We start from the raw sequence: 47,744 nt of genomic DNA, 5'->3' as shown, positions 1-47,744 counted from the left end.
CTCACCCTCTCGGGCTTTCCTCCGGGCTTCCCTTCGGTGTTTCCGACTCTATCAGACCCTTTCGGTTCTGATTTCCTCGGCCGCTTTCCAGTCAAACGCTTTACACGCTTTTCTTTCCGGCGGGCCCGACTTTATCAGAAGTGTTCCGCCGGTTTGAACCAGCGTGTGAGTTCTGATTTATCGGGAGGGGCTCCTGCGGATTCGATTCGTAGGATCGATGTCCGTGGAGCAGACAGGTTCTCAAGGTCACCCCGGCAACCTGACCGGTTCCTAGGCAACTGTTCGAATCTACCTCCCCGCTCCACCTGTGTCAACAAGTTTTGCGAGGCGAGGAGGACACTAGCAGGTCAACGGCGGGGTACGCACATCAGGCGGCCAGGGGGACGGCGGCGCTCCGCTCGTCGGCGTCGAGGTCCCCGGTCTCGCCCTCGCGCGCGGCCCTGCCCCCGAGTACGTACACGTACGCGAGGAAGGCCAGTTCAGCGGCGATCCCGATGGCGATACGGGCCCATGTGGGCAGTCCGGACGGGGTGACGAAGCCTTCGATGGCGCCCGAGACGAACAGGACCAGGGCGAGTCCGATGGCCATGCCCAGGGCGGCGCGTCCCTCTTCGGCCATGGCGGCTCGGCGGGTGCGGGGGCCGGGGTCGATCACGGTCCAGCCGAGGCGTAGTCCGGTGCCGGCGGCGACAAAGACGGCGGTCAGTTCGAGGAGGCCGTGGGGGAGGACGAGGCCGAGGAACGTGTCGAGTCGGCCGGCGGAGGACATCAGGCCGATGCCTACGCCGAGGTTGAGCATGTTCTGGAAGAGGATCCAGACGACGGGGAAGCAGAGGAAGGCGCCCAGGACGAGGCACATAGCGGCGGCCTGGGCGTTGTTCGTCCACACCTGGGCGGCGAACGACGTCGCCGGGTGACTGGAGTAGTACGTCTCGTACTGGCCCCCGGGGCGCGTGAGGTCGCGCAGTTCCGAGGGGGCCGCGATGGTCGCCTGGACTTCCGGGTGGGTGGCGATCCACCAGCCGAGGAGTGCGGCGACGGCGGTGGAGAGCAGTGCGGTGGGCACCCACCAGCGACGGCTTCGGTAGACGGCCGCCGGGAACCCGTGGGTGAGGAAGCGGGTCACGTCGCGCCAGGACGCGCGCCTGGTGCCTGTCACGGCACTACGCGCGCGTGCCACTAGTTGCGTGAGGCGTCCTATGAGCTGCGGTTCGGGTGCGCTGGACTGGATCAGGGAGAGGTGCGTGGCCGTGCGCTGGTAGAGGGTGACGAGTTCGTCCGCCTCGGCTCCCGTGAGTCGCCGCTGACGGCGCAGCAGGGCGTCCAGACGGTCCCATTCGGCCCGGTGAGCGGACACGAAGACGTCGAGATCCATCGGATTGGCTGCTCCTCGGCTTCTCGTACTGCGGCACGATGCGTGTTCAGCTTGGCAGACTGGCCGTACGGACGGCAGGTCAGGGCGGAGAAGGGCGGCACGTGTGAGTGAGCTTGTGACGGGTGAGGCGGTGGCTCTGGAGCTGCGGCCCGCGAAACTGCCGAGCCGCGCACTGGCCGTACTCATCGACCTGGCCGTCGCGATCGGGCTCTACCTCGTCGTGACGATGGCGCTGATGACGGCGACTGCTTCGCTCGATGACGCGGCGACGGCGGCCCTTATGGTGGGCAGTTTTCTGTTGTTGCTGGTGGGTGGGCCGATCGCCGTGGAGACATTGAGTCATGGGCGTTCGCTGGGCAAGCTGGCGTGCGGTTTGCGGGTGGTGCGGGACGACGGCGGGCCGATCCGGTTCCGGCACGCGCTCGTGCGCGGTGCGGTGGGTGTCGTCGAGATCCTGATGACGTCGGGGATCATCGCGTGCATCGCGTCGCTGGCGTCGGAGCGGGGGCGGCGCGTGGGTGATCTGTTCGCGGGGACCCTTGTTGTACGGGAGCGGGTGCCCACGGGGCGGATGGCGTATGTGCCTCCGCCGCCGCCATGGCTCGTGGGGCATTTCTCCGGACTCGATCTCTCCGGTGTGCCGGACGGGCTCTGGCTCGCGATCCGGCAGTACCTGACGCGCATGGGGCAGTTGGATTCGCAGGTCGGCTGGGGAATGGCCCAGCGGCTCGCGACGGAGCTGATGGCGCGGACCGGGGCTCCGGCGCCGCCCGGGGTGCCGCCTGCCGTGTATCTGGCGGCCGTGGTCCATGAGCGGCAGGCCCGGGACGCGCGGCGCGCCTTCGGTGGCGGTGGAGCGGCTCAGGGCGCGCCGCCGTCGTATCCGTCCCCGCAGCCTTCGGCACCCTCGTATCCGGCACCGTCATATGCGGCACCGTCCTCTCCGGCGCCCTCCTATCCGGCGCCGGGGTACGCGGCGCCCTCCTCCCCCTCCGCGTCCCCCTCGTACACGTCTCCCTCCCCCGAACCCGCGCAAGCCGCTCCGGGCTGGGCCGCGCCCGGTGTTTCCGGGGCGGTGGCGTCCGGGGCGGGCGTGGTCCCCGGCCCCGTGACGGTGCCGGTCGTCGGGTCGCCGGAGCGCGAGGGCGGTGCGCCGCCGCCCTCGACGGGTTTCGCTCCCCCGGCCTGAGACCGCACCGGTCCCTGGGTCTCCGGTACCTGGTCCTCCGGTTCCTCAGTCTCCGGTCCGTCAGGTGAAGGTCGACGGCGGGGATTCGAGGCTTTCCAGCTCGATGCCGGGGGCCGAGAGCACGACGTCGCCGGCGAGGTGGACCGTGTGCTGCTCCCCCGTGTCCAGGGCTGTGACCTGGTATTCCTCCACGGTCAAGGGCCCGTTGTCAGTGGCGTGTGCTTCTCTTTTCAGCAAGGCCCAGGACTGGTCGAGAGTGCGCGGTGCCAGGACCGGGTCGGTGAAGGCGACGAGGCGGACCCGGGTGGCGGGGGAATCGGGGGTGAGGCGCAGGAGCCGTGAGACGGCGACGAGGAAGGCGGGGGATGTGCCGGTGAAGGCGTGGGCGGGGGCGTTGCCTTCGGTGGCGTGGGTTCCGGTGGGGTCGGTGCGGACCCAGGTGACGCCGTCGAGTGCGGCGCCGCGTACCTGCCAGCTCGCCGCGTGGAGTTCGAGGCGGAGGGGACGGCCGAGTTCGTCGAGTGCGAGGTCGACCGAGCCGGAGTGATCGCCGGAAGGGGTGGTCAGCTGGGAGACGTATCGCCAGCCGGAGGGGCCGGGGGCGCAGTGGAAGTGTTCGTCACCGAGGGGGGTGTGATCGTGAAGATCGTGGAGCGAATATCGGCCGCGGGGCATGGGGGTCCTGGATCGGTTCGGTCGTCCGGGTGCGGTACGGCACGGGGGCGGTACGGGGTTCGGATCAGGTTTCGGTAGGGAACGGGGCAGGCCCCCGACACGGGGGTGCGGGGGCCTGTCTGGGATCTGCCGCGGTCTGAGCGAGGTCCGCCGCCGCTGAACCTGGTGCCGAGGAGCGCGTCAGCGCACGGGCGCGTTCCTCGGCGGACAGGTTCGGTGACCGGTCGTGCTCAGTAGCGGTAGTGGTCGGACTTGTAGGGGCCCTCGACCTCGACACCGATGTACGCGGCCTGCTCTGGGCGGAGCGTCGTGAGCTTCACGCCGAGTGCGTCCAGGTGAAGTCGGGCGACCTTCTCGTCCAGGTGCTTGGGCAGCGTGTAGACGTCGGTCGGGTACGCGTCGGGCTTGGTGAACAGTTCGATCTGGGCCAGCGTCTGGTCCGCGAACGAGTTGGACATCACGAACGACGGGTGGCCGGTCGCGTTGCCCAGGTTCAGCAGGCGGCCCTCGGACAGCACGATGAGTACCTTGCCGTCCGGGAAGGTCCAGGTGTGGACCTGCGGCTTGACCTCGTCCTTGACGATGCCGGGGATCTTCGCGAGGCCGGCCATGTCGATCTCGTTGTCGAAGTGGCCGATGTTTCCGACGATCGCCTGGTGCTTCATCTTGGCCATGTCGGCGGCCATGATGATGTCCTTGTTGCCGGTCGTGGTGACGAAGATGTCGGCCTTGTCGATGATCTCGTCGAGGGTGGTGACCTGGAAGCCGTCCATGGCCGCCTGGAGCGCGCAGATCGGGTCGATCTCGGTGATGATCACGCGGGCGCCCTGGCCGCGCAGGGATTCCGCGCAGCCCTTGCCGACGTCGCCGTATCCGCAGACGACGGCGGTCTTGCCGCCGATGAGGACGTCGGTGGCGCGGTTGATGCCGTCGATCAGGGAGTGGCGGCAGCCGTACTTGTTGTCGAACTTCGACTTGGTGACGGCGTCGTTGACGTTGATCGCCGGGAACAGGAGGGTGCCGTCGCGGTGCATCTCGTAGAGCCGGTGCACACCGGTGGTGGTCTCCTCGGTCACGCCACGGATCTCCGAGGCGAGCTGGGTCCACTTCTGGGAGCCGTCGGTGATGGTGCGGTGCAGGAGTTCGAGGATGACGCGGTGCTCGTCGGACTCGGCGGTGTCGACGGAGGGGACCTTGCCGTCCTTCTCGTACTCGACGCCCTTGTGGACGAGGAGGGTGGCGTCGCCGCCGTCGTCGAGGATCATGTTCGGGCCGCCGGTGGGGGTGTTCGGCCAGGTCAGTGCCTGTTCCGTGCACCACCAGTACTCGTCCAGGGTCTCGCCCTTCCAGGCGAAGACCGGGATGCCCTGGGGGTTGTCCGGGGTGCCGTCGGGGCCGACTGCGATGGCCGCGGCGGCGTGGTCCTGGGTGGAGAAGATGTTGCAGGAGGCCCAGCGGACCTGGGCGCCCAGGGCGGTCAGGGTCTCGATGAGGACGGCGGTCTGCACGGTCATGTGCAGGGAGCCGGTGACGCGGGCGCCGGCGAGCGGCTGCCGGTCGGCGTACTCCTTGCGGATCGCCATGAGGCCGGGCATCTCGTGCTCGGCGAGGGTGATCTCCTTGCGGCCGAAGACGGCCAGGGAGAGATCGGCGACCTTGAAGTCCTGTCGGTTGTCGACAGTCGTCATGGTGAGCTGCTCCTCGTGGTTCGGTCGAGGTGGGTACGGCTGATCTGCGCGACGGTGGGCACAGGGGTGCCCGGACGCGCGCAGCGCAGTCCGTCGGAGGCCCTCTCTCCCTCGGCCGGCCCGGGGTGCGGGCCGCCCGACCGCCATCAGCAGCGACGTCTGGCTCAGGTCACGAATCTACACCGCCGGGTGGGCGGGCCCCAGGGCGCCCGGGGACTCCTTGGGGGCTCCTGGGGCGGTTCGCCGTCGGTTTCCGGTCGGTTTCCGGTCAGGGGGCCGGGGTGGCCGGGGTGTCCGGGGTGTGGCCCTCGGGGGTGCCGGGGCCGCCGGGGGTGGCGTCCGGGTCGGTGCCGTGGGCGGCCTCGGTCTCGCGGTAGATGTCGGGCTCCAGGTAGATGACGCGGGCGATCGGGACGCTCGCGCGGATGCGGGCCTCGGCGGCGTTGATGGCGGAGGCGACCTCGGTGGCCGTGTCGTCGTGCTGGACGGCGACCTTGGCGGCGACGAGGAGTTCCTCGGGGCCGAGGTGGAGGGTGCGCATGTGGATGACGCGGGTAACCGTTTCGCCGTCGACGAGTGCGGCCTCGATCTTCTTGACCTCGTCGAGGCCGGCGGACTCGCCGAGCAGCAGGGACTTGGTCTCGGCGGCCAGCACGATGGCGATGACGATGAGCAGGACGCCGATGCAGAGGGTGCCGATGCCGTCCCAGATGCCGTCGCCGGTGCCGAGGGCCAGGCCGACGCCGGCGAGGGCGAGGACCAGGCCGACGAGCGCGCCGAGGTCCTCCAGGAGGACGACGGGGAGTTCGGGGGCCTTGGCGCGGCGGATGAACTGCGACCAGGAGAGGTCGCCGCGCAGGGGGTTGGACTCCTTGATGGCGGTACGGAAGGAGAAGCTCTCAGCGATGATCGCGAAGACGAGGACGCCTACGGGCCAGTACCAGTGTTCGATCTCGTGGGGGTGCTTGATCTTCTCGTAGCCCTCGTAGATGGCGAACATGCCGCCGACGGAGAAGAGGACGATGGAGACGAGGAAGGCGTAGATGTAGCGCTCGCGGCCGTAGCCGAAGGGGTGTTGGGGGGTCGCCTCGCGCTGGGCCTTCTTGCCGCCGAGCAGGAGGAGGCCCTGGTTGCCGGAGTCGGCGACCGAGTGGACGCTCTCGGCGAGCATCGATGAAGAGCCGCTGAAGAGGAACGCCACGAACTTCGCTACCGCGATCGCGAGGTTCGCGGCGAGTGCCGCGACGATCGCCTTGGTTCCGCCAGACGCGCTCATGTGTACGCCATGTCCCTTCACCTACGCCATGTGTCCGCCGGGGCGGACTGCTTCACCCGCGTTTTTGCCCGCGTTTTGCGGTGGGTCATTGTTGCAGCACGGCGTGGCGGCGGTGTGTCAGGCCACCACAGTGGCCCGGAAGAGCGTTCCGGCGCCGGACACTTCGGTCTTTTCGCCGGCGGGGAGGAAGGCGGACTCGCCTGCGGCGAGGGCCAGTTCGCCGGTGGCGGCGGAGCGGGCGTGGACGGTGCCGGCGGTGCAGAGCAGGATCTGCGGGGTCGCGGTGGTGACGTCGTAGGGGGCGGCGCCTTCCGGCTGGATGTGGCGGGAGAGGCGGAATTCGTCGATCGGGGTCGCGTAGACCTCTTCGCCGTCGGGGGTGGCCTCGGGGCGCAGGACGCCCGGGTCGCCCGCCTCGAAGCGGACGACGCGCAGCAGTTCGGGTACGTCGATGTGCTTGGGGGTGAGGCCGGCGCGCAGCACGTTGTCGGAGTTGGCCATGATCTCGACGCCGAGTCCGTCGAGGTAGGCGTGCGGGACGCCCGCGCCGAGGAACAGGGCCTCGCCCGGCTGGAGTTGGACGTGGTTGAGGAGCATGGCGGCGATGACGCCCGGGTCGCCGGGGTAATGGTGGGCGAGTGCGGCGTACGCGGCGTAGTCGGAGCGGCGGTGCGGGTCGGTGTCGGTCTTGGCGAGGCGTTCGCAGGCCGTCGCCGTCTCGGTCACCGTGGTCGCGATCCGGGCCGGGTCGGCGGTGAGGACGGCGGTGAGGACCTCGCGCAGGGCGTCCTGTTCGGGGTGGGCGAGCAGCAGGTCGACGTACGGCTTGAGGGAGTCGACGTCGAGGCGCGCGAGGAGGTCGGCGGTCTCGGTGGGTCGGCGGAAGCCGCAGAGGCCGTCGAACGGCGTGAGCGCGCAGATCAGTTCGGGTTTGTGGTTGGCGTCCTTGTAGGTGCGGTGGGGGGCGTCGACGGGCACGCCTCGGCGCTCCTCGTCGGCGTATCCCTCGCGGGCCTGCGTGAGGTCGGGGTGCACCTGGAGGGAGAGCGGGGCTCCGGCGGCGAGGATTTTGAGGAGAAACGGCAGCCGGGGGCCGAACTTGGCGACGGCGGGTGCGCCGAGTTCACGCTCGGGGTCGGTGTCGATCACCTCGTTGAGCGCGCCGCGGTCCGTACGGGAGGGGGCTCCGGGGTGCGCGCCCATCCACATCTCGGCCTGTGGTTCGCCGGTCGGCTCGGCGCCGATGAGCCGCGGGATGGCGGTGGTCGAACCCCAGGCGTAGGGACGGACGGTGTTGGTGAGGCGATCCATGGGGGTCTTCTTCTCCGTACAGGGGACGACGAACGGCACACGCTACGAGTTCCCGCGCGTGCCCAAGGCCAAGATCAGGCCCCCGAGGCGAGCGCCAGGTAAACGGCGGCGAAATCTGTGACGGCGATCAGTTCGGCGAGTGTTTCCAATTCGCCGCCGTCCTCGGGTTCCAGCTCGCTGATGGGGGTGTCGTTGCCGAGGGCGAGTTCGCGGGCGGCGGGTGCGGCGGTGAGTCCGCCGGTGGGCCGGTCCCGCAGCAGGACGACCCGGGCGCGCAGGGCCGCGGCCTCCTCGACGCGGTCGCGGAAGAAGTCGTCGGGGTCGGCGCCTCCGGCGAGGTCGCCGGCGAGGAGGGCGCCGTGTGCGGGGAGGGCCTCCGGGAGTTCGGCGGCGAGCGCGGGGCGGCCCGCGAGTTCGGCGACGGCTCCGGCGAAACGGCGGCCCGCGGGCCCGGCCGATGTGCCCTCGGTCCAGATGAGGGGCAGGGCCTCGGCGAGTTCGGCCGCGAGGGTCTTGGCGGGGTTGCTGTAGGTGGCGATGGCGGGGCCGCAGCGTTCGGCGGTGCGGTCGAGGCGGTCGGCGACCCGTTCGAGGGCGTCGGCGGGCGCGCTGAGCAGGCCGGTGCGGTCGAGGAGGACGAGCAGCGGCGTGAGCAGCGCCCAGAGCGCTCCGGGGGCGGACGCGGCGGCGGGCTCGTCTTCCTCGTAGGGGGCGGTCGCCATGGGGACGGCGAGGCCGTGCGCGCCGTCCATGGCCTGGGCGAGCGGGGTGCCGGTGGGGGCGACCGCGACGACGCTGCTGCCCCTACGGTACGCCTGTTCGGCGAGGAGCGCGAGGCCCGGTTCCGTACCGTCGGGGGTCGCGATGAGGAGCAGGTCCACGGGGCCGGCCCAGCCGGGGAGCGACCAGCGCAGGGCGCCGGCGGCGGGGGCCACTCCGGTGGGGCTCAGCCGGATGACGGGGCAGGAGGCGCCGGCGAGGGTGCCGAGCAGGTCGGCCACGCAGGTGGCGGCGGCTCCGGGGCCCGCGATGAGGACGGCGCGAGGGCGGCCCTCGGGCCGTAGGCCGTTGACGCCTGCCTCGGCGGCGTGCCGGGCGGCGGTGCGGACGCGGGCGCCTGCCTCGGCGGCGCCCCGCAGGAGGCCGCGGCGGTCAACGCGGGCCAATGCCTCGGGTGCGTCCAGCAGCGATTCGTCCAGCATGACGACGGGCCTCCGATCGCTGTGCGTGTTCTGTTGTCTCTACGGTTACGCCGGGCGGCGGGCCTCGTCGACCAGGAGTACGGGGATGCCGTCGCGGATCGGGTAGGCGAGGGCGCAGTCCTTGCCCGTGCAGACCAGCTCCGTGTCCGTCTCCTTGAGGGGGGCGTGGCAGGCGGGGCAGGCCAGGATCTCCAGGAGGCCGGCTTCGAGCGGCATGGGGGGTCCTTTCGGGGTCTACGGTGGCGCGACGGCGCGGGAGCGCCAGGTCAGGGTACCGCCGGTGGTGCCCGCCGGGCCTGCCTGGCCCGGGTCGGTGGGCGCGAACGGACGGGCTGGGCGCGGGCGCCCCCACATGGCTGGGCGGCCGATGGCCGCCCAGCCATGCGTCAGCCTCTGATGATCGTCAAGACCTCGTCGCGGACCCCCGTCATCGTTTTTTCGTCGCGGGCTTCCGCGTTCAGTCGGAGGAGTGGTTCCGTGTTGGACGGGCGGACGTTGAACCACCAGTCGGTGGCCGTGACCGTGAGGCCGTCGAGTTCGTCGAGGGTGATGCCCTCGCGGCCCTCGTACGCCTTCCTGACGGCGGCGAGGCGGGCGGTCTGGTCGTCGACGGTGGAGTTGATCTCGCCGGAGCCCGCGTACCGGTCGTACTGGGCGACCAGCTCGGACAGGGTGCCGTCCTGGCCGCCGAGTGCCGCCAGGACGTGGAGGGCGGCCAGCATGCCCGTGTCGGCGTTCCAGAAGTCCCGGAAGTAGTAGTGCGCGGAGTGCTCGCCGCCGAAGATGGCGCCGGCCCTGGCCATCTCCTGCTTGATGAACGAGTGGCCTACGCGGGTGCGGACGGGGGTGCCGCCCTGTTCGCGGACGACTTCCGGGACCGACCAGGAGGTGATCAGGTTGTGGATGACGGTGCCTTTGCCGCCGTTGCGTGCCAGTTCGCGGGAGGCCACCAGGGCGGTGACGGCGGAGGGCGAGACCGGGTCGCCGTTCTCGTCGACGACGAAGCAGCGGTCGGCGTCGCCGTCGAAGGCGATGCCGATGTCGGCGCTCTCCGTGCGGACCCGCTCCTGGAGGTCCACGATGTTCTTCGGGTCGAGGGGGTTGGCCTCGTGGTTCGGGAAGGTGCCGTCCAGCTCGAAGTACATCGGCACCAGGTCGAGGGGCAGCCCCGCGAAGACGGTGGGGACGGTGTGTCCGCCCATGCCGTTGCCCGCGTCGACCACGACCTTCAGGGGGCGGATGGAGGTCAGGTCGACGAGGGAGCGGAGGTGCGCCGCGTAATCCTGCAACGTGTCACGCTGGGTGATGGTTCCCGGGGTTCCGGTGGGTTCCGGGGCACCCGAGTCGGTCCAGGTCTCGACCAGTTGGCGGATCTCGGTGAGTCCGGTGTCCTGGCCGACGGGTGAGGCGCCGGCCCGGCACATCTTGATGCCGTTGTACTTCGCCGGGTTGTGCGAGGCGGTGAACATGGCGCCCGGCAGGTTCAGTGCGCCGGACGCGTAGTACAGCTGGTCCGTCGAGCAGAGCCCGATCTCCGTGACGTCCACACCGCGGGCGGCGGCACCGCGCGCGAAGGCGTGCGAAAGACCCGGCGACGAGGGGCGCATGTCGTGCCCGGTGACGATCGCCTGAGCGCCTGTCACCTCGACGAAGGCAACGCCGAACAGTTCGGCCAGCGTCTCGTCCCACTGGTCCGGAACCACACCTCGGACGTCGTACGCCTTCACGATCTGCGACAGATCAGCAGCCACGGCCAACCCTCCTGGAGTCTCCTGGCGTCCTCTTGACGGCCCCAAACTACCCGTACGAGATGACCGTCAGCGGTGAGGCGGCGCGTCTGGACGCGTGCCGGGTCCGTACCGGTCAGGGCAGCATCCAGCCCAGTACCACCGTGCTCTGGAGGACCACGATCAGGCACATCACCAGGAGCAGGGCGAGGCTCCAGGGCAGCACCTTGCGCAGGAGGTCGCCCTCTTGGCCCTTCAGCCCGACCGCCGCGCACGCGATGGTGAGGTTCTGCGGCGAGATCATCTTGCCGAGGACACCGCCCGAACTGTTGGCCGCGGCGAGGAGTTCGGGCGACAGGCCGGACTGTTGGGCGGCGGTCACCTGGAGGGCGCCGAAGAGGGCGTTCGCGGAGGTGTCCGAGCCGGAGACGGCGACCCCGAACCAGCCGAGCACCGGGGACAGGAAGGCGAGTCCGGCGCCGGCCGCGGCGACGAAGTGGCCGATGGTGGCGGCCTGTCCGGACAGGTTCATCACATAGGCGAGGGCCAGGACGGACGTCACGGTCAGGATGGCGAACCGCAACTCGTGCACGGTGGCCGCCCATTCGCGTACCGCCACGCGCGCGTGCACGCCGAGTACGGCCGCCGTCAGGAGCCCGGCGAGCAGGACGAGGGTGCCTCCGGTGGCGACGAGGGGCAGCGAGAACGTGTTCCCCGACACGGGTTGGCCGCCCGGCGCCGCGACGTCGAGGAAGGGCCAGTCGAAGACGCGGGTGGCCTTCACCAACTGGTCCTTCACGGCCGGGATCTGACCGATCGAGAAGACGGCGACGATCAGCGCGTACGGGGCGTAGGCGCGCAGCACCTCGCGGCGCGGGTCGGTCTCGTCCAGGTCCTCGCTGCGGGCGCCGGTGAGGACGGCGACGCGTACGGATTCGGTGGCGGGCCTGCGCGCGTGGGGCAGCGCGACGAGGGCGGCGGCGCCGGCCAGGGCGGCGACGATGTCGGCGAGCTGTACGGAGAGGTAGTTCGAGGCGGCGAACTGGGCGACGGCGAAGGCGGCTCCGCAGGCGAGCGCGGGCACCCAGGTCTCGCGCAGCCCGCGCCGGCCGTCGACCAGGCCGACGAGGACGAGCGGTACGACGAGGGCGAGCAGGGGTGTCTGGCGGCCGACGACGGAGGCGACGCTGTCCAGGGGCAGCCCGGTGACCTGGGCGAGCGTGACGACGGGGGTGCCCATCGCGCCGAACGCCACGGGCGCGGTGTTGGCGACGAGGGCGACGACGGCGCCGCGTACCGGGTCGAAGCCGAGCGCGACCAGCATCACCGCGCAGATCGCGACGGGGGCGCCGAAGCCCGCGAGGGCCTCCAGCAGCGCGCCGAAGCAGAAGGCGATGACGAGGGCCTGGATGCGCGGGTCGTCGGAGAGCCGTCCGAAGGAGCGGCGGAGGATGTCGAAGTGCTGGGTGCGGACGGTCATCCGGTACACCCACAGGGCGTTGACGACGATCCACATGATGGGGAACAGGCCGAACAGGACGCCCTGTGCTGCGGCGGAGAGGGTCTGTCCTGCGGGCATGCCGTAGCCGAGCCAGGCGACGAGCGCGGCGACGGCGAGGCCGATGAGTCCGGCGTGGTGGGCCTTCATGCGGACGACGCCGAGCAGGATCAGGACGGTGAGGAGGGGCAGGGTCGCGACGAGTGCGGACAGGCCGAGCGAGTCGGCCATGGGCTCCAGTTGCTGGACGAACACGGGTCCTCCCTGGAATTCCGTGATGCGGAAACTTACTCTCACGAATGGAAGGAATGGTCATGCCCGTGACAACTTGACGTCAATGGGTGTGCGGTGAAGGTCGTACAGACGTCAACGAGAACCGGTACGGAAAGTCGCCCTGGTACGGAAAGTCGCCCCGCGGACCTCAGGAGCCCGGGGACGGGGACGTCAGGAGTCCGGGGACTTCAGGACCCGCAGATGCCCCCGGCGCGAACTGCTCCTCGGGTCACCGCCCCGGGAACCGCCCCCACCGGCCTCCGCGGCACGCTCCTGCGGGCGGGCCGCCTCACGGACGGCGTTGGCGAGCGCTTCGAGATCGTCACCGCTGGGCCGGGTCGGACCGGAGGCGGCGGCGAGCCGGACGACCTCCCAGCCGCGCGGAGCCGTCAGCCGCTCGGAGTGCTCGGCGCACAGGTCGTAACAGTGGGGTTCGGCGTAGGTCGCGAGCGGGCCGAGGACCGCGGTCGAGTCGGCGTAGACGTACGTCAGTGTCGCGACGGCGGGACGGCCGCAGGCGGTGCGCGAACAGCGACGTACAGGGCTCACGACGTTGGACGGTACCGCACTCTTGAGCGGGCCGCGACGACTCTCCCCCGGGTCACTCCACCGTGTCGTGGCGTGATCCGTACCTACGGGCGCCCCGGGCGCTCTCCGCTGACCTGCGGGGACGGCGGATACCCGGGGTAAGGGGGGTGTCGGGCGCGGTCATCATCAGGCGAAAATGCCGTCAATTGCCGCAAGATCCACGGTCCGGGAGAGAACCGTAATCGAGCGCAAGCTTGGCTGGAATGGTCAGGAAGCGACATGCCGTATGTGCGGCCCTACGTGCTCCGCGCGCGCCACCGCCCCGTGCGCCCGTACGGCCTACCGGGCGCCGCGCGGACGGGCGCCCGGTGGCTGCGCGGGGGATTACGCTTCGTCAGTGATGGACACCCCCGCACCGCCTCCTCCCGCCGCTCCCGGGCCCCGGCCGGGCCCTCGCCGCCGTGACCGGCACGGCAGGGGCATGCGCGGCCCTGTGGCGCCGCCTCAGGTGCCGCTCTCCGCGAGCAGGGCGGAGGTGTTCGCCGATCTCGTCCAGGACTCCGTGGAGCGCTTGGAGCGCCGCTGGACGCAGCTCGCGGAGATCGACTTCCTGGTGGTCGAGGTGCCGCGCCTCGATCCGTCGGGTGCCGACGGCGGCTGGAGCGACGACAGTGTGCCGCTCGGTGGCATCGTTCCCGCGCGCGAGGGGCGTCCCGCGCGCGTGGTCGTCTACCGGCGTCCCGTCGAGATCCGCACCAAGGGGCGCGACGAGCGCGCCGCCCTGGTGCACGAGGTGGTCGTGGAGCAGGTCGCCGAGTTGCTGGGGCTGACCCCCGAGACGGTGGATCCCCGGTACGGCGAGGACTGAGCCGACCCCCGCCATCCCGTCACGCGCGCGGGGGCCTACTTCACCAGCACCGACAGATCCGGCTCCGCCTTCGGTACCGACACCGTCCCCCGGTCGTCCGGCAGCGTCTGCACCGTGAACATCGGGACGCCGCCCTCGGGCAGCTCCAGCAGCCGTGACGCGTGGACGGGGCCGCCCGACACGGGCTCGACGGTGAGCGCGTACGTGCCCTTGAGCCCGCCCGGCACCGGTGGCTTCACCTCAAGCGTCGTACCGGCCTTGACCGTGTACTTCTCGGTGACCGGTGAGCCGCCGCCCGTGCCCGGGGACGCGGTGACCTTGACCACGGCCGTCGCGCCCGGGGCGACCAGCGCCAGCGTGGAGCCCTTGGCGCGGTTGTCGACCGCCGTCGCGCGCGTGCTCACCGGTGCTGTCGCCGGGATGAACGCGGTCTCCTGCTTGTCGCCCTTGCCACGCACCACCCGCAGCGCCGCGACCACGGGCACCGACCGGTCGGTGGGCGTCAGCATCAGCGAACCGGCCTCGCCTTTGGTGACGTCGCCGAGGTCCACGGCCGCCGTCATCCCGGACTTGACGTGCAGCGTCTCGTGTCCGGCGGGGCTGATCGAGCTGTTCGGTGAGGCGAGCTCGACCTTCAGGTCGGCGTCGTCCTGGCCGGGCGCGAAGACGACCAGGCGGACCGAGGTGGCGTCCTTGGGGATGCCGGGCAGGACCAGGCTGCCCGATGGGTCGGTGGAGGGCGCCAGCCAGTCCGCGCCGAGCTTGTCGTCGGCGGCCTGCACGGCGGCGCCGACCCGGCCGCTGCGCACGGTCACATGCGCCGTGAGGTTGGTCTGCGGCTTGTCCAGGAGCGTCGACAGGAGCACCGGCACGCTCGCGTGCGGCGGGACCTGGATGCCCTCGCCCACATCGGACTTGAGGGCGCCGTCCTTGCCGTACAGCTCGATGTCGACGACGGCCGCCGAGTCGTCCGGGTTCGTCAGATGGACGTAGTCCGTGCGCTCGTCGGCGGTGCTGACGCCCGGGAACCAGAAGTCCGTGTCGGGTGCCGAGCAGGTGGTGCCGAGGACGCCGCGTCCGCTGCCCGCCGTGACCGTCGTGGTCTCCTGCACCGTCCAGCCCGGTGCGAGGCCGCCCTGCGCGGTGCCGATCCGCGCGGGCACGTCCGCGCCCGACGCCGAGCCGCCGACCGGCTTGCCCGGCTCCTTGGGTGTCAGGACCGGCTTCGTGTCCGGCTTCTTGGTCTTGCCGGAACTCGCCGACTCCTTCTCCGCGGCGGCCAGTTCGGCCTTCCCCGCGGCCTCACCGTCCGGTGTCGCCGGCGTGAACGACGTGTACGACGTCTCGGCGAGGTCCGATGTGCTGGGCGCCGGGCACAGCAGGCTGCTGCGTTCGACGGGGAGCCGGGCGGCTGCCTGCGCGGTGTCGGCCGCCGGGGCGTCCGGCGCGTTCAGTGCCGCGAAACCGGTGACGGCGGCCAGCGCGGTCGTCACGGCGATCAGGGACACGGTGGTGCGGTTCACTGCTGGCTCCCGTCGGGGCGCTCACTGTCGGTGCCGTGCGGCGGGACCTGCGGGGCGGGCGGGCGACCGTAGGCGGCGTCCTGCTGCCCGTACGCGGGGTCGTAGGCGCCGCCGTCGTACGAGGGCGCGGCCTGCGCGTACGGGTCGTACTGGCCCTCCTGGTAGGCGCCTTGGGCGTACTGGCCCTGCTGGTACTGGCCCTCCTGGTACGCGTCCTGGCCGTAGGCGTCCTGCTGGTACGGCTCGTAGCCGCCCGTGGGGTACGCGGCGCCCTGGTACTGGTCCTGCGGGTAGCCGGTGCCCTGCTGGTACGGGTCGTCGCCGTAGGTGCCGTATCCCGCGTTCGGGTCCGTGGCGGCCTGGTTCGCGGTGTCCCACTCGCCGTACGCGGCCTGGCGCGGGACGGCCGGGGGCTCGCCCGGTGGCTGCGGGGCGGCCTCGGGGGGCGCGGGCACGGTCCGTGGGGCCTGCGAGGGGTCCGGGTCCTGCGACTGGCCCTGCGGCTGATCCTGGTCCTGGTCGGTGCCCTCGGCCGCCGCCTGGGCGCGCAGCCGGCGGGCGCGGCGACCCTCGCCGGTCACCGGTGCGGGCGCCGCCTCGGGCTCGTCGGGCAGGTCGTCGTCGACGTCGCGGCGCCGCCCCGGCAGGGCGAGGACCACCAGGACGACGGCCAGCGCGCCCTGTGCCCACAGCCAGCCGGTGTGGCCGAGGGGCGCGTCGAAGGTGACGTCGACGCGGCCACCGGACGCGGGCAGTTCGAAGCCCTGGGCCCAGCCGTCGACGGTGGTGCGGGGCAGCGGGGCGCCGTCGAGTGTGGCGGTCCAGCCCGGGTCCGCGGTGTCGGCGATGCGCAGGACGCGGCCGGCGTCGCCCGCGGGGATGTCGGTGTGCAGTTCGACGGGGCCCGACGCGACGGGCTGCGGGTCACCGGTCTTCGGCACGATCACCGCGCGCGCGACCTGCCGGTTGACGCGCCACAGGGCGCTGCCGTCCTGTTGGCTGAGGCGGCTGAGGCCGGGCGTCGCGTCCAGGACGCGGCCCATCTCGCGCGGGGCGCCGTCCCGGACGAGGACATAGCGCACGGCGAAGCCGCCGAGCTGGTCGGCCTGGTCGGCGCCGGACCCGGCGACGAGGCTGGCGACGACCCTGTCGAGCGTCTTGTTGTCGCCGGCGGCGTCGGCGAGTTCGGCGTCGCCCAGGCGGACGCCCGAGCCGCGCACCAGGGTGTACGCCACGCGCGCGGGTGAGTCGCCGTCCAGGACGAGCGTGCGGGCCTGGTCCCGGGTGCCGCTCTCCTCGGCGACGAACGCGGGCACCTGGATCGGGTCGCGCCGTTCCAGGGGGCCGTTCGCGCCGCCGATCATCCATCCGGCGGCGGTGAGCAGCGGGCCCGCGGCGGCGGCGAACGCGATGAGGGCCGCGACGGGCTGCCGCCAGCCGAAGCTCTGTTCGGCGACGCGTGAGCGCGCGCCGTCGGCGCCGATGGTCGCGGCGCCGAGCAGGGCGATGCCGTAGACGAGGGTGGCGGGGCCCGCCCAGGTCGAGGCGTTGGACAGCGCGGCGAAGACGAGGGCGACCAGGGCGACGGCCCACGCGGTGCGCACGCCCGCCTGCCGCTCGACCCGCAGCAGCGCGGCGAGCGCGGCGAGGACGATGCCGATGAGCAGGAGTCCGTCCACGGTGCCGGGGCCGCCCGGGGACGCGCCGAGGAGGTCGAGCGCGGACGCGGCGTCGCCGCCGAAGTCGAGCCCGGCCTCGCGGAAGAAGCCGAACGGGAGCAGCGACAGGGACCAGGGCGCGAGGATCAGCAGCGGGGTGCCGAGCGCGGCCAGGAAGCGCAGCCCGTACGCGGTGATGTCGGCGCGGCGGACGACGAGCAGGCCGATGCCGAGGATCAGCGCGATGGGCCACACGATCGGCGTGAAGGCCGTGGTGAGCGTGAGCAGCAGTGCGTACGCCCAGGTGGCGCGCCAACTGCCGCGCGCGGAGGACGTGGTGTGCAGGGCGAGGCCGCTGGCCGCGACGCCCGCGCGGGCCATCAGCGGCAGCACGATCGCGAGGACGGCGGTGCCGATGCGTCCGCCCGCGAGCGCGCCGGTGGCGGCGGGCAGAAAGGCGTACGCGACGGATGCCCACGCGCGCAGGAGGCGTGAGGTGACCAGGGGCCGGGACGCGAAGTAGGCGGCGAATCCGGCGAGCGGCACCGAGCAGACCAGGAGCACGGTGACGGCGAGTCCGGTGGAGCCGAACAGGAGGGTGGCCAGGACGGCGAGCACCGCGAGGTAGGGCGGTGCGGACTGGGTGCCGCCGGTGCCGATGGGATGCCAGCCGTCGGCGTAGCGCGCCCACAGGTCCGACGCGTCCGCCGGTGCCGGCAGGAGTGCGCCGCCCGCGAGGGCGCCGCCGCCGAGCAGGGCGCGGCAGGCGATGAGCGAGAAGACGAGCAGGACGACGAAGAGCACGGGTCCTGGCCGGCGCGCGATGCGCTTGAGCCGTGCGAACTGTTCGATCTCCAGGAAGTCGGCGTCGTCGCCGCCGGGTCCGGACTCGACGGCGCCGTGGCGTCCGCCGGTGGGGATCTCGGGGTCGGAGCCGCCGGTGAGGTTGCCGGCGGCCTGTTCGACGGTGAGGCGGAGCGTGGCGCCGGGCGGCGGGAACAGGGGCCGCAGTTCGTCCTTGTCGATCCGTGGACGGCCACGGCGGCGGCGCGCGGCGAGGATCCGGCCGGGCCGCAGGAGGGTCGCCGAGAGGCCGGCGATCTCGTCGAGTGCCTGTCCCGGCACCTTGCCGACGAGATACGCGAGGGTGCGCAGGACGGTGCCGACGACGAGCCGTACGAGGATCCAGGGCACGATGGCCCCGCGCGCGTTGGCGAGCAGGGTGTAGACGGCGCCCGCCTTGTCGACCTTGTGCGGCGAGGTCGCGGTGCGGCCGACGCAGTCGACGGCGCGGCGCTCGCGTGAGGCTGCCTCGGCGTGTCGGACGACCGCCTCGGGCGCGACCAGGACGCGGTGGCCGGCGCTGTGGGCGCGCCAGCACAGGTCGACGTCGTCGCGCATGAGGGGCAGTCGACGGTCGAACCCGCCGAGTTCCTCGAAGACCTCGCGCCGGATCAGCATGCCGGCGGTGGACACGGACAGGACCGGGTGGACGTGGTCGTGCTGTCCCTGGTCCTGTTCGCGGCGGTCCAGGCCGGTCCAGCGGCGCCCGCTGTGGGCGATGGTGACGCCGACTTCGAGGAGCTGCCTGCGGTCGTACCAGCCGCGGAGTTTGGGGCCGACCACGGCGACGTCCTGGCCCGCCTCGCGTTCGTTCTCGACGACGCGGAGGAGTTCCGCGAGGGCGTCGGGTTCGGGGGCGCAGTCGTCGTGCAGGAGCCAGAGCCACTGCTCGGGTTCGCCGTGCGGCAGCTCGGGCATGTCATAGGCGTCGTCGCGCCAGGTGCGGGTGACGGGGTCCCAGCCGCTGGGGCGCTTGAGGTACGGCAGGTCGTCGGGGGTGAGGACGCCGGCGGTGCGGGCGGCCTCGTCGACGGCCTGGCCGAAGCCGGTGCGCCGGGCGAGGTGCAGGACGCGGTCGGCGCCGAGTGCCTCGGTGACCAGGCGCGCGGAGTCGTCGGCGCTGCCGGTGTCGGCCGCCACGGCGTTCTGCACCGGCCGGTCCTGGCCGAGCAGCCCGGCGAGGGCGTCGGGCAGCCAGCGGGCGCCGTCGTGGGAGACGATGACGGCGGTGACCACGTGTCGCGGGTATTCGGGCGGCCGGGTCGGGTCGAAGACCGCTGGGCGGTGCGCGTCGAACGCGCCGCCTGCGGCGTCGTAGTGGCCGGCCTGCTGGCTGTGCACGGACATCGAGGTACGGGCCCCGGTTCGGTGGACTGCGGTGGACGCCTGCGGCCCTGCGGGGACGCGGGGGCATCTCGGACGAGGGCCCACACTAACGGCTGGGCAGCACAGCGGCCCGCCGCCTGTGGATAACCCACCTGCGACGGGCCGTTCGTCACGTAGTTCGTTACGTGGGGGTGTGTGCCGATTGGTCGGGCGGTCACGCACCCCCGGGTCGGTGCCCCTGGGCCGGTGTCGGCGGCCGGGACGCGCGCGGAAAGGGGTTCTAGACGGCGGCCTTCTTCAGGCGACGGCGTTCTCGTTCGGACAGACCGCCCCAGATACCGAAGCGTTCATCGTTGGCGAGGGCGTATTCCAGGCATTCCGAGCGGACTTCGCAGGCGAGGCAGACCTTCTTGGCCTCGCGAGTGGAGCCGCCCTTCTCGGGGAAGAAGGACTCGGGGTCGGTCTGCGCGCACAGTGCGCGCTCCTGCCAGCCGAGTTCCTCGTCCACGTCCTCGATGGCCTCGACCAGCAGTTGCTGGAACAGCTCGGTCATGTGCGCCCCTCGTCCGTCTTTACGTCCCCGTGGTGCTGCCGTTACCGGTATCGGCTGAACGACACGAGTGAAATTACAAGTGTGCCGATCCGGGCCAGTCAAGCCGAGATCTGCTATTGGGCCCCTTATTCACTCTGCGGAACCAAGGGGGCACAGAAAGTGTTCAAATCGGCATAAACCATGACACTCGCCAGTGACCCGTCCCGCGGCCCATCCAGATCCCGGACTCCTTACGGAGAAGGACGCCCCGGACAGTGATCGCGTTCCGACGGGAGAGGCGGTGCGAAAGGGATCACATGTGGATCACGGGATCGCACCGCACCTCGTGCGCCGGTTGTGCGCCATGTGTCCTGGTCGGCGCCTGCACAAACCTTTCGCCAGCCGGAGTAACCGGAAGAGGTGAATTTCGTCCCACCCATCGGGCGTGCAGTTGACACGGAAGGTGTGAACCGATTGCCTGGTGGGCATGCTCGCGAACTTGGCGCTTTCCGTGACCCGCCCCGGGTCCCTCGGTGCTGCCCCCGCGCGCTGTTGCTGTTGTCCCACCTGCTGTTGAGCCCACCGCGCTCCAGCCGCTTCTCCGCTCGTCTCTTCTCCGCTTCTCCCGCCCCTGACCCGGGCGGTCGACCGCGCTCTTCCGCACTCTTCCGCCGAGGACCCACCGCCCCGATGAACAGCGACAGCGACCTCCAGATCGCCGGCGACATCCTTGAAGTACCGCACCTCCTCCAGCCCGCGCGCGAGCACCCCGTCACCGTGGCCGAGTTCGCCGGACTCGCCAGAGCCGTCGCCGCCGACCGCGCCCAGTGGCGCTCCCTCGTCCGCTACGACGCGGCCAGCCGCTGGTACCACCGGCTGCGCACCGGACCCGGGTACGAGGTGTGGCTGCTGTCCTGGGTACCGGGTCAGGGCAGCGGACTCCACGACCACGGACGCTCCAGCGGCGTGCTCACCGTCCTCGACGGGCGGCTCACCGAGCACACGGAACGCGGCACGCGCGCGCTGTCGACGGGTGCGCAGCGCGTCTTCGCGCCCGGCTACGTCCACGAGGTCGTCAACGACTCCCTCGAACCCGCCGTCAGCCTGCACGTGTACTACCCCGGGCTCACCGAGATGCCGATGCGCGCCGCCCAGTGCGCCGGAGCCGACACACCGGTTCCCGCCGCCCCGCACGCCCCCGCCCGGGACGGGGTCATCGGCTGACCGCCCGGCGCGTTGTCGTACCCGCCTGACAGACTTGCCCGTATGCGCATTGTGGTTCTGGCAGGCGGTATTGGCGGTGCCCGGTTCCTCCGCGGTCTTCAGCGGGCCGCTCCGGACGCCGACATCACGGTCATCGGCAACACCGGGGACGACATCCACCTCTTCGGCCTGAAGGTCTGTCCGGACCTCGACACGGTGATGTACACCCTCGGCGGCGGCATCAACGAGGAGCAGGGCTGGGGGCGTCAGGACGAGACCTTCCACCTCAAGGAGGAGCTGGCCGCGTACGGCGTGGGACCCGGCTGGTTCGGGCTCGGCGACCGCGACTTCGCGACGCACATCGTGCGGACGCAGATGCTCGGCGCCGGCTTCCCGCTCAGCGCCGTCACGGAGGCCCTGTGCGACCGCTGGAAGCCCGGTGTGCGGCTCATCCCGATGTCCGACGACCGCATCGAGACCCATGTCGCCGTCACCGTGCCCGAGGGCGAGCCGGGCGCCGGTGAGCGCAAGGCCATCCACTTCCAGGAGTACTGGGTGCGGCTGCGGGCCTCCGTCGACGCGCACGCCGTGGTGCCGGTCGGGGCGGACCAGGCCAAGCCCGCGCCCGGCGTGCTGGAGGCCATCGCCGAGTCCGACGTCATCCTCTTCCCGCCGTCGAACCCGGTCGTCAGCATCGGCACCATCCTCGCCGTGCCGGGCATCCGCGAGGCCATCGCCGACGCGGGCGTGCCCGTCGTGGGCCTGTCGCCCATCGTCGGGGACGCGCCCGTGCGCGGGATGGCCGACAAGGTGCTCGCCGCCGTGGGTGTCGAGTCCACCGCCGCGGCCGTCGCCGAGCACTACGGATCGGGGCTGCTCGACGGCTGGCTCGTGGACACCGTCGACGCCGGCACCGTCGCGCGCGTGGAGTCCGCCGGAATCCGCTGCCGCTCGGTGCCGTTGATGATGACCGACGTGGACGCCGCCGCCCGCATGGCGCGCGAGGCACTCACGCTGGCCGAGGAGGTACGGGCATGACGGCGGACAGCACCCGCGTGCCGGACGGCACCCGCGACCAGGGCGGCGCGACCGCACCCGGCGGCGCGCCCGCGTTCCGCGTGTGGGCGGTGGCCGGAATGCCCGAGGTCGCCGCGGGCGACGACCTCGCGAAGCTGATCGCCGCCGCCGAACCGGGGCTCAGGGACGGCGATGTCGTCCTCGTCACCTCGAAGATCGTCTCCAAGGCCGAGGGGCGCCTGCGCGAGGCGGCGGACCGTGAGGACGCCATAGACGCCGAGACCGTACGGGTCGTGGCGCGGCGCGGGACGCTCCGTATCGTCGAGAACCGGCAGGGTCTGGTGATGGCCGCCGCCGGGGTCGACGCCTCCAACACCCCTGCCGGGACCGTGCTGTTGCTGCCCGAGGACCCCGACGCCTCCGCGCGCGGGATCCGCGAAGGGCTGCGGGCCGCGCTCGGCGTGAACGTCGGCGTCGTGCTCACGGACACCTTCGGCCGCCCCTGGCGCAACGGCCTGACGGATGTCGCCATCGGCGCCGCGGGAGTCCGCGTCCTCGACGATCTGCGCGGCGGCACCGACGCGCACGGCAACCCCCTCGGCGCGACCGTCGTCGCCACCGCCGACGAACTGGCGTCCGCCGGGGACCTCGTCAAAGGCAAGGCCGCCGGGCTGCCCGTCGCGGTGGTGCGCGGGCTGCCGGGCGCCCTCACCGACGAGCGTGACGGCCCGGACCGGGGCGCGCGGGAGCTGGTACGCGCCTCCCGGGACGACATGTTCCGGCTCGGTACGTCGGAGGCGGTGCGGGAGGCCGTGACCCAGCGGCGGACCGTGCGGGCGTTCACGGACGAACCGGTCGACCCGGGGGCCGTGCGGCGCGCGGTGGCCGCCGCGGTCACGGCGCCCGCGCCCCACCACACCACGCCGTGGCGGTTCGTCCTCCTGGAGAGCGCCGCGTCCCGGACCCGGCTCCTGGACGCCATGCGGGACGCGTGGATCGCGGACCTCCGCCGCGACGGCAAGTCCGAGGAGTCCATCGCACGGCGCGTCCGGCGCGGCGACGTGCTGCGCAAGGCGCCGTATCTGGTGGTCCCGTGCCTGGTCATGGACGGCTCCCATCACTACGGGGACGCGCGCAGGGACGGCGCCGAGCGGGAGATGTTCGTGGTCACCGCGGGCGCGGGCGTGCAGAACCTGCTGGTCGCCCTCGCCGGTGAGCGCCTCGGCTCCGCCTGGGTGTCCTCCACGATGTTCTGCCGCGAGGTGGTCCGGGAAGCGCTCGCGCTGCCCGCGGACTGGGACCCGATGGGCACGGTCGCGATCGGGCACCCCGCCGAGGCGCCCAGGGAGCGGCCCGCGCGCGACGCGGAGACGTTCATCACCGTACGGTGACGCGCGCGCGGTGCGGTACGCGGGCCGGGTGTGCCTACGCTCGTGAGGTCGCCGTCCGTGGCGGACGGCGGGAAGAGCGTGGAGGGAACTGATCGTGGCCGGGCGTTACGCACCGCGGCCCACCCGCACCGAGGTACGCGGTGGGCGGATCGGCGCCGACCGGGCGCCGGGGCGGGTCGCGGTGCCGCGGCCGGTGGCTCCGGCCCGTACGCGCCGCTGGGTACCCACCGGGGCGCTCGATCTCGGGCTGGTACTCGGACCGCTGCGGCGGGGGCCCGCCGACCCCACCTTCCGCGCGCTGCCCGACGGGTCCGTGTGGCGGGCCTGCCGTACGCCGGCGGGCCCCGGCACCCTCCGGGTCGCCCTGCGCGGCGGCGTCGCCGAGGGCTCGGCGTGGGGTCCTGGCGCCGCGTGGCTGCTCGACCAACTGCCCGCGCTCCTCGGCGCGTTCGACGAACCCGAGCTGTTCGAGCCCCGGCACCGGCTGGTCGCGGAGACCCGGCACCGACGGCCCGGACTGCGGCTCACCCGGACCGGGCTCGTCATGGAATCGCTGATTCCGTCGATCCTGGAGCAGAAGGTCACCACCGACGAGGCGTACCGGGCGTGGCGGCAGCTCGTACGGCGCTTCGGGGAGCCCGCGCCGGGCCCCGCCGACGGGGAGCGGGTGCCCGCGCTGTACGTCATGCCCGCGCCGCGTACCTGGGCGTTGATTCCCTCCTGGGAGTGGCATCGGGCGGGGGTCGACAACAAGCGGGCGTCCACGATTTTGCGGGCCGTACGGGTTGCTGCGCGGCTTGAGCAGGGGGTTGATCTGGAGCCTTTGCGGGCGCGGGATCGGCTTGAGCTGGTTCCGGGGGTCGGGCCGTGGACCTCGGCGGAGGTTGTTCAGCGGAGTCATGGGGCCGCCGATTGCGTCACCGTGGGGGATCTTCATTTGCCGGGGATTGTGGGGTACGCCTTGGTTGGTGACCGGTTCGCTGATGACTCCGTCATGTTGGAGCTTCTGGAGCCGTATGCCGGGCAGCGGCATCGGGCGGCTCGGTTGATTCTGTTGTCCGGGCGGAGCCCGGCTCGGCGGATGCCGAAGATGCCTCGGGGGGACATCGGTCGTTTGTAGGGTGCGGGCCGGTGGCCTGGTTGTGGGCAAGCCACCGGTGGTCTTTGGACCTACTGGTCCGATGAGAAGCGGACTGTTGCTGGGGGGACCTTCGTGTTGCACCAGATTCTCGCGCCCGCGATCAGTTCGTTGTCGGCGCCGACTTTCGCGTCGTCGCCGATGACCGTGTCCGTGAGGAGGGTGCGGGCGCCGATGTGGGCGCGTTCGCCGATGAGGGAGTCCGTGACGGTGGCGCCCGGTTCGATGACAGCGCCGGACAGGACCGTGCTGCCGATGACGCGGGCGCCGGAGCCGATGCGGGCGCCCGCGCCGATCACCGTGCCGCCGGTGAGTTTGGCGTCGGGGGCCACCTCGGCGGTCGGGAGAACGAGGGAGTCGCCGCAGCGGCCCGGGATCGCGGGGGACGGTGCGCGGCCGAGGACGAGGTCCGCCGAGCCGCGTACGAACGCCTGTGGAGTGCCCAGGTCCAGCCAGTACGTGGAGTCGACCATGCCCTGGAGATGGGCGCCGGCGGCCAGCAGTTCCGGGAACGTCTCGCGCTCGACGGAGACCGGGCGGCCGGTCGGGACGGAGTCGATGACGGAGCGCCGGAAGACATAGGCGCCCGCGTTGATCTGGTCGGTGACGATTTCCTCGGGGGTCTGCGGCTTCTCCAGGAAGGCGGTCACGCGGCCCGTATCGTCGGTCGGGACCAGTCCGTACGCGCGCGGGTCGGCGACCCGGGTCAGATGCAGGGAGACATCGGCGCCGGACGACGCGTGGGTGGCGACCAAGGCGCGGATGTCGAGCCCGGTGAGGATGTCACCGTTGAAGATGAGGACCGGTTCGTCGGGTCCGGAGCGCAGGCGTGAGGCGACGTTGCGGATGGCGCCGCCGGTGCCGAGCGGCTCCTCCTCGGTGACGTACTCCAGGTGGAGGCCGAGTGCGGAGCCGTCGCCGAAGTAGGGCTCGAAGACCTCCGCGAGATAGGAGGTCGCCAGGACGATGTGCTCGACGCCGGCCGCGCGTGCCCGCGCGAGTTGATGCGTGAGGAACGGGACACCCGCCGCCGGAACCATCGGCTTCGGGGTGTTGACCGTGAGGGGACGCAGCCGGGTGCCCTTGCCTCCGACCAGGAGGATCGCCTCTGTCACCTGTCGTCTCTGCTTCCTGCCGGGGCCGGCCGCGCTGCCGCGAGGGCCGGCCGATGGGTACGGCCCGGAACGGCTCACGCGGCGGCGCCCGGCAGGTGCGTACAGCAGATGCGTACGGCAGATGCGAACGGCAGGCGCTCGGTCAGCGGCCCTGGAGTCGGGCCGCGCTGCCGCGGACGGTGCCGAGCTTGCCGTACAGGCGGGCACCCGGGCAGTCCGTGACGAAGCCGTCACGGTGGCCCGAGATCACATTGAGCCGAACCTTCTTTCCTTTTCGGTACAGATTGCCACCGCCCGACGTCAGATATGTCTTGCCCCTCGGATTGGCTCCGAACAGCCCCAGCTTCCACGCGGTGACCTTGGCGACGGCGTTGACCGCGGCGGCGGGCGGATTCGAGCGGCTGAACGTGCCGAGGACCGCGACACCCATGGTGTTGGAGTTGAACCCGAGGGTGTGGGCGCCCAGGACCGCCTTGGTCACTCCCCCGGCCCGGCCCTCGTAGACGTTTCCGCACTTGTCGACGAGGTAGTTGTAGCCGATGTCGCGCCAGCCGCTGCTCTTGACGTGGTAGCGGTAGATACCGCGAATGACCGAAGGGGCTTGCGAGCAGCGGTAGTTGTTGCCCGTACCGCTGTGGTGCACGAAGGCCGCCCTCACCGACTTGGCGTACGCGAAACCGCCCTGCCGCAGTCTCTCGTCGGCGCCCCAGCCCCACCGGGTGACGACGCGGGGGCGCGGGGCGGTGTACGGCCTGGCGCGCTCGGCGGCGGCCGACTCCTCCGGCAGGACCTCGGCGCTCTCGGGCACGACGGCGCTCTCGGGTACGGACCTGGTGGCGGCCGGTTCATTGCCCGGGTCGACGAGTTCCAGTCGCAGACCGGCGGGGAGCATCCCCCGTACGGAGTCGTGCGGCGGGGCGCTCACGCGGACCTCGACGGCGTCCGAGTCGCCGACCCACAGGGGCGCGGTGGAGCCGCGCACCCGGCCGGACTCGCGCTCGTCGCTGCCGGGGTCGGCGGCGTGCTCGTGGTTGTGGGTCTCGACGTCCTGCCAGCCGGACCAGGAGGCAGTTGCGGTGGCGCGGGTACGGACCTGGACCTGGCCGTCGAGTTCGACGGCCGGGTCGTCCCAGACGACGCCGACGAGCGAGAAGGGGCGGACGTCCCGCCGGGACAGTCCCTGTTCCTGGGCGCCCGGCGGGAGGGAACGGTCGGTGGAGAGCGGGGAGAGGGGTAGCGACTGGGTGCTGCCGGGCACGGACGGTGCGGCTGCCGCCGGCGCGCCTGGTGCGGCTGGTGCGGCTGGTGCGGCCGGGGTCGTGGCTCGGGCTCCGGTGGGCTGGGCGAGCGGCAGGGCCAGAGCGGCCAGGCACGTGACGCCGATCGAAGAAGCTAGGAATCCACGCATACGGCTGATCGTGGACATAGACGTACATATCTGTCCATTCGGGAACTGACGGTCCGTCGGGTGACGCGGCGGCGCGAATCACCCGACCGGGGCGCCCGGTTCCGCCGCACGGGCGCATCGGTGGTCCCCCGCCGGGGCCCGCCGTGGGGTCGGGCGCGCGTACGCTTGCCCGCGTGAACGCCACCGATCGCACCCCTGCCGACCTGCTGCGTTCCGCGCTCGCCGCGGATCCGGCCCGCCCACTGGTGACCTTCTACGACGACGCGACCGGTGAACGGGTCGAATTGTCCGTGGCCACCTTCGCCAATTGGGTGGCCAAGACCGCGAATCTGCTCCAGGGCGACCTGGGTGCGGCGCCCGGTGACCGGGTCGCGCTGTTGCTGCCCGCGCACTGGCAGACCGCCGTGTGGTTGCTCGCGTGTTCGTCGGTGGGGGTTGTCGCCGATGTCGGCGGGGATGCCGGTGCCGCCGATCTCGTGGTCGCCGGGCCCGACGCGCTCGATGCGGGGCGGGCCTGTTCCGGGGAGCGGGTGGCGTTGGCACTGCGGCCTCTCGGGGGGCGGTTCCCTTCGACGCCGGCAGGGTTCGTGGATTACGCGGTGGAGGTGCCGGGGCAGGGGGATCGGTTCGTGCCGTACGAGGTGGTGGACCCGGAGGCCCCCGCGCTGGTGGTGGCGGGGGCCGGGATGTCCGGGGCGGAAGTGGTGGGGCGGGCGGTCGGGGACGCCGGCACGCTGGGGCTGACCGGGCCTGGGGGGCGGGTACTTTCCCTTTTGTCCTACGAGACGTGGGAGGGGTTGAGTGCCGGGTTGTACGGGCCGCTCGCCAGTGGGGGCTCCGTGGTGTTGTGCCGGAACGCTTCGCTGATTTCGGAGGACGCGTTGGCTCGACGGGTGGAGGACGAACGGGTTACCGCTACGGTCCGCTGACGGCGTCGTCCACCGTTTGGGTCAGTGCGCAGGACGCCCCGTACCCCGCACGGCATCTTCGTGTGTGTGGGTTTGTCAGCGAGTGGGGTGTTGGGGGCCGGGGCCACCGGCGTCAGGAAGCGGCGGCGGCGGTGGCTGCGGTACGGCGTGTTCGGGGTGTCCGGGTTTCTGCTGGTCTCGGCCGGGGCCGGGTGGGCCGTGTACGAGAAACTCAACGGGAACATCACCTCGGACACGGACGCGGCGGCGGAGCTGAAGCAGTACGAGAAGGAGCGGCCCTCCGCTCTGGTCGGCGCGGCGCAGAACATCCTGATGATCGGTTCCGACAGCCGGGCAGGGGAGGGCAACCGCCGGTACGGCCGTGACCTCGGCAGCGAGCGGTCCGACACGACGATGCTGCTGCATCTCGCCGCCGACCGGCGCAGCGCGACCGCCGTCTCGATCCCGCGCGATCTGATGGTCCACGTCCCGGACTGTCGGCGCCCCGACGGCACCCGCACCGAACCGGTGTTCACGATGTTCAACTCGGCCTTTGCGACGGGTGGTTCGGGCTGCACGATCCGTACCGTAGAGAAGCTGACGAACATCCGCGTGGACCACCACATGGTCGTCGACTTCGAGGGGTTCAAGGAGATGGTGGACGCCGTGGAGGGGGTCCAGGTCTGTCTCAGCGAGCCGATCGACGACCGCGCCGCCAAGTTGAGGCTGCCCGCGGGCACCCAGACCCTCGACGGCGAGCAGTCCCTCGGCTACGTACGGGCCCGTAAGAGCATCGGGAACGGCAGCGACACCGAGCGCATGGAGCGCCAGCAGCGCTTCCTCGGCGCCCTGGTGAACAAGGTCAGCAGCAATGACGTCCTGCTGAATCCGGCGATGCTGTACCCGGTCCTGGACGCGGCGACCTCGGCGCTGACCACGGATCCGGAGCTGGCGAGCCTGCGCGGTCTGTACGACCTGGTGCGCGGGGTGCGCACGATCCCCATCGAACGTGTCCAGTTCCTGACCGTGCCCCGCCGGTCGTACGTGTACAACGCCAACCGTGACCAGTTGGTGAAGGCCGAGGCGGAGCGGCTGTTCCAGCGGCTGCGGTCCGACAGTCCGGTCGAGGTCACTCCCGAACGCCCCCCGGGCAGCGGGGACAACACGGGCAAACCCGGCGATCCACCGCGTAATCCGTCCGTCGCGCCGACCGGTCCGGCGCCGACGTTCCGGGGGAATACGGCGGCCGAGGACGCCTGTGGGTAAAGCGCGTACCAAGTGACACGTGTGGCGCGAACGATACTCAAAAGATATGCGTCGTATTGCCCAGTTGTAGGGACGTGGAATTTGTCACGGCCGTCGCTTGACGCTGAACTGGGCGGATAGTGTGAGCGATCCGGTGTGCCGGGCCACCCCATGGCCGCACGCCGCGTGACCGGCTGACGCGCGTCCTTCTGAGGGGGGAGAGGGCGCCGCGTGGCCCTTGACGGAGGACGCAAACAACCGTGGACGCGCAAGGCCGTGGGCGGGCGGACGATATCGACCCCGCAGACCAGTGGGTACTCAACCCGCAGACCGGTGACTACGAACTGCGACTGGATGCTTCCGCAGGGCAGTCGAGCCTACCCGGTCCTCGGACCGGTGGAGGTCGCCGGGGCCGGGGGCAGGACAGAGGCCAGGGGCAGGGCAGAAAGCAGGGGCAGGCCGGCGATCAGCAGGACGCTCCGCAGGGCGGCAGGTCCGGCACCCGGTCCCGTACCGCTCCGGGCCAGGACCGTGGCACCCGCGCGCCGCTGGAGGATCCCGGCACCCGTGATCTGCCGGGCCAGCGCAGGCGGCGCGGCGCTCCGCCGGAGTCCCCGGGCCGGCGCCGGTCGAAGAAGGGCAAGAAGTCCACCGGCAAGAAAATCGCGCTGTGGACGAGTGGTGGCCTCGCGGTCGTCCTGGTCGCCGTCGCGGCCAGCGGGTACCTCTACTACCAGCACCTCAACGACAACATCACGACCACCGACGTCGGCAGCGCGGGCAGCGGCGGGTTCAGCAAGGACGAAGCGGTCAACATCCTGCTGATCGGCACGGACAAGCGGACCGGCAAGGGCAATGAGGGCTACGGCGACAAGGGCAGCGTCGGGCACGCCGACACGAACATCCTGCTGCATGTCTCCAAGGACCGTACGAACGCGACCGCGTTGAGCATTCCGCGTGACCTGATCACGGACATCCCGGACTGTCCGACGAAGCAGCCGGACGGCAGCGAGAAGGTGATCCCCGGAACGCCTGGCGTGCGGTTCAACGTCAGCCTCGGCCAGGACGGCCGCGACGCGGGCTGCGCCATGCGGACGGTCGAGGAGATCACCGGGGTCAAGCCGGACCACTTCATGATGGCCGACTTCAACGCGGTCAAGACGCTGACGACGGCCGTGGGCGGGGTCGAGATCTGCCTCGCCAAGCCCGTGGACGACCCGGACTCGCACCTCAAACTCCCGGCGGGCGAGCACACCATCGAGGGCGAGCAGGCGCTCGCCTTCGTCCGCACCCGGCACAGTTTCGGCAACGCGGGCGACCTCGACCGGATCCAGGTGCAGCAGCAGTTCCTCGGTTCGCTGATGCGGAAGCTGAAGGACGACTCCACGCTGTCCAGCCCGTCGAAGATGCTGGATCTCGCGGAGGCGGCGACCAAGGCGCTCCAGGTGGACACCGGGATCGGGAGTATCACCAAGCTCAAGGACGTGGGCATGGAGCTGAAAAAGGTAAACCCGAAGAACATCACCTTCGCCACGCTGCCCGTCCTCGACAACCCGGCCGAGAAGGTCAAGGCGACGGTCGTCGTCGACACCGCCAAGGCCGATCCGCTGTTCTCGATGATCCAGGACGACATCTCGCTCACCGAGGTCAAGCAGCAGGAGAAGAAGGAGAAGGCGGCGGAGGCGGCCCGGCTCAAGGGCACCAAGTCCGCCGCGTCCGAGGTCAGGGTCGATATCTACAACGGAGGGGCGGTCTCCGGATCCGCTCAGACAACTCTCACGTGGTTGCAGAACACTAAGGGCGTTGCCAAGTCGAGCCAACTCGGCAATGCCGACTCGCAGAAGAAGACAACACTCGAATACGGGCCCGACCAGGCCGACCAGGCGCGCAGGCTCGCCGAGATCATGGGGCTGCCCGGCTCCGCGATGAAGCCGGGCAAGAGCGAGAAGAACGCGCAGGGGCTGCCGGCGATCGTGTTGACGCTCGGCCAGGACTTCAAGGGCGCGGGGACGCCCATCGCGGCTCCGTCGAAGGCGCCGGAGGGCATTCAGAAAGTCGAAGCCGACAAGGCTGTGTGCGCCAAGTAACCCTTTGGGGTCCTCCCGCGTCTAACGGGGCGACTTCTGAACTGGGCGCTGGGCGGGGAGGGGCTGGAGATGGGGCGAAGCGGTGTGCGTGGGGAGGGAGCACGACCACGCGTCGAGCGCGCCGCCGATCACGGCTGGGACGACACCGTGTACGAAGGCGGTCCCGGCGAAGGTGGCGGTGCGCGGCAAGGGGACGGTACGTGGCCGGGGGACCGCGGCGACGGGCGAACGGCGACCGACGATCCCGAGCGAATACCCGGCTCGACCGGTGTACCGGACGAGGCGGCCCACGGCGTAAGTACCCCTGAGGGGAAGCCGGGTGGGGGCGGCGGACGGCGACAGCGGAGCGAAAACCGCGGCGGCGGAGGGCCGCGGCGACCGCGACGACGTAAGCGCCGTGCGCTGCGCTGGACCGCGATGGTGGTCTCCGTGCTGATCCTCGGCACGGCCGCCGCCGGATACCTCTATTACCGGCATCTCAACGGCAACATCAAGAAGGACGACCTCAACCTCGGCGAGCACAAGGCGCCCGAGCCGACGCCGAACGCGGCGGGTCAGACCCCGTTGAACATCCTGCTGATCGGCTCGGACAGCCGGAACAGCGCCGAGAACCTGAAGCTGGGCGGCCACAAGGAGTCGGTGGGCGCTCCCCCGCTCGCCGATGTCCAGATGCTGCTGCACCTGTCCGCGGACCGCAGCAACATGTCGGTGATCAGCATGCCGCGCGACACCCTCGTGGACATCCCGAAGTGCGTCGACAAGAAGGACGGCAAGGTCTATCCGGCGAGCACCATTGCGACGATGACGAACGCGACGCTCGGCCGGGGCGGCGCCGGGTGCACCGTGGCGACCTGGGAGAAGCTCACCAACATCCACATCAACCACTTCATGATGGTGGACTTCGCGGGTGTGGTCGACATGGCGGACGCGATCGGCGGGGTGCCGGTCTGTGTGGACGCCAACGTGTACTCGCACACCACGGACGGCAAGGGCTCCGGCCTGAAGCTGAAGGAGGGCACCACCCCGATCAAGGGCGAGCAGGCCCTCCAGTGGCTGCGCACGCGGTACGGCTTCGGGGACGGCAGCGACATCGGGCGGGCCACGGCCCAGCACCAGTACATGAACTCGATGGTCCGGGAGCTGCGCAAGAACGCCACGATCAGCAATCCGGGCAAGCTGCGCGCCCTCGCCGAGACGGCCACCAAGGCGCTCACGGTCGACAACGGCCTGGACACCGTGATGAAGCTGTACGACCTCGGCAACGAGCTGAAGAAGGTGCCGCCGGACCGGATCACGATGACCACCATGCCGTTCAACTACCTCGGCGCGCGTGTGGTGCCGAAGCCGGGCGACGCCGAGCAGTTGTTCCGGCTGGTACGCGAGGACATCGCCCTGGACGGCAAGGACAAGCCCAAGAAGTCGACGCCCGAGAAGCTGTCGGACGACCCGGCGGCGCCGGACGCGCAGATCGCGGTCCAGGTAGTCAACGGCACCCGGACGAACACCCTCGCCCCGGTCGGCGGGCGGGCGACGGCCGTGACGCAGGTCCTCACCGGCAAGGGCTTCACGCGGGCCACGGCGGACGCGACACAGGCGCTCGCCGAGCCGAAGACGGTGATCAACTATCCGAGCGTGGACCTGGAGGGTGACGCCCAGCGGGTCGCCAAGTCCCTGGGGATTCCCCTGAGTTCGGTGAAGAAATCGACCGATGTCTCGGGTGTCACGCTGACCGTGGGCGCCGACTGGCGCGAGGGCAACGCCTATCCGAAGAAGGCGGCGGACCCGAAGGACGACAAGACACCGAAGTCGGCCGACGCGCTCAACGGCGCCGACGACTCGGCCTGTATGAAGGTGAACCCCAACTTCACCTGGTAAGCCTGAACGTCAGCCGGTAAGCAGGAAGTTCACCTGGGCCCGGCGGTCTCACCCTCGGTGCGGACCGCCGGCCTCCGGCTGGCGATGACCCGGCGCGCGAGCGACTTGGGGCTCGTCAGGAAGCCCCAGCCCCACGACATGTGCATGGTGGCCAGGGCGAGGGGAATGCGTACCCGGGCCGCGAGGGGCAGCCCCTTGCCCGCGGGCAGCGACCCGGCGGTGATCGCGGCGAGATAGCCGCCGGGCACCACCAGCGCCCACGGTGTCACCAGCGCCCCGGCGACCAGGCCGGCCGCTATGGCGCACACGGCGGTCGGCGGCGCGAGATAGCGCAGGTTGATGGACCCCTCGTGGTAGCGGGCCACCACATGCCGCCACCGGCCGTAGTCCTTGTACTGCTTGGCGAGTGCCCGCACCGAGGGCCGTGGCCGGTACGAGACGCGCAGCTCGGGCGAGAACCAGATCAGGCCGCCCGCCTCCCGGATCCGGAAGTTCAGCTCCCAGTCCTGGGCGCGGATGAACTCCTCGTTGTAGCCGCCCTGTTGCTCCAGGGCCGCCCGCCGGAAGACACCGAGGTAGACCGTCTCGGCGGAGGCCGCGGCGCCGCCGGTGTGGAAGGCGGCGTTGCCGACGCCGATCTTCGAGGTCATCGCCGCCGCGACGGCGTCCTCCCAGGCGTTCTCGCCCTCGGCGTGCATGATGCCGCCGACGTTCTGCGCGCCGGTCTCGTCGAGGAGCCGTACCGCAGTGGCGATGTAGTTCGGCGAGAGGATGCCGTGCCCGTCGACCCGTACCACCACGGGGTGGCGGGACGCCTTGATCGCGGCGTTCAGCGCGGCCGGGGTACGGCCCGTCGGGTTCGGCACGGTGTGCACCCGGGGGTCCTCGCGGACGAGTTCGGCGGCGATCTCGTCGGTGCGGTCCGTGGACGGGCCGAGCGCGATCACGACCTCCATCTCACCCGCGTACTCCTGGGCGAGGATCGCTCGGACGGCTCCGCGCAGATGCCGTTCCTCGTCGAGGACCGGCATGATCACGGACACGGCGGGGGGCGGCATCTCGGGCGTGGCGTTCATCGCACGCCACGTTACCGCGAATGGGGGACACGATCGCGCGCCGTACGGTCGATCACACGGGCCGGATTTCGTATGGACGTACCGTTCTCGCGCGTATCCCGTCCCCGCGGAGGTGTTCCCCCTCGTGCCCCACCCGGCCCGCTCCCCCGACAGCCCGCGTCCCGCGCGGCCCGAACCGTCCGGCACCCGGCGGCGGCCCGTGCCCGCGGCGGCGGAGCGGCGCAGACGGCGCCCGCGCTGGGTGATGCGGATGGCCACTACCTTCTCCGTCGCCGTCCTCGCGGCGGCGGGCATCGGGCACGCGCTGGTCACGGGGATCGGCGCGGAGATCGACCGGGTCGACCCGTTCAAGGACATGAAGAACCGGCCGCAGGCGGGGCACGGCATGAACGTCCTGCTGGTCGGCACCGACGGGCGCGACAAGATCACGCAGGAGGAGCGGAAGAAGTACCGGCTCGGCGGCGCGCCCTGTCACTGCACGGACACGATCATGATCGTGCACATCTCGCAGGACCGGGAGCGCGCCAGTGTCGTGAGCCTGCCACGCGACTCGTACGCGGAGATCCCCGAGCACACCGACCAGACGTCGAACACCCACCACTCGGCGCATCCGGTGAAGCTCAACGCCGCCTACGCGGAAGGCGGTCCGCAGCTCACCGTGCGGACGGTCGAGCACATGACGGGCGTGAAGGTCGACCACTATCTGGAGGTCGACTTCACCAGCTTCATGAAGACCGTGGACGTGCTCGGCGGGGTCCAGATCTGTACGGCACGGCCGATGCAGGACACGTACACGGGCCTCGATCTGCCGGCCGGTACGCACGATCTGAACGGTGGCGAGGCGCTCCAGTACGTGCGTTCGCGGCATATCGACGGCGCCGCCGACCTCGGACGGATGGAGCGGCAGCAGCGGTTCCTCGCGGCGCTGATCGCGAAGGCGACGTCGTCGGGGATCCTGCTCAATCCGGTGCGGTTCAGCGAGATCTCACAGGCGGTGCTCGGTTCGGTCCGCGCGGACAAGGGGTTCGGCGCGGACGAGATGCTGGCCCTCGGGCGGGCGATGCGCGGGTTCTCGCCGAAGTCGTCGGAGTTCACGACCGTCCCGATCGGCGATCCGGCCTTCCAGGTCAAGACCATCGGCTCGACCGTGAAGTGGGACGAGGCGAAGTCGAAGAAGCTGTTCGAGGCGCTGCGGGACGACCGGCCGCTGACCGTGAAGCGCGCCAAGAAGCGGCGGGCGGCGACGGTCGAGGTGGCGCCGCAGCAGATCGAGGTACAGGTGGAGAACGGCGCCGGGACGCCGGGCCTCGGCAAGCGGGTCGACGACGGGCTGCGCCGCACCGGGTTCCGTACGACGGGCGCGCCGCACGACGCGCAGCCCGGTAGTACGGCGGAGCGGACGGTGGTGGTCTACGACCCGCGCTGGGACCGCTCGGCACGGTCCCTCGCGACGGCCCTGCCGGGCAGCGAACTGCGCCCGGCGCCCGGCCAGGGCCCGGTGATGAAGGTGGTGGCGGGCGAGGACTTCAAGGAGGTACGGAGGGTACGGGCGGCCACGGTCCGGCAGGGGGAGTTCGGGGCGGTCACGGGCGACGAGGTGGTGTGTCCGTAGGTCGGGGCCGGGGGTGTGTGGGTGTGACGCGGGGGTGTGTGGGTGTGACCCGCGGATGTGCGGGGGGTGTGACCCGGGGCGTACCGGGGTGTGTGTGACCCGGAGCGTACGGGCCGTCGCTCTACGTATGCATCAAGTAGCGTTCCGTAGGCGGCTGGTGGCCCTGCGCCCCCGCGCTGTCCGGTTTGCATCAGCCGTGCAACAGCCGTGCCCCGAATTTCCCACCTCCCTGTCAACGCCCCGCCGTGAGCCTGCACACTAAGGCGCATGAATGACTGGCCCGACTCATGGAGTGACGAGAACGGCCGTCGCCGTTCCCGTGACGGTTACGGCCGTGGCAGCGCGAGCGCACAGCCCGAAGGCGCCCGCGCGATGCGGCATGTCCAGCGCGGCCAGGTACCTGGCCAGGCGGCGCCCCCGCGTGGTGTCCCGCCCCAGCCCGCCTACGGCCACGACGAGTACGGGCCGCGGGATCCGGGGTACGACAGCGGCTACAACTCCGGCCAGGTGTACGGCCAGGGGGACGACGGCGGGCAGCGCGGCGGCGGCCGGGGCGGTGACGGATACGGCGGGCAGACCGCGCGGCCGGCCCCCAATTGGCGGCGCCGTATCGGGTTCACGGCGCTGACGCTCGTCATCGTGCTGCTCGCGGTGAGTATCGGCACGTACTTCTGGGCCGACTCGAAGCTGAAGCGCGAGGTCGACCTGTCGAAGGTCATCGACCGGCCGCAGGGCGGCGACGGCACCAACTACCTGATCGTCGGCTCCGACAGCCGGGCCGGGATGACGGCCGAGGACAAGAAGAAGCTGCACACCGGGTCCGCCGAGGGCAAGCGCACGGACTCCATGATGATCCTGCACGTCGGCGACAGCGGAAACACCATGATCTCGCTGCCGCGTGACTCGGACGTCGAGATCCCCAGCTTCGTGGGCTCCGAGTCCGGCAAGACATACAAGGGCACGGGCCGCCATGTGAAGCTCAACGCCGCCTACGCCGAGGACGGTCCCGAACTCCTCGTACGGACCATCGAGTTCAACACCGGACTGCGCATCGACCATTACGCGGAGATCGGCTTCGGCGGCTTCGCGAAGATCGTCGACGCGGTCGGCGGGGTCGAGATGAACCTCGACAAGGGCTTCAAGGACAAGTGGTCGGGCGCCGACTTCAAGGCCGGCAAGCAGACCCTCAACGGTGAGCAGGCCCTCGCCTTCGTCCGTACCCGGCACGCCTTCGCGGCGAGCGACCTGGAGCGCACGAAGAACCAGCAGAAGTTCCTCGCGGCGCTCGCGCACCAGTCGGCGACGCCGTCGACCGTGCTCAACCCCTTCCGCCTGTACCCGACTTTGGGCGCTGGCCTCGACTCACTGATCGTCGACAAGGACATGAGCCTCTGGAACGTGGCGTCGATGTTCTGGGCGATGAAGGGGGTCTCGGGCGGCGAGGGCAAGTCGATGAACATCCCGATCTCCGGCTCCACGGGCGGCAACCTGGTCTGGGACAAGGCCAAGGTGAAGACGCTGGTGGACCAGTTGAACGCGGGCCAGAAGGTGACGGTCTCGGGCAACTGAGCGGCACCGCAACGCCATTGGGAGGGCCCCGGGTCGATCGATGACCCGGGGCTCTGTTCTGTAGCGAGTAGTCGCCTTACAAGAGCCGGTGGGTGGCGGGGTTTGCCGTGCGTCGACGCGTGGCCGGGTCAGGGCAGGGCGTCGATGGCCTTCACGATCAGGGCGCGTGCGTCGGCCCCGTACACGGCCATGCTGCGGAGTTGCTCGAACGACTTCAGGTAAAGGGCGACCTCGCCGGGCTGCGTGATCCTCACCCGCGCCGAGACGAGTTCCACCGACACGAGTCGGTCGTCGTACACGTGGAACGTCTCTCGCGGCCACTGCGAGCGCGACGGGACTGTTGCCGGGATGATGCCCAGCGAGACCTGTGGCAGTGCGCCCGCAGTCAGCAGATAGCCGAGTTGCGCGGCCATCGCGTCCTCGTCGCCTATCCGGTAGTGCAGCGCGGCCTCCTCGATCAGGAGCGTGAAGCGGTGCCCAGGTTCATGGATCACGCGGGAGCGTTCCACCCGGGCCCGTGCCGCCTCCGCGCTGTCGTCGATGGGGAGTTCACGGAAGTTGGCGCTGATCTCCAGTACGCCGGCGGCGTAGCCCTCGGTCTGGAGCAGTCCCGGTACGAGGGTGGAGGAGTACACGCGGAACAGCTCGGTCTCGTGGAAGAACTGCACCGCACTGTCCTGAAGGCGCTTCAGGCCGCCGCGTACCTGGTGGCGCCACTCCGTATACATCGACTCCGCGTGCAACGACTGCGCTATGAGGTCCTCCGCCTCGCCCTCGGCGCGTGTCGTCCGGCACCACAGCCGGATGTCGGTGGCCGAGGGGGCCGTGCGCGCGTTCTCGATGCGGGAGGTCTTCGCGTGGTGCCAACCGCACTGGTCGGCCAGCTCGGTGACCGTCAGCCCTGCCCTCTTGCGAAGGTCACGGAGCCGCTTGGCTACGACTTCGCGCGCGGCCTGGGCGGAGGAGGACGGGGAGATGGGCATGAACTGGCCTGTCAGTACTGTCGGTCAGCGGATCGTGTACTCGTCGTGCGGGATGCCGCGCGCCCAGACCGCTTCGAATGCCTCAGCGCACAGCTTCGCGGCGGCCGGGTCCTCCATGACTTCCCCTCCTGCCGAGGCTCCTTCGCCGGTGAAGTGGTTCCAGTAGACCAGCTGCTCGTCGAACAGCCAGAAGTCGTTGCCCGGCAGGGCGAGGTCGGAAGCGCGCCGGCGGGGAAGCCATCGCACCGACTCCCCTGCGGCGGCGTTGGTGAAAGTGCCGTCGTGGAGAAAGCGGGTGTACTCGCTCACGGGCTCGGACACGATACGGGCCCGGCGAACGGTCACACCACGGCCGGTGGTCTCCTGGACCAGGTCGAGCCACGGCCGCCACCAGGATGTGCGGTCGGCCGGGTCGTGGCGGTATCCGTTCCTCCAGTCCGCGAACGGGCCGGACTCGTAGTCGACGGCGTACGTGTCCCGCATCTCCAAGTGGACGGCGGAGCGGGCGCACTTGGAGAGCAGATCAGTGAACGTCGTCGGTGTGCTCGACGGCATCGCACGCCTCCCTGATCATGGGCACCATCCGTGCCGGGATACGGATCACTGCCTCGTGGTCCGGGATTCCCTTGGCGTGACCCGGCACTTCGAAGGCAGCACATTCCGCCTCGGTTTCCGCGTCGGGCTTCCAGCCCTGGAAGAGGATCTCCTTCTTCCCCTGGTCGACCCACACGGTGGGACTCTCGTGGTCACCCGTGTTCGGGTCGATGCCGATGAACAGTAGCGACATGACGACCTCCATCGTCGAGTTGTGCAGTTGTGTGCAACACCGTCGCCTCGGAGAGTTGGTCGGTCAAGGGCACAAAGCAGCCACAACACCATTCCGGACAGCCGTCTGCACAGATCTGCACATCACTAGGGATGGTGCACATCGCATCCCTAGCGTCGTGTCCAGCGGCAGCTCCAACTTCCGCCCACGGACATGCCGTCCGGGCTGGGGCAGGCCGTTCCTACGGAGGAAGGTGCAGTGATGCAGAACGGAATCGACCTGTACGCGCTCGACATCGGCGGGGCCTCGTTCGTGAAGGCGTGCGGCGGCCCCTGCACCGAGGGGTGCGTGACTCTGGCCCGGATCGGTGACGATGCCTGGGCCCTGGGCGACAGCAAACGGCCGGACACACAGCCGCTGCGCTTCAGCACGGAGGAACTCGCCGTGGCCGGGATCGACCCCGGCCGGTTCGGCCTGAGCGTCTGATCCCCCATCGCCGGCCGGTCCATCGACCGCTCCCACCGAACGGGAAACGCCAGGTGCACCATCACGGCTATCTGTGGACCGGCCCCAAACAGCGCTACGACAACGAAGCCCTGCGTCGGCCCCCGCATCCCGAACCGCCCCCGCCCGGAAGCAGCCCGGAGCTGATCCGGCGCTACCGAGAAGTGGCGACGGAGTTCCCGACCACCGATCTGCCTCCGCTGGAAACGGCGTACTGGCTCATCAAGCCGAAGAGTCTCGTACGCGGCACATGGGAGGAGCCCAAGGAAGCAGCGGCCTGGCTCGGGAAACGGCTGGCCGAGTACGCGCCCCGCTTCGCCTCCCACACACAACGCGACACCACCTACCTGGCCACACTCGTCAACTCCAGTGCCGAACACCTGGAGTCCGGCACCGACGTCTCACTCGGCTTCTACCTCGAACGCCCCGCATACCTGTCCCTGGCCCTGGTGTGCTGCCCGAACCGCGCGCGACCGGAGTTGCCCTGCCCGCTCCGGTGACGAATTCCCATGGCACCGCCCGCCTCGCTTCGTATGGGACGGCGAGGGGGCGGGCGGCCCCTTGAGGGAGGTGGTGGGCCCCCGGCTATGCTCGGGCGCGCACGCCCCACCTCACGCGACCCTCCCGGCACTGGAGCACCCCCATGGCCCCCAAAATCACCGTGATCGGCACCGGCTATCTCGGCGCCACGCACGCCGCGGCCATGGCGGAACTCGGCTTCGAGGTGCTCGGGCTCGATGTCGTCCCGGAGAAGATCGAGCTGCTCGCGCAGGGCCGCGTACCGATGTACGAGCCGGGACTCGAAGAACTGCTGCACAAGCATGTCGCCGGGATCGAGGGGTCCACCGGGCGGCTGCGGTTCACCATGGACTGGGCCGAGGTCGCCGCGTTCGGGGATGTGCACTTCGTCTGTGTGAACACCCCGCAGAAGCACGGCGAGTACGCGTGTGACATGAGTTACGTCGACAGTGCGATGGAGAGCCTGGCCCGGCATCTCACTCGACCCGCGCTCGTCGTCGGCAAGTCGACCGTGCCGGTCGGCAGCGCGGAACGGCTCGCGGCACGGCTCACCGAGCTGGCGCCCGCCGGGGACGGCGTGGAACTCGCGTGGAACCCCGAATTCCTTCGTGAGGGGTTCGCCGTACAGGACACCCTCCACCCGGACCGGATCGTCGTCGGGGTGCGCGGCGGGCAGGCCGAGAAGGTGCTGCGCGAGGTGTACGCGACGCCGGTCGCCGCCGGTACGCCCTTCCTCGTCACCGACTTCCCCACGGCGGAACTGGTGAAGACCTCCGCCAACTCCTTCCTCGCCACCAAGATCTCGTTCATCAACGCGATGGCCGAGGTCTGCGAGGCCGGCGGCGGCGACGTGGTACGGCTCGCGGAGGCCCTCGGGTACGACGAGCGGATCGGGCACAGGTACCTGCGCGCCGGTATCGGCTTCGGCGGGGGCTGTCTGCCCAAGGACATCCGGGCCTTCATGGCGCGCGCCGGTGAGCTGGGCGCGGACCAGGCGCTGACGTTCCTGCGCGAGATCGACTCCATCAACATGCGGCGGCGCGGGCAGATGGTCGAGATGGCGCGGGACGCGGTCGGCGGCGACACCTTCCTCGGCAAGCGGGTCGCCGTGCTCGGGGCCACGTTCAAGCCGGACTCCGACGACGTGCGGGACTCTCCGGCGCTGAATGTCGCCGGGCAGATCCACCTCCAGGGCGGTCAGGTCACCGTGTACGACCCCAAGGGGATGGCGAACGCGCGACGCATGTTCCCGACCCTGGGGTACGGGGATTCCGCGGTGGACGCGGTGCGGGGGGCCGATGTGGTGCTGCATCTCACGGAGTGGCGGGAGTTCCGTGAGCTGGATCCCGCGGAGCTGGGCGCGGTGACGTCGCGCCGGGTGATCCTGGACGGACGGAACGCGCTGGACCCCGCGGTGTGGCGGGATGCCGGGTGGACTTACCGGGCGATGGGACGACCGTCGGCTTAGACGCTGACGGAGCCTGACAGACCTAGACGGGCACTTGGGCGCTACTTGGCTTTCGACCTGTACGTCTTCATTTTCGCGCGCGCTCCACAGATCGCCATCGAGCACCAACGACCTGTTGAAGCGCCGGTCGCGGTCAGCTCATGGTCGCGTGCGACGGGCCCCTCTTCGACTGTTCCTGGGTCGCTACCGATTCCGCGTCCGCCAGGACCCTTACCGCGTTGCGCCAGGTCAGTTTGGACAGGTCTTCCCTGGACCAGGCTCGGGTCAGGAGTTCCGCGATCAGGTTCGGGTAGCCGGAGACGTCGTTCAGGCCGTCGGGGGTGAAGGCCGTGCCGTCGTAGTCGCCGCCGATGCCGATGTGGTCGATGCCCGCGACCTCGCGCATGTGGTCGAGGTGGTCGGCGACCGTCGCCGTCGTCGCGATCGGGCGCGGGTGGGCCTCCTCGAAGGCGCGGTGCAGCTTCATCGCCTCGGGCGAGGTGTCCAGGTGGTGGAAGCCGTGCGCGCGCAGGTTCTCGTCCGCCGCCTCCGTCCAGTCGACCGCCGCCTGGAGAACGAACTTCGGGACGAACGTCACCATCGCCACACCGCCGTTCCCGGGAAGGCGTTCCAGGACGTCGTCCGGGATGTTCCTCGGGTGGTCGCACACCGCCCGCGATGAGGAGTGGGAGAAGATCACCGGCGCCACCGTGGTGTCCAGGGCGTCTCTCATGGTGGTGGCCGCCACGTGCGAGAGGTCCACCAGCATGCCGGTGCGGTTCATCTCCCGGACCACTTCCCGGCCGAAGTCCGACAGGCCGCCGACGCCCGGCTCGTCCGTCGCCGAGTCCGCCCAGGGGATGTTGTCGTTGTGCGTGAGGGTCATGTAGCGGACGCCCAGGGTGTGCAGGGCCCGCAGCGTCGCCAGGGAGTTGTTGATGGAGTGGCCGCCCTCGGCGCCCATGAGGGAGGCGATGCGGCCTTCCGTACGGGCCCGTTCCATGTCGGCGGCCGTCAGCGCGGGCGCCAGGTCCTTGGGGTAGCGGGCCAGCAACTGCCGTACGCAGTCGATCTGTTCGAGCGTCGCGCTGACCGCGCTGTCACCGGCGAGGTCGGACCGTACGTACACCGACCAGAACTGGGCGCCGACACCGCCCGCCCGCAGCCGTGCCAGGTCGGTGTGCAGATGGGCGCTCTGGTCGGTGGCGATGTCCCGCGCCGTGAGGTCGTACCGCACCTGCTCGCGCAGCGCCCACGGCAGGTCGTTGTGGCCGTCGACCACCGGGAAGTCGTCCAGCAGGGCGCGGGCCTCGTCGAGGCGAGCAGACGTGGTCATGGCCGTCACTTTCCCGAGCCGAAGCCGAAGCCCGCCGGGCCGCCCGCCACCTTGGCCCGCAGCCGCTTGCCCTTCTCCGTCGCCTGGTCGTTCAGATCCTGCTGGAACTCCCGTACCCGGCCGAGGAGTTCCTCGTCGTGCGCGGCGAGCATCCGGACCGCGAGCAGACCCGCGTTGCGCGCGCCGCCGACCGAGACCGTGGCGACGGGCACGCCCGCCGGCATCTGCACGATGGACAGCAGGCTGTCCATGCCGTCGAGGTACTTGAGCGGGACCGGCACACCGATCACCGGCAGCGGGGTGACCGACGCGAGCATGCCCGGCAGATGGGCCGCTCCCCCGGCGCCCGCGATGATCGCCTTCAGGCCGCGGTCGGCGGCGTGTTCGCCGTACGCGATCATCTCGCGGGGCATGCGGTGGGCGGAGACGACGTCGACCTCATAGGCGATCTCGAACTCGTCGAGCGCCTGCGCTGCGGCTTCCATGACGGGCCAGTCGGAGTCCGAACCCATGACGATGCCGACGACGGGCCGGGCGGCGGGGGTGGTCATTCGGTGATCGTTCCTCTGAGGTAGCCGGCTGCGTGACGGGCGCGCTCCAACACGTCGTCCAGGTCGTCGCCGTAGGTGTTGACGTGCCCGACCTTGCGGCCCGGCTTCACGTCCTTGCCGTACATGTGGATCTTCAGCTTCGGGTCGCGGGCCATGCAGTGCAGATACGCGCTGTACATGTCCGGGTAGTCGCCGCCCAGGACGTTGCACATGACCGTCCAGGGGGCGCGCGGGCGCGGGTCGCCGAGCGGGAGGTCGAGGACCGCGCGGACGTGGTTGGCGAACTGCGAGGTGATCGCGCCGTCCTGGGTCCAGTGCCCGGAGTTGTGCGGGCGCATGGCAAGTTCGTTGACCAGGACGCGGCCGTCGGGTGTCTCGAAGAGTTCGACGGCGAGATGGCCGACGACGTTCAGCTCTTTCGCGATGCGCAGGGCGAGTTCCTCGGCCCGCAGCGCCAGGTTCTCGTCAAGTCCGGGGGCGGGGGCGATCACCGTGTCGCAGACGCCGTCGACCTGCCGGGACTCCACCACCGGGTACGCGACGGCCTGGCCGTGCGGGGAACGCACCACATTGGCGGCCAGTTCCCGTACGAAGTCGACCTTCTCCTCGGCGAGGACCGGGACGCCGGCGCGGAACGGTTCGGCGGCGTCGGCCAGGGACCGTACGAACCAGACGCCCTTGCCGTCGTAGCCGCCGCGGACCGTCTTGAGGATCACTGGGAAGCCGTCGCCGCCGTCCGTGGCGCCCTCGGCGGCGAAGGCCGCGACGTCCGCCGGGTCGCGCACGATCCGATGGCGCGGGCAGGGCGCGCCGATCTCGGTGAGCTTCGCACGCATCACGCCTTTGTCCTGGGCGTGTACGAGCGCGTCGGGGCCGGGGCGCACGGGGATGCCGTCCGCCTCCAGGGCCCGTAGATGCTCGGTGGGGACGTGCTCGTGATCGAAGGTGATCACGTCGCAGCCCCGCGCGAACTCGCGCAGTGTCGCCAGGTCGCGGTAGTCGCCGACGACGACATCGCTGACCACCTGCGCCGCTGAGTCCTGCGGGGTGTCACTGAGGAGCTTGAACTTGATGCCGAGCGGGATGCCCGCCTCGTGTGTCATACGAGCGAGCTGCCCCCCGCCGACCATGCCGACTACCGGGAACGTCACGTACCCCAGGGTATCGGCGCGCTGAGCGGGGGGCGTCCCCAGGCGGCGTCGGGAGGTGCTGGATAGCATGGCGGGGTTGACCATGTGACGAATCCGACGGAGCGGGGACTGGGCGGCACCATGGACAAAGGTGGTTCTCCGGGAACGCGCACCTCATCGGGCGGGTCCCTGCGACGGCACGTCGAGCAGTTGTGGCGTGAGATCGCGAAGTTCGGGGCGGTGGGCGGCGCGGGTCTGGCGGTCAACCTCCTCGTGTTCAACCTGATGCGGCACGTGACCGATCTCCAGGTGGTCCGGGCCAGTGTGGTCGCCACGATCGTCGCGATCATCTTCAACTACATCGGTTTCCGTTACTTCACGTATCGGGACCGTGACAAGAGTGGCAGCACCCGCGAGATGACGCTGTTCCTGGCGTTCAGCGCGGTGGGACTGGTCATCGAGAACGGTGTCCTGTACCTCGCCACCTACGGTTTCCACTGGGACAGTCCGCTCCAGAGCAACGTCTTCAAGTTCCTCGGGATCGGGGTCGCGACCCTGTTCCGGTTCTGGTCGTACCGGACCTGGGTGTTCCGGACGCTGCCCGCGGGGGCGACGGTCACGGGCACGGAGACGTTCCTCGACGGCGGCGGTGACAGCGAGGAGCGGGATCGGCAGCGCGCCGCCTAGCGGATCGTGCGGTCGGCTAGCGGACCGTCTGGCCGTCTTCGCCGGGGCCCGACTTCTTCAGGGGCGTACGGGACAGGAACAGGCCGAACACCGGGGGCTTGCCCTGGAGCATCTCCAGGCGGCCCCCGTCGGCCTCCGCGAGGTCCCGGGCGACCGCGAGGCCGATGCCCGTCGAGTTACGGCCGCTGATGGTCCGCTCGAAGATCCGTGAACCCAGTTCGGGCGGGACGCCCGTGCCCTCGTCGGTGACCTCGATAACGGCCTGATTGCCGGTGACCCGGGTGCGCAACGCCACCGTACCGCCGCCGTGCATCAGCGAGTTCTCGATCAGCGCGGCCAGGACCTGGGCGACCGCGCCCGGGGTTCCGACCGCGCGCAGATGCCGTTTGCCGGAGCTGACGATGGCGCGGCCCACGCTGCGGTAGACCGGGCGCCACTCCTCCAGTTGCTGCTTGATGACCTCGTCCAGGTCGAAGGAGACCGCCGATCCGGTCCTCGGGTCACGGGAGTTCGTCAACAGCCGCTCCACGACGTCCGTGAGCCGCTCGACCTGGGCCAGCGCGATCGTCGCCTCCTCCCGGACCGTCTCCAGATCCTCGGTGACGGTGATCTCCTCAAGCCGCATCGACAGCGCGGTCAGCGGCGTACGGAGCTGGTGCGAGGCGTCCGCCGCGAGGCGCCGCTCGGCCGTGAGCATCCGCGCGATCCGCTCGGCGCTGGAGTCCAGGACGTCCGCGACCCGGTCCAGCTCGGGCACCGCGTACCGCTTGTGCCGGGGGCGCGGGTCGCCCGAACCGAGGCGTTCCGCGGTCTCGGCGAGATCGGTGAGCGGGGACGCGAGCCGGTTGGCCTGCCGTACGGCGAGCAGTACCGCGGCGATGATCGCGAGCAGGGCGACCGCGGCGATGATCAACAGGGTGCGGCCGACCTCGCGGGTCACCGCCGAGCGGGACTCCTGGACGGTGACCGTCTCGCCCTTCTCGCCCTTGGCCTTGCCCTGGATGACGTCGCCGGTGGGACGGGTGCCGATCCGCACGGGCGCCCGGCCGGGTACCTCGATGACCGCGTACCGGTCGTGGGCGACCTGGTTGCTGAGGAGCGCGGCGGTGACGGCCTCGTCGCTGATGAGCCGGCTGTCCACGATGCCCGCCAGGCGCCATGCCTCGGAGTCCACGCGCTCCTGGGCGCTGCTGCTGATCGTGCGGGTCTCCACGATGACCAGGGAGACCCCGAACACGGCGATCACGACGAGCACGACGGCGAGCGTGGAATTGATCAGACGGCGGCGCATGGTTCAGTGTCCCGGGGTGGGGTCGTCAGCTTCTGCCGAAGCGGAACGTCAGCTTTTCTCGAAGCGGAAACCGACGCCTCGGACCGTGGCGATGTAGCGGGGGTTCGCGGCGTCGTCGCCCAGTTTCTTGCGCAGCCACGAGATGTGCATGTCGAGCGTCTTGGTCGAGGACCACCACGTGGTGTCCCAGACCTCGCGCATCAACTGGTCGCGCGTGACGACCCGGCCCGCGTCCCGTACGAGGACCCGCAGCAGGTCGAACTCCTTTGCTGTGAGCTGGAGTTCCTCCTCGCCCATCCACGCGCGGTGCGACTCCACGTCGATACGGACGCCATGGGTGGCCGGCGGCTGCTGGGGCTCCGCGGCACCGCGCCGCAGCAGGGCCCGGACCCGGGCCAGGAGTTCGGCGAGCCGGAACGGCTTGGTCACGTAGTCGTCGGCGCCCGCGTCGAGGCCGACGACGGTGTCGACCTCGTCGGCGCGCGCGGTGAGGATCAGGATCGGCACCGTGTGGCCCTCGGCGCGGAGTCTGCGGGCCACCTCCAGACCGTCCATACCGGGCAGTCCCAGGTCGAGTACGACCAGGTCGACTCCCCCCTGCATCCCCGCGTCCAGCGCGGTCGGTCCGTCCTCACGCACTTCGACCTCGTAACCCTCCCGGCGCAGGGCACGCGCCAGTGGCTCCGAGATGGACGCGTCGTCCTCGGCGAGCAGTACACGGGTCATGTGCTGAGGATAGCGACCGAGCCGCCGCGCTTGTTCTGACCGGGTTCCGGCTGCGCCTGGCTCTTGGCCTGCGGCCGGCTTTCGACTCCCGCCTTGGGGCTTGGCCTGCGGCCGGGGGGCGGCTGCGCCGGGCTTGGCCTGCGGCCTGCTTTGGTCGTTCGGCACCGCCGAGATGCGCCGTCTCGGCTTGGCGCCGTCGCGGCGGATTTTGGGTGCGGGGCAGCTGTTGCGGCGAGACATCGCAGAGCCGATTCGAGGGGGGCGGGCAGCTTTGTGGGCAGAGACTGCGGAGGGACTTGGCACCGCCGGGATGCGTCGTCCGGGCTTGGCGCCGTCGCGGCGGGTTCAAAGGTGCGGGCGGCTTTGCGGGCTGGACCTGCGGGGCGGATTCAAGGTGCCGGGTAGCTATCGCGGCGAGAAACCGCGGCGCTGGTTCAAGGGCGGGCAGCTTTGCAGGCTGGACCCGCAGGGCGGATTCAAGGTGCCGGGCAGCTTTGGCGCCTGGACCCGCGGAGCGGCTTGGCGTCGCCGGGATGCGTCGTCTCGGCTTGGCGCCTTCGTGGTGGGTTCGAAGGGGTGGGTGGTTTGGGGTGGGGCCTTGGAAAGTGGTTGTGTTGTTCCCCTGGTTCCTGTGATCCGTGTCTCAAGTCCTTCCATATAGGGTGCTG

41 protein-coding genes are annotated in these 47,744 nt (G+C 70.7%); 16 read left to right on the top strand and 25 right to left on the bottom strand.

Annotated features, from left to right (window positions below; translation table 11 throughout):
• Positions 1-367: 367 nt before the first annotated feature.
• Positions 368-1,375, bottom strand: a complete 1,008-nt coding sequence (locus ACFVT5_RS42635) for a stage II sporulation protein M (protein ID WP_389899612.1) — start codon at positions 1,373-1,375, stop codon at positions 368-370.
• A 103-nt stretch (positions 1,376-1,478) separates the two neighbouring features.
• Here ACFVT5_RS42635 and ACFVT5_RS42630 point away from each other — a divergent pair, with 103 nt between their 5' ends.
• Positions 1,479-2,564 (top strand): RDD family protein, encoded by a 1,086-nt coding sequence (locus ACFVT5_RS42630; RefSeq protein WP_389899610.1) that lies wholly within the window; start codon positions 1,479-1,481, stop codon positions 2,562-2,564.
• 60 nt (positions 2,565-2,624) lie between these two features.
• On the opposite strand, the gene ACFVT5_RS42625 is transcribed toward ACFVT5_RS42630, so the two are convergent.
• The 9 genes from ACFVT5_RS42625 to ACFVT5_RS42585 form a co-directional block, all read right to left on the bottom strand.
• Positions 2,625-3,239: a hypothetical protein gene (locus ACFVT5_RS42625; protein ID WP_389899609.1), complete on the bottom strand. Its 615-nt coding sequence runs from the start codon at positions 3,237-3,239 to the stop codon at positions 2,625-2,627.
• A 230-nt stretch (positions 3,240-3,469) separates the two neighbouring features.
• Positions 3,470-4,927, bottom strand: a complete 1,458-nt coding sequence (gene ahcY, locus ACFVT5_RS42620) for an adenosylhomocysteinase (RefSeq protein WP_389899608.1) — start codon at positions 4,925-4,927, stop codon at positions 3,470-3,472.
• A gap of 268 nt (positions 4,928-5,195) precedes the next feature.
• On the bottom strand, positions 5,196-6,203 hold the full coding sequence (locus tag ACFVT5_RS42615) for a cation diffusion facilitator family transporter (RefSeq protein WP_389899607.1): 1,008 nt from the start codon (positions 6,201-6,203) through the stop codon (positions 5,196-5,198).
• A gap of 117 nt (positions 6,204-6,320) precedes the next feature.
• Positions 6,321-7,514 carry a mannose-6-phosphate isomerase, class I gene (gene manA / locus ACFVT5_RS42610; protein WP_389899606.1) on the bottom strand — a complete coding sequence of 398 codons (1,194 nt, stop codon included), beginning with the start codon at positions 7,512-7,514 and terminating at the stop codon, positions 6,321-6,323.
• Between the two features lie 74 nt (positions 7,515-7,588).
• The gene (locus tag ACFVT5_RS42605; protein WP_389899605.1) at positions 7,589-8,716 is read right to left on the bottom strand and encodes an SIS domain-containing protein; all 1,128 of its coding nucleotides are present in this window, start codon (positions 8,714-8,716) and stop codon (positions 7,589-7,591) included.
• A 45-nt stretch (positions 8,717-8,761) separates the two neighbouring features.
• Positions 8,762-8,932: a Trm112 family protein gene (locus ACFVT5_RS42600; protein WP_389899603.1), complete on the bottom strand. Its 171-nt coding sequence runs from the start codon at positions 8,930-8,932 to the stop codon at positions 8,762-8,764.
• 170 nt (positions 8,933-9,102) lie between these two features.
• Positions 9,103-10,467 carry a phosphomannomutase/phosphoglucomutase gene (locus ACFVT5_RS42595; protein WP_389899602.1) on the bottom strand — a complete coding sequence of 455 codons (1,365 nt, stop codon included), beginning with the start codon at positions 10,465-10,467 and terminating at the stop codon, positions 9,103-9,105.
• 112 nt (positions 10,468-10,579) lie between these two features.
• Entirely contained in the window at positions 10,580-12,196 is a 1,617-nt protein-coding gene (locus ACFVT5_RS42590; RefSeq protein ID WP_389899600.1) for an L-lactate permease, read from the bottom strand.
• 189 nt (positions 12,197-12,385) lie between these two features.
• Positions 12,386-12,763, bottom strand: coding sequence for a DUF3499 domain-containing protein (locus ACFVT5_RS42585; protein ID WP_389899599.1), 378 nt, complete (start codon positions 12,761-12,763; stop codon positions 12,386-12,388).
• Between the two features lie 379 nt (positions 12,764-13,142).
• Here ACFVT5_RS42585 and ACFVT5_RS42580 point away from each other — a divergent pair, with 379 nt between their 5' ends.
• Positions 13,143-13,610 carry a metallopeptidase family protein gene (locus ACFVT5_RS42580; RefSeq protein ID WP_389899598.1) on the top strand — a complete coding sequence of 156 codons (468 nt, stop codon included), beginning with the start codon at positions 13,143-13,145 and terminating at the stop codon, positions 13,608-13,610.
• A 35-nt stretch (positions 13,611-13,645) separates the two neighbouring features.
• On the opposite strand, the gene ACFVT5_RS42575 is transcribed toward ACFVT5_RS42580, so the two are convergent.
• The 3 genes from ACFVT5_RS42575 to ACFVT5_RS42565 all read right to left on the bottom strand — a co-directional run bounded on the left by ACFVT5_RS42575 (position 13,646) and on the right by ACFVT5_RS42565 (position 19,513).
• Positions 13,646-15,133 carry a DUF5719 family protein gene (locus ACFVT5_RS42575; protein WP_389899596.1) on the bottom strand — a complete coding sequence of 496 codons (1,488 nt, stop codon included), beginning with the start codon at positions 15,131-15,133 and terminating at the stop codon, positions 13,646-13,648.
• Entirely contained in the window at positions 15,130-18,981 is a 3,852-nt protein-coding gene (locus tag ACFVT5_RS42570) for a glycosyltransferase family 2 protein (protein WP_389899595.1), read from the bottom strand. The genes ACFVT5_RS42575 and ACFVT5_RS42570 overlap by 4 nt, the downstream gene beginning before the upstream one ends.
• 259 nt (positions 18,982-19,240) lie before the next feature.
• Positions 19,241-19,513, bottom strand: a complete 273-nt coding sequence (locus tag ACFVT5_RS42565) for a WhiB family transcriptional regulator (RefSeq protein ID WP_389899593.1) — start codon at positions 19,511-19,513, stop codon at positions 19,241-19,243.
• 669 nt (positions 19,514-20,182) lie between these two features.
• On the opposite strand from ACFVT5_RS42565, the gene ACFVT5_RS42560 reads away from it, so the two are divergent.
• From ACFVT5_RS42560 to ACFVT5_RS42545, 4 genes are all read left to right on the top strand, one after another.
• Positions 20,183-20,716 carry a cysteine dioxygenase gene (locus tag ACFVT5_RS42560; RefSeq protein ID WP_389899592.1) on the top strand — a complete coding sequence of 178 codons (534 nt, stop codon included), beginning with the start codon at positions 20,183-20,185 and terminating at the stop codon, positions 20,714-20,716.
• Between the two features lie 42 nt (positions 20,717-20,758).
• The gene (gene cofD / locus ACFVT5_RS42555) at positions 20,759-21,733 is read left to right on the top strand and encodes a 2-phospho-L-lactate transferase (RefSeq protein WP_389899590.1); all 975 of its coding nucleotides are present in this window, start codon (positions 20,759-20,761) and stop codon (positions 21,731-21,733) included.
• Positions 21,730-23,103, top strand: coding sequence for a coenzyme F420-0:L-glutamate ligase (locus ACFVT5_RS42550; protein WP_389899589.1), 1,374 nt, complete (start codon positions 21,730-21,732; stop codon positions 23,101-23,103). The genes cofD and ACFVT5_RS42550 overlap by 4 nt, the downstream gene beginning before the upstream one ends.
• Before the next feature lie 94 nt (positions 23,104-23,197).
• Complete coding sequence (locus ACFVT5_RS42545; protein WP_389899587.1) at positions 23,198-24,223, top strand: DNA-3-methyladenine glycosylase family protein; 1,026 nt, start codon at positions 23,198-23,200, stop codon at positions 24,221-24,223.
• A 50-nt stretch (positions 24,224-24,273) separates the two neighbouring features.
• Here ACFVT5_RS42545 and ACFVT5_RS42540 read toward each other — a convergent pair whose 3' ends face one another.
• Both ACFVT5_RS42540 and ACFVT5_RS42535 read right to left on the bottom strand, forming a co-directional pair.
• Positions 24,274-25,356 carry a sugar phosphate nucleotidyltransferase gene (locus ACFVT5_RS42540; protein WP_389899585.1) on the bottom strand — a complete coding sequence of 361 codons (1,083 nt, stop codon included), beginning with the start codon at positions 25,354-25,356 and terminating at the stop codon, positions 24,274-24,276.
• Positions 25,357-25,498: 142 nt separating this feature from the next.
• The gene (locus tag ACFVT5_RS42535; protein ID WP_389899584.1) at positions 25,499-26,764 is read right to left on the bottom strand and encodes a peptidoglycan recognition protein; all 1,266 of its coding nucleotides are present in this window, start codon (positions 26,762-26,764) and stop codon (positions 25,499-25,501) included.
• 173 nt (positions 26,765-26,937) lie between these two features.
• On the opposite strand from ACFVT5_RS42535, the gene ACFVT5_RS42530 reads away from it, so the two are divergent.
• The 4 genes from ACFVT5_RS42530 (at position 26,938) to ACFVT5_RS42515 (ending at position 32,879) form a co-directional block, all read left to right on the top strand.
• Entirely contained in the window at positions 26,938-27,693 is a 756-nt protein-coding gene (locus ACFVT5_RS42530; protein ID WP_389899583.1) for a TIGR03089 family protein, read from the top strand.
• Between the two features lie 66 nt (positions 27,694-27,759).
• Complete coding sequence (locus ACFVT5_RS42525) at positions 27,760-28,938, top strand: LCP family protein (protein ID WP_389899582.1); 1,179 nt, start codon at positions 27,760-27,762, stop codon at positions 28,936-28,938.
• A 239-nt stretch (positions 28,939-29,177) separates the two neighbouring features.
• Positions 29,178-31,004, top strand: a complete 1,827-nt coding sequence (locus tag ACFVT5_RS42520; protein ID WP_389899581.1) for an LCP family protein — start codon at positions 29,178-29,180, stop codon at positions 31,002-31,004.
• Between the two features lie 69 nt (positions 31,005-31,073).
• Entirely contained in the window at positions 31,074-32,879 is a 1,806-nt protein-coding gene (locus ACFVT5_RS42515; protein WP_389899580.1) for an LCP family protein, read from the top strand.
• Positions 32,880-32,908: 29 nt separating this feature from the next.
• On the opposite strand, the gene ACFVT5_RS42510 is transcribed toward ACFVT5_RS42515, so the two are convergent.
• Positions 32,909-33,955: a glycosyltransferase family 2 protein gene (locus ACFVT5_RS42510; RefSeq protein ID WP_389899578.1), complete on the bottom strand. Its 1,047-nt coding sequence runs from the start codon at positions 33,953-33,955 to the stop codon at positions 32,909-32,911.
• Between the two features lie 244 nt (positions 33,956-34,199).
• On the opposite strand from ACFVT5_RS42510, the gene ACFVT5_RS42505 reads away from it, so the two are divergent.
• Positions 34,200-35,567, top strand: coding sequence for an LCP family protein (locus ACFVT5_RS42505; RefSeq protein ID WP_389899615.1), 1,368 nt, complete (start codon positions 34,200-34,202; stop codon positions 35,565-35,567).
• A gap of 267 nt (positions 35,568-35,834) precedes the next feature.
• Positions 35,835-37,136, top strand: a complete 1,302-nt coding sequence (locus ACFVT5_RS42500; protein WP_389899576.1) for an LCP family protein — start codon at positions 35,835-35,837, stop codon at positions 37,134-37,136.
• 128 nt (positions 37,137-37,264) lie between these two features.
• On the opposite strand, the gene ACFVT5_RS42495 is transcribed toward ACFVT5_RS42500, so the two are convergent.
• The 3 genes from ACFVT5_RS42495 to ACFVT5_RS42485 are packed head-to-tail and all read right to left on the bottom strand — an operon-like array spanning position 37,265 to position 38,906.
• Positions 37,265-38,119, bottom strand: coding sequence for a helix-turn-helix domain-containing protein (locus tag ACFVT5_RS42495; RefSeq protein WP_389899574.1), 855 nt, complete (start codon positions 38,117-38,119; stop codon positions 37,265-37,267).
• Positions 38,120-38,143: 24 nt separating this feature from the next.
• Positions 38,144-38,674, bottom strand: coding sequence for a DUF6879 family protein (locus tag ACFVT5_RS42490; protein WP_389899573.1), 531 nt, complete (start codon positions 38,672-38,674; stop codon positions 38,144-38,146).
• Entirely contained in the window at positions 38,643-38,906 is a 264-nt protein-coding gene (locus tag ACFVT5_RS42485; RefSeq protein ID WP_389899571.1) for a hypothetical protein, read from the bottom strand. The genes ACFVT5_RS42490 and ACFVT5_RS42485 overlap by 32 nt, the downstream gene beginning before the upstream one ends.
• Before the next feature lie 240 nt (positions 38,907-39,146).
• Here ACFVT5_RS42485 and ACFVT5_RS42480 point away from each other — a divergent pair, with 240 nt between their 5' ends.
• The 3 genes from ACFVT5_RS42480 to ACFVT5_RS42470 all read left to right on the top strand — a co-directional run bounded on the left by ACFVT5_RS42480 (position 39,147) and on the right by ACFVT5_RS42470 (position 41,376).
• The gene (locus ACFVT5_RS42480; RefSeq protein ID WP_389899570.1) at positions 39,147-39,371 is read left to right on the top strand and encodes a DUF397 domain-containing protein; all 225 of its coding nucleotides are present in this window, start codon (positions 39,147-39,149) and stop codon (positions 39,369-39,371) included.
• A 53-nt stretch (positions 39,372-39,424) separates the two neighbouring features.
• On the top strand, positions 39,425-39,889 hold the full coding sequence (locus ACFVT5_RS42475) for a hypothetical protein (protein ID WP_389899568.1): 465 nt from the start codon (positions 39,425-39,427) through the stop codon (positions 39,887-39,889).
• Between the two features lie 143 nt (positions 39,890-40,032).
• Positions 40,033-41,376, top strand: a complete 1,344-nt coding sequence (locus ACFVT5_RS42470; protein WP_389899566.1) for a UDP-glucose dehydrogenase family protein — start codon at positions 40,033-40,035, stop codon at positions 41,374-41,376.
• A gap of 41 nt (positions 41,377-41,417) precedes the next feature.
• Here ACFVT5_RS42470 and ACFVT5_RS42465 read toward each other — a convergent pair whose 3' ends face one another.
• The 4 genes from ACFVT5_RS42465 to ACFVT5_RS42450 are packed head-to-tail and all read right to left on the bottom strand — an operon-like array spanning position 41,418 to position 44,393.
• Entirely contained in the window at positions 41,418-41,513 is a 96-nt protein-coding gene (locus tag ACFVT5_RS42465; RefSeq protein WP_389899614.1) for a CGNR zinc finger domain-containing protein, read from the bottom strand.
• A complete protein-coding gene (locus tag ACFVT5_RS42460; protein ID WP_389899564.1) occupies positions 41,510-42,691 on the bottom strand; it encodes a dipeptidase in 1,182 nt (393 codons plus the stop codon). The genes ACFVT5_RS42465 and ACFVT5_RS42460 overlap by 4 nt, the downstream gene beginning before the upstream one ends.
• Before the next feature lie 5 nt (positions 42,692-42,696).
• The gene (gene purE, locus ACFVT5_RS42455) at positions 42,697-43,242 is read right to left on the bottom strand and encodes a 5-(carboxyamino)imidazole ribonucleotide mutase (RefSeq protein ID WP_389899562.1); all 546 of its coding nucleotides are present in this window, start codon (positions 43,240-43,242) and stop codon (positions 42,697-42,699) included.
• On the bottom strand, positions 43,239-44,393 hold the full coding sequence (locus ACFVT5_RS42450) for a 5-(carboxyamino)imidazole ribonucleotide synthase (RefSeq protein ID WP_389899560.1): 1,155 nt from the start codon (positions 44,391-44,393) through the stop codon (positions 43,239-43,241). Before ACFVT5_RS42450 ends, purE begins: the two co-directional genes overlap by 4 nt.
• A 120-nt stretch (positions 44,394-44,513) precedes the next feature.
• Here ACFVT5_RS42450 and ACFVT5_RS42445 point away from each other — a divergent pair, with 120 nt between their 5' ends.
• Positions 44,514-45,059, top strand: coding sequence for a GtrA family protein (locus ACFVT5_RS42445; RefSeq protein ID WP_389899613.1), 546 nt, complete (start codon positions 44,514-44,516; stop codon positions 45,057-45,059).
• 16 nt (positions 45,060-45,075) lie between these two features.
• On the opposite strand, the gene ACFVT5_RS42440 is transcribed toward ACFVT5_RS42445, so the two are convergent.
• Positions 45,076-46,350 carry an ATP-binding protein gene (locus tag ACFVT5_RS42440; protein WP_389899558.1) on the bottom strand — a complete coding sequence of 425 codons (1,275 nt, stop codon included), beginning with the start codon at positions 46,348-46,350 and terminating at the stop codon, positions 45,076-45,078.
• A gap of 48 nt (positions 46,351-46,398) precedes the next feature.
• Positions 46,399-47,076, bottom strand: a complete 678-nt coding sequence (locus tag ACFVT5_RS42435; RefSeq protein ID WP_235457590.1) for a response regulator transcription factor — start codon at positions 47,074-47,076, stop codon at positions 46,399-46,401.
• Positions 47,077-47,744: the final 668 nt, after the last annotated feature.

It is taken from the genome of Streptomyces sp. NPDC058001, assembly GCF_042886315.1.
Taxonomy (GTDB): Bacteria; Actinomycetota; Actinomycetes; order Streptomycetales; family Streptomycetaceae; genus Streptomyces.
Note: the sequence above shows the minus strand (reverse complement) of the source record. Positions and strands in the feature narration are given on the sequence as shown.

Excerpts from the sequence above, each read along its gene's own strand:
- ACFVT5_RS42635 (WP_389899612.1), bottom strand. The coding sequence starts at position 1,375 with ATGGATCTCGACGTCTTCGTGTCCGCTCACCGGGCCGAATGGGACCGT.
- ACFVT5_RS42625 (WP_389899609.1), bottom strand. The coding sequence starts at position 3,239 with ATGCCCCGCGGCCGATATTCGCTCCACGATCTTCACGATCACACCCCC.
- ahcY (WP_389899608.1), bottom strand. The coding sequence starts at position 4,927 with ATGACGACTGTCGACAACCGACAGGACTTCAAGGTCGCCGATCTCTCC.
- ACFVT5_RS42615 (WP_389899607.1), bottom strand. The coding sequence starts at position 6,203 with ATGAGCGCGTCTGGCGGAACCAAGGCGATCGTCGCGGCACTCGCCGCG.
- manA (WP_389899606.1), bottom strand. The coding sequence starts at position 7,514 with ATGGATCGCCTCACCAACACCGTCCGTCCCTACGCCTGGGGTTCGACC.
- ACFVT5_RS42605 (WP_389899605.1), bottom strand. The coding sequence starts at position 8,716 with ATGCTGGACGAATCGCTGCTGGACGCACCCGAGGCATTGGCCCGCGTT.
- ACFVT5_RS42600 (WP_389899603.1), bottom strand. The coding sequence starts at position 8,932 with ATGCCGCTCGAAGCCGGCCTCCTGGAGATCCTGGCCTGCCCCGCCTGC.
- ACFVT5_RS42580 (WP_389899598.1), top strand. The coding sequence starts at position 13,143 with ATGGACACCCCCGCACCGCCTCCTCCCGCCGCTCCCGGGCCCCGGCCG.
- ACFVT5_RS42570 (WP_389899595.1), bottom strand. The coding sequence starts at position 18,981 with ATGTCCGTGCACAGCCAGCAGGCCGGCCACTACGACGCCGCAGGCGGC.
- ACFVT5_RS42565 (WP_389899593.1), bottom strand. The coding sequence starts at position 19,513 with ATGACCGAGCTGTTCCAGCAACTGCTGGTCGAGGCCATCGAGGACGTG.
- ACFVT5_RS42560 (WP_389899592.1), top strand. The coding sequence starts at position 20,183 with ATGAACAGCGACAGCGACCTCCAGATCGCCGGCGACATCCTTGAAGTA.
- cofD (WP_389899590.1), top strand. The coding sequence starts at position 20,759 with ATGCGCATTGTGGTTCTGGCAGGCGGTATTGGCGGTGCCCGGTTCCTC.
- ACFVT5_RS42550 (WP_389899589.1), top strand. The coding sequence starts at position 21,730 with ATGACGGCGGACAGCACCCGCGTGCCGGACGGCACCCGCGACCAGGGC.
- ACFVT5_RS42535 (WP_389899584.1), bottom strand. The coding sequence starts at position 26,764 with ATGCGTGGATTCCTAGCTTCTTCGATCGGCGTCACGTGCCTGGCCGCT.
- ACFVT5_RS42515 (WP_389899580.1), top strand. The coding sequence starts at position 31,074 with ATGGGGCGAAGCGGTGTGCGTGGGGAGGGAGCACGACCACGCGTCGAG.
- ACFVT5_RS42510 (WP_389899578.1), bottom strand. The coding sequence starts at position 33,955 with ATGAACGCCACGCCCGAGATGCCGCCCCCCGCCGTGTCCGTGATCATG.
- ACFVT5_RS42505 (WP_389899615.1), top strand. The coding sequence starts at position 34,200 with ATGCGGATGGCCACTACCTTCTCCGTCGCCGTCCTCGCGGCGGCGGGC.
- ACFVT5_RS42500 (WP_389899576.1), top strand. The coding sequence starts at position 35,835 with ATGAATGACTGGCCCGACTCATGGAGTGACGAGAACGGCCGTCGCCGT.
- ACFVT5_RS42495 (WP_389899574.1), bottom strand. The coding sequence starts at position 38,119 with ATGCCCATCTCCCCGTCCTCCTCCGCCCAGGCCGCGCGCGAAGTCGTA.
- ACFVT5_RS42490 (WP_389899573.1), bottom strand. The coding sequence starts at position 38,674 with ATGCCGTCGAGCACACCGACGACGTTCACTGATCTGCTCTCCAAGTGC.
- ACFVT5_RS42485 (WP_389899571.1), bottom strand. The coding sequence starts at position 38,906 with ATGTCGCTACTGTTCATCGGCATCGACCCGAACACGGGTGACCACGAG.
- ACFVT5_RS42480 (WP_389899570.1), top strand. The coding sequence starts at position 39,147 with ATGCAGAACGGAATCGACCTGTACGCGCTCGACATCGGCGGGGCCTCG.
- ACFVT5_RS42470 (WP_389899566.1), top strand. The coding sequence starts at position 40,033 with ATGGCCCCCAAAATCACCGTGATCGGCACCGGCTATCTCGGCGCCACG.
- ACFVT5_RS42460 (WP_389899564.1), bottom strand. The coding sequence starts at position 42,691 with ATGACCACGTCTGCTCGCCTCGACGAGGCCCGCGCCCTGCTGGACGAC.
- purE (WP_389899562.1), bottom strand. The coding sequence starts at position 43,242 with ATGACCACCCCCGCCGCCCGGCCCGTCGTCGGCATCGTCATGGGTTCG.
- ACFVT5_RS42445 (WP_389899613.1), top strand. The coding sequence starts at position 44,514 with ATGGACAAAGGTGGTTCTCCGGGAACGCGCACCTCATCGGGCGGGTCC.
- ACFVT5_RS42440 (WP_389899558.1), bottom strand. The coding sequence starts at position 46,350 with ATGCGCCGCCGTCTGATCAATTCCACGCTCGCCGTCGTGCTCGTCGTG.
- ACFVT5_RS42435 (WP_235457590.1), bottom strand. The coding sequence starts at position 47,076 with ATGACCCGTGTACTGCTCGCCGAGGACGACGCGTCCATCTCGGAGCCA.